At 41.5% G+C, this 57,671-nt stretch carries 44 protein-coding genes, 1 tRNA gene and 1 rRNA gene (1 of these 46 running past the window's edge); 37 read left to right on the top strand and 9 right to left on the bottom strand.

Features of this window, described 5'->3' with window-relative positions; genetic code table 11:
* From PAN07_RS13175 to PAN07_RS13160, 4 genes are all read left to right on the top strand, one after another.
* Positions 1-1,096, top strand: the 3' end of a protein-coding gene (locus tag PAN07_RS13175; RefSeq protein WP_269798100.1) for an ATP-dependent Clp protease ATP-binding subunit. It extends 1,337 nt beyond the left edge of the window; only the last 1,096 of its 2,433 coding nucleotides appear in the window; its start codon lies off the left edge, out of view; the stop codon is at positions 1,094-1,096.
* 253 nt (positions 1,097-1,349) lie between these two features.
* Complete coding sequence (locus PAN07_RS13170) at positions 1,350-2,408, top strand: AAA family ATPase (protein WP_269798099.1); 1,059 nt, start codon at positions 1,350-1,352, stop codon at positions 2,406-2,408.
* A gap of 9 nt (positions 2,409-2,417) precedes the next feature.
* Positions 2,418-3,191: a nicotinamide riboside transporter PnuC gene (pnuC, locus tag PAN07_RS13165; RefSeq protein ID WP_269798098.1), complete on the top strand. Its 774-nt coding sequence runs from the start codon at positions 2,418-2,420 to the stop codon at positions 3,189-3,191.
* Positions 3,192-3,195: 4 nt separating this feature from the next.
* Positions 3,196-3,969 carry an NUDIX hydrolase gene (locus PAN07_RS13160; RefSeq protein WP_269798097.1) on the top strand — a complete coding sequence of 258 codons (774 nt, stop codon included), beginning with the start codon at positions 3,196-3,198 and terminating at the stop codon, positions 3,967-3,969.
* A gap of 199 nt (positions 3,970-4,168) precedes the next feature.
* Here PAN07_RS13160 and PAN07_RS13155 read toward each other — a convergent pair whose 3' ends face one another.
* Positions 4,169-4,399 (bottom strand): hypothetical protein, encoded by a 231-nt coding sequence (locus PAN07_RS13155; RefSeq protein WP_006155869.1) that lies wholly within the window; start codon positions 4,397-4,399, stop codon positions 4,169-4,171.
* A 277-nt stretch (positions 4,400-4,676) separates the two neighbouring features.
* On the opposite strand from PAN07_RS13155, the gene PAN07_RS13150 reads away from it, so the two are divergent.
* Positions 4,677-5,375, top strand: coding sequence for a hypothetical protein (locus PAN07_RS13150; RefSeq protein ID WP_269798096.1), 699 nt, complete (start codon positions 4,677-4,679; stop codon positions 5,373-5,375).
* A 75-nt stretch (positions 5,376-5,450) separates the two neighbouring features.
* Here PAN07_RS13150 and dusB read toward each other — a convergent pair whose 3' ends face one another.
* Together dusB and hslO are read right to left on the bottom strand one after the other, a co-directional pair.
* A complete protein-coding gene (dusB, locus tag PAN07_RS13145) occupies positions 5,451-6,431 on the bottom strand; it encodes a tRNA dihydrouridine synthase DusB (RefSeq protein WP_269798095.1) in 981 nt (326 codons plus the stop codon).
* Positions 6,418-7,290 (bottom strand): Hsp33 family molecular chaperone HslO, encoded by an 873-nt coding sequence (hslO, locus tag PAN07_RS13140; RefSeq protein ID WP_269798094.1) that lies wholly within the window; start codon positions 7,288-7,290, stop codon positions 6,418-6,420. The genes dusB and hslO overlap by 14 nt, the downstream gene beginning before the upstream one ends.
* A 164-nt stretch (positions 7,291-7,454) precedes the next feature.
* Here hslO and PAN07_RS13135 point away from each other — a divergent pair, with 164 nt between their 5' ends.
* The 18 genes from PAN07_RS13135 to PAN07_RS13050 all read left to right on the top strand — a co-directional run bounded on the left by PAN07_RS13135 (position 7,455) and on the right by PAN07_RS13050 (position 28,135).
* Positions 7,455-8,882: a helix-turn-helix domain-containing protein gene (locus tag PAN07_RS13135; RefSeq protein WP_269798093.1), complete on the top strand. Its 1,428-nt coding sequence runs from the start codon at positions 7,455-7,457 to the stop codon at positions 8,880-8,882.
* A 156-nt stretch (positions 8,883-9,038) separates the two neighbouring features.
* Positions 9,039-10,547, top strand: coding sequence for a glycerol kinase GlpK (gene glpK / locus PAN07_RS13130; RefSeq protein WP_269798092.1), 1,509 nt, complete (start codon positions 9,039-9,041; stop codon positions 10,545-10,547).
* 41 nt (positions 10,548-10,588) lie between these two features.
* Positions 10,589-12,415, top strand: a complete 1,827-nt coding sequence (gene glpO, locus PAN07_RS13125) for a type 1 glycerol-3-phosphate oxidase (protein ID WP_269798091.1) — start codon at positions 10,589-10,591, stop codon at positions 12,413-12,415.
* Between the two features lie 69 nt (positions 12,416-12,484).
* A complete protein-coding gene (locus PAN07_RS13120; RefSeq protein ID WP_269798090.1) occupies positions 12,485-13,189 on the top strand; it encodes an MIP/aquaporin family protein in 705 nt (234 codons plus the stop codon).
* A gap of 403 nt (positions 13,190-13,592) precedes the next feature.
* Complete coding sequence (dltB, locus tag PAN07_RS13115; protein WP_269798089.1) at positions 13,593-14,747, top strand: D-alanyl-lipoteichoic acid biosynthesis protein DltB; 1,155 nt, start codon at positions 13,593-13,595, stop codon at positions 14,745-14,747.
* Positions 14,748-14,784: 37 nt separating this feature from the next.
* Entirely contained in the window at positions 14,785-15,957 is a 1,173-nt protein-coding gene (gene dltD / locus PAN07_RS13110) for a D-alanyl-lipoteichoic acid biosynthesis protein DltD (RefSeq protein WP_269798088.1), read from the top strand.
* A gap of 449 nt (positions 15,958-16,406) precedes the next feature.
* A complete protein-coding gene (locus tag PAN07_RS13105; protein WP_004254020.1) occupies positions 16,407-16,538 on the top strand; it encodes a teichoic acid D-Ala incorporation-associated protein DltX in 132 nt (43 codons plus the stop codon).
* Between the two features lie 20 nt (positions 16,539-16,558).
* Entirely contained in the window at positions 16,559-18,109 is a 1,551-nt protein-coding gene (dltA, locus tag PAN07_RS13100; protein WP_269798087.1) for a D-alanine--poly(phosphoribitol) ligase subunit DltA, read from the top strand.
* On the top strand, positions 18,106-19,350 hold the full coding sequence (gene dltB / locus PAN07_RS13095; protein WP_269798086.1) for a D-alanyl-lipoteichoic acid biosynthesis protein DltB: 1,245 nt from the start codon (positions 18,106-18,108) through the stop codon (positions 19,348-19,350). The genes dltA and dltB (PAN07_RS13095) overlap by 4 nt, the downstream gene beginning before the upstream one ends.
* A 31-nt stretch (positions 19,351-19,381) precedes the next feature.
* On the top strand, positions 19,382-19,621 hold the full coding sequence (gene dltC, locus PAN07_RS13090) for a D-alanine--poly(phosphoribitol) ligase subunit DltC (RefSeq protein ID WP_000351968.1): 240 nt from the start codon (positions 19,382-19,384) through the stop codon (positions 19,619-19,621).
* Positions 19,614-20,882 carry a D-alanyl-lipoteichoic acid biosynthesis protein DltD gene (dltD, locus tag PAN07_RS13085; protein WP_269798085.1) on the top strand — a complete coding sequence of 423 codons (1,269 nt, stop codon included), beginning with the start codon at positions 19,614-19,616 and terminating at the stop codon, positions 20,880-20,882. The genes dltC and dltD (PAN07_RS13085) overlap by 8 nt, the downstream gene beginning before the upstream one ends.
* 142 nt (positions 20,883-21,024) lie before the next feature.
* The gene (nt5e, locus tag PAN07_RS13080; RefSeq protein WP_269798084.1) at positions 21,025-23,214 is read left to right on the top strand and encodes a cell surface ecto-5'-nucleotidase Nt5e; all 2,190 of its coding nucleotides are present in this window, start codon (positions 21,025-21,027) and stop codon (positions 23,212-23,214) included.
* Between the two features lie 139 nt (positions 23,215-23,353).
* Positions 23,354-23,794: a zinc-dependent transcriptional regulator AdcR gene (gene adcR, locus PAN07_RS13075; protein WP_269798083.1), complete on the top strand. Its 441-nt coding sequence runs from the start codon at positions 23,354-23,356 to the stop codon at positions 23,792-23,794.
* The gene (locus PAN07_RS13070; RefSeq protein WP_269798082.1) at positions 23,794-24,498 is read left to right on the top strand and encodes a metal ABC transporter ATP-binding protein; all 705 of its coding nucleotides are present in this window, start codon (positions 23,794-23,796) and stop codon (positions 24,496-24,498) included. Before adcR ends, PAN07_RS13070 begins: the two co-directional genes overlap by 1 nt.
* Positions 24,491-25,297 carry a metal ABC transporter permease gene (locus PAN07_RS13065; RefSeq protein WP_269798081.1) on the top strand — a complete coding sequence of 269 codons (807 nt, stop codon included), beginning with the start codon at positions 24,491-24,493 and terminating at the stop codon, positions 25,295-25,297. The genes PAN07_RS13070 and PAN07_RS13065 overlap by 8 nt, the downstream gene beginning before the upstream one ends.
* A 9-nt stretch (positions 25,298-25,306) precedes the next feature.
* Positions 25,307-26,809, top strand: coding sequence for a zinc ABC transporter substrate-binding protein AdcA (locus PAN07_RS13060; protein WP_269798080.1), 1,503 nt, complete (start codon positions 25,307-25,309; stop codon positions 26,807-26,809).
* Positions 26,810-26,939: 130 nt separating this feature from the next.
* On the top strand, positions 26,940-27,809 hold the full coding sequence (locus tag PAN07_RS13055; protein ID WP_269798079.1) for a VOC family protein: 870 nt from the start codon (positions 26,940-26,942) through the stop codon (positions 27,807-27,809).
* Positions 27,810-27,877: 68 nt separating this feature from the next.
* A complete protein-coding gene (locus PAN07_RS13050; protein WP_250307948.1) occupies positions 27,878-28,135 on the top strand; it encodes a metal-sensitive transcriptional regulator in 258 nt (85 codons plus the stop codon).
* A gap of 94 nt (positions 28,136-28,229) precedes the next feature.
* Here PAN07_RS13050 and PAN07_RS13045 read toward each other — a convergent pair whose 3' ends face one another.
* From PAN07_RS13045 to PAN07_RS13035, 3 genes are read right to left on the bottom strand one after another with little or no spacing between them, the layout of a single operon-like run.
* Complete coding sequence (locus tag PAN07_RS13045) at positions 28,230-28,526, bottom strand: rhodanese-like domain-containing protein (protein WP_269798078.1); 297 nt, start codon at positions 28,524-28,526, stop codon at positions 28,230-28,232.
* On the bottom strand, positions 28,516-30,171 hold the full coding sequence (locus PAN07_RS13040; protein ID WP_269798077.1) for an FAD-dependent oxidoreductase: 1,656 nt from the start codon (positions 30,169-30,171) through the stop codon (positions 28,516-28,518). The genes PAN07_RS13045 and PAN07_RS13040 overlap by 11 nt, the downstream gene beginning before the upstream one ends.
* 20 nt (positions 30,172-30,191) lie before the next feature.
* Entirely contained in the window at positions 30,192-30,497 is a 306-nt protein-coding gene (locus tag PAN07_RS13035) for a rhodanese-like domain-containing protein (RefSeq protein ID WP_269798076.1), read from the bottom strand.
* Positions 30,498-31,028: 531 nt separating this feature from the next.
* On the opposite strand from PAN07_RS13035, the gene PAN07_RS13030 reads away from it, so the two are divergent.
* The 5 genes from PAN07_RS13030 (at position 31,029) to PAN07_RS13010 (ending at position 48,484) form a co-directional block, all read left to right on the top strand.
* Positions 31,029-34,619, top strand: a complete 3,591-nt coding sequence (locus PAN07_RS13030; protein WP_269798075.1) for a DNA-directed RNA polymerase subunit beta — start codon at positions 31,029-31,031, stop codon at positions 34,617-34,619.
* Positions 34,620-34,651: 32 nt separating this feature from the next.
* Positions 34,652-38,305: a DNA-directed RNA polymerase subunit beta' gene (gene rpoC / locus PAN07_RS13025; RefSeq protein ID WP_269798074.1), complete on the top strand. Its 3,654-nt coding sequence runs from the start codon at positions 34,652-34,654 to the stop codon at positions 38,303-38,305.
* Between the two features lie 265 nt (positions 38,306-38,570).
* Positions 38,571-46,373, top strand: a complete 7,803-nt coding sequence (locus PAN07_RS13020; RefSeq protein ID WP_269798073.1) for a CshA/CshB family fibrillar adhesin-related protein — start codon at positions 38,571-38,573, stop codon at positions 46,371-46,373.
* A 146-nt stretch (positions 46,374-46,519) separates the two neighbouring features.
* On the top strand, positions 46,520-47,083 hold the full coding sequence (locus PAN07_RS13015; protein ID WP_269798072.1) for a sugar O-acetyltransferase: 564 nt from the start codon (positions 46,520-46,522) through the stop codon (positions 47,081-47,083).
* A 153-nt stretch (positions 47,084-47,236) separates the two neighbouring features.
* Positions 47,237-48,484, top strand: coding sequence for a carbohydrate-binding domain-containing protein (locus tag PAN07_RS13010; RefSeq protein ID WP_269798071.1), 1,248 nt, complete (start codon positions 47,237-47,239; stop codon positions 48,482-48,484).
* A 53-nt stretch (positions 48,485-48,537) separates the two neighbouring features.
* Here the strand turns inward: PAN07_RS13010 and PAN07_RS13005 are convergent, their stop codons facing one another.
* From PAN07_RS13005 to PAN07_RS12995, 3 genes are all read right to left on the bottom strand, one after another.
* A complete protein-coding gene (locus tag PAN07_RS13005) occupies positions 48,538-48,741 on the bottom strand; it encodes a CsbD family protein (protein WP_269798070.1) in 204 nt (67 codons plus the stop codon).
* Between the two features lie 112 nt (positions 48,742-48,853).
* Positions 48,854-49,486: a DUF421 domain-containing protein gene (locus tag PAN07_RS13000; RefSeq protein ID WP_269798069.1), complete on the bottom strand. Its 633-nt coding sequence runs from the start codon at positions 49,484-49,486 to the stop codon at positions 48,854-48,856.
* Positions 49,483-49,935 (bottom strand): DUF3290 family protein, encoded by a 453-nt coding sequence (locus tag PAN07_RS12995; protein WP_269798068.1) that lies wholly within the window; start codon positions 49,933-49,935, stop codon positions 49,483-49,485. Before PAN07_RS12995 ends, PAN07_RS13000 begins: the two co-directional genes overlap by 4 nt.
* A gap of 175 nt (positions 49,936-50,110) precedes the next feature.
* Here PAN07_RS12995 and PAN07_RS12990 point away from each other — a divergent pair, with 175 nt between their 5' ends.
* From PAN07_RS12990 to PAN07_RS12950, 9 genes are all read left to right on the top strand, one after another.
* Positions 50,111-50,875 (top strand): nucleoside phosphorylase, encoded by a 765-nt coding sequence (locus PAN07_RS12990; protein WP_269798067.1) that lies wholly within the window; start codon positions 50,111-50,113, stop codon positions 50,873-50,875.
* Positions 50,876-50,908: 33 nt separating this feature from the next.
* Positions 50,909-52,288, top strand: a complete 1,380-nt coding sequence (locus tag PAN07_RS12985) for a potassium transporter TrkG (RefSeq protein WP_269798066.1) — start codon at positions 50,909-50,911, stop codon at positions 52,286-52,288.
* A 13-nt stretch (positions 52,289-52,301) separates the two neighbouring features.
* Positions 52,302-52,967: a TrkA family potassium uptake protein gene (locus tag PAN07_RS12980; RefSeq protein ID WP_269798065.1), complete on the top strand. Its 666-nt coding sequence runs from the start codon at positions 52,302-52,304 to the stop codon at positions 52,965-52,967.
* Positions 52,968-53,123: 156 nt separating this feature from the next.
* Entirely contained in the window at positions 53,124-54,494 is a 1,371-nt protein-coding gene (locus PAN07_RS12975; protein ID WP_269798064.1) for a fibronectin-binding SSURE repeat-containing protein, read from the top strand.
* A gap of 123 nt (positions 54,495-54,617) precedes the next feature.
* Entirely contained in the window at positions 54,618-55,316 is a 699-nt protein-coding gene (locus PAN07_RS12970) for a response regulator transcription factor (RefSeq protein ID WP_269798063.1), read from the top strand.
* A complete protein-coding gene (locus PAN07_RS12965) occupies positions 55,313-56,365 on the top strand; it encodes a HAMP domain-containing sensor histidine kinase (RefSeq protein ID WP_269798062.1) in 1,053 nt (350 codons plus the stop codon). The genes PAN07_RS12970 and PAN07_RS12965 overlap by 4 nt, the downstream gene beginning before the upstream one ends.
* Positions 56,366-56,560: 195 nt before the next feature.
* Complete coding sequence (gene rpsD / locus PAN07_RS12960; RefSeq protein WP_008810013.1) at positions 56,561-57,172, top strand: 30S ribosomal protein S4; 612 nt, start codon at positions 56,561-56,563, stop codon at positions 57,170-57,172.
* Positions 57,173-57,307: 135 nt separating this feature from the next.
* Positions 57,308-57,379 (top strand) — tRNA-Glu (locus PAN07_RS12955).
* A 228-nt stretch (positions 57,380-57,607) separates the two neighbouring features.
* Positions 57,608-57,671 (top strand): 16S ribosomal RNA (locus PAN07_RS12950); the annotation flags it as partial.

The following is a 57,671-nucleotide window of genomic DNA, read 5'->3' as shown; positions in this document are numbered from 1 at the left end:
TGATAAGGCTCTGATGGACGGCAAGTGGAAACAAGCAGCTCAGCTGATTTCAAAAGAACAGGAATTGCCTGTCTATGAAGACTCGGTAACGGAGTCTGATATCTTGACAACACTCAGTCGTTTGTCAGGAATCCCAGTTCAAAAACTAACTCAAACCGATGCTAAGAAGTACCTTAATTTGGAGGCTGAACTGCATAAACGTGTTATCGGACAGGAACAAGCGGTATCAAGCATCAGTCGTGCCATTCGCAGAAATCAATCGGGGATCCGCAATAACAAACGTCCAATTGGATCCTTTATGTTCCTTGGACCAACAGGTGTTGGTAAAACTGAATTGGCCAAAGCCTTGGCAGAAGTTCTCTTTGATGACGAGTCAGCTCTCATTCGTTTTGACATGAGTGAATACATGGAGAAATTCGCAGCTAGTCGTCTCAATGGAGCTCCTCCAGGTTATGTAGGCTACGAAGAGGGCGGAGAGTTGACCGAGAAGGTTCGTAACAAACCGTACTCAGTACTTCTCTTTGACGAGGTAGAAAAGGCCCACCCAGATATCTTTAATGTGCTCTTGCAGGTCTTGGATGATGGTGTCTTAACAGACAGTAAGGGTCGCAAGGTTGATTTCTCAAATACCATTATTATCATGACGTCAAACCTTGGTGCGACAGCTCTTCGTGATGACAAGACAGTCGGTTTTGGAGCTAAGGATATTCGTTTTGACCAAGAAAATATGGAAAAACGGATGTTCGAAGAGTTGAAAAAAGCTTATCGTCCAGAGTTTATCAACCGTATTGACGAAAAGGTGGTCTTCCACAGCTTGTCAAGTCAAGATATGCAGGAAGTGGTTAAGATTATGGTCAAACCATTGATTGCAAGTCTGGCAGAAAAAGGAATTGACTTGAAACTCCAAGCATCTGCCCTTAAGCTTCTAGCTCAGAAGGGATATGACCCAGAGATGGGAGCTCGCCCACTGCGCAGAACTCTGCAAACAGAAGTAGAAGACAAACTAGCAGAACTCCTTCTTACAGGTGAACTGAAAGAAGGCAAGACCCTTAAGATTGGTGTCAAAGCTGGTCAGTTAAAATTTGAAATTGTATAAAATTGTGAGGTTGGAACAGATTGTTTCAGCCTCTTTTTTTTGGGGGGAAGTTGTCACTATAATAAGCATTTGAATTGTGCATTTAGTTTAAGGAATTCAAAAACGAATTTCTACTGATCAAGTTTTGTATATCAAGAAAAAAATCCTATCATGTTGAAAATATTTTTATAAAAAATAATAAAAAAGTGTTGACGAACAATAGGAGGAGTAGTATGATATAAAATATAAAAATTTATAAAAAGGTTGAAAAGACTTGAAAAAAAAGATAGCAGTGGTTTTTGGAACCTTTGCTCCCTTGCATCAGGGGCATATTGATTTAATCCAAAGAGCAAAACGGCAATGCGATGCTGTATGGGTGGTAGTTTCAGGTTATGAGGGAGATCGTGGTGAAGAGGTTGGACTTACACTACAAAAGAGGTTTCGCTATATTCGTGAAGCATTTCGAGATGATGAGTTGACCTCTGTTTGTAAACTTGATGAAAGCAATATTCCACGCTATCCAATGGGCTGGCAGGAGTGGTTGGATCAGATGTTGCAGGCCATTTCCTATGACCAGACTGGTGAGGAACTAATCTTTTTTGTAGGAGAGTCCGAATACCAACAAGAATTGTCAGAACGTGGTTTCGAGACTGTTCTACAGGAAAGAAAATTTGGAATTTCGGCTACCATGATTCGAGACAATCCAAGCAAATATTGGAAATATATCGCTCAACCTTTCCGCCGTCAATTTACGAAAAAAGTGTTGATTATGGGAAGTGCTAGTAATGGTAAAACAACTATAGCCAAGGATTTAGCTCGCTTTTATGATGCGCCAGTCAGTCTGGAGTATGCTCGTGAATATCAGATAAAAAATAATGTCCGAGATGATGAGCTTACCCCAAAAGATTATTATTACCTTCTTTTGGGCCAATATGACCAAACTTCCAAGTTAATCGATAGCCATGCCAATCGAGGCCTAGTCATTGCAGATACCAACTCACTAGTAACCAAGGGCTACTACGATTACTACATGGAAAGCGAAGAGCAGGAGGACTTGTCCGTAGAGACCTTTGATAATCTCTTTGTTTCCATCTTAGCCAAGGAAAAGTGGGATTTAATCCTCTTTGTGCAACCTGTTGGCTTTTATGTCAATGATGGTTTTCGCGACATGACCATGGCAGAAGACCATATCCGTCACAGTTTTTCTCAGCATTTGGATATGATGAGGGAGCAATATCTAGGCAATATCCCTCATGTTTATCTAGCTGATGACTATCTAGGAAATTATGAAGCAGCAAAAGTAGCTATTGATGCCATTTACCAAGCAGATTAGGAGAAGAAAATGAAAAAAATAACTGAAAAAATCACACGATTTATTGAAAACTTTAAAAATGTTCACGCAGAAGCTCGTAAAATCGGTTTTGCAGGAGTTATGCGTTTGATTTGGAAAGACCTCTTTGTGGGTCGTAGTCTTTTCCAGTGGCTCTATTTGATTGCTTTATCAAGTGTTCCTCTTATTCTGGAGTTTACACAAAACACAGAAAGTCATGACTGGATTGGTCTCTTGGCCTCTTGGACAGGGATTGTCTGCGTTATCTTAGTAGCTGAAGGTCGAGCTAGTAACTATCTTTTTGGAGCTATTAACTCTGCAATCTACTTGGTCTTATCTATGAATGCTACTTTCTACGGCGAAGTTTTGACAACAGTTTATTTCTTTGTCATGCAGCCTATTGGTCTCTATGCTTGGTTGTCTAATCGGATCAATGAACAAGGAAAACCAGAGGAGTCTCACTTTGAAGCTAAGAAACTTGGTCTGGTGGATTGGCTCAAGTACTTGGCCTTGACAGCTCTCATCTGGATTGGCATGGGTTTGGCTTACCAAAGTATCCATAGTGCTCGTCCATTCCGTGATAGTGTAACGGATGCGACCAATGGTGTTGGTCAGCTCTTGATGACACGTCTTTACCGTGAGCAGTGGATTTTCTGGATTGCTACCAATCTCTTTAGTATTTATCTCTGGTGGGGTGAAAACATCCATATCCAAGGTATGTACTGGGTTTACACCCTCAATAGTCTAGTCGGTTGGTACCAATGGACTAAGGCTGTCAAGGAGTGATAAGATGACTGAAACGATAATCCCAGCTGGAATGACAGAAAGAGAATATTTTGAAATTCATGCGACTGAGAAGGAATTTTTAGACTGGTACTGCAAACAGGAACTTCCTCAGTATGAAAAACCGAGCGTGACGGTGGATATGGTAGCTTATTGCTTTGTGGAAGGGAAAATCAAACTCTTACTAATCCGCCGTAAGGCCCATCCTTATCAGAACTGTTTGGCCTTGGTCGGTGGTTTTATGGATAAAGGGGAAGATGCTGCCCATGCTTGTCAGCGTGAAGTGAGAGAGGAGGTTAACCTTGACCTTCCTTTGGAAAAAATCGAACAGTTGATGACAGTATCTACTCCAGGTCGTGATCCGCGGGGCTGGACGGTTACTATCGCCCACTTGGTGTATCTACCTAGCCGCGTACTTGATCTCGTTCAAGCTGGTGATGATGCCAAGGATGTGGTTTTTGTCGATGTTGATTTTCAGACGGGTAAGTGCTTCCTAGAGGGACTAGAGCTGGGGGAGCAAGCCTTCGCCTTTGACCATTATGCCATTATCCAAGAGTCTATAAAACGAATCCAGGGGCGTCTTGACTGGAATCCGACCTTTCTCTATCTGCTAGAGGAGGAATTCACTGTCTATGAAGGAACCGAATTAGTCAATCTCATCAACCCAGGACGACCAATCGTCAGCAATAACTTTCTCGTAAAATACGGTGAGTATGTAGAAGAAGTTGGGCTCAAACGAGTGCCTAAAAAGAAACCAAGAAAAACCTATCGATTGAAATAAAAAGCTTGGTAGCAGAAATCGATAGCCCAAGTCTTGGTTCCCTAGTTTCAGTCCTGAAAAGTTTCAACAAGTCCGATGACTGGTTGAGCTTGAGAATAGAGAAAATAAAGTTTGTATCAAAAGTCAATTCAGCCATCGTTTCAAAGACTTATTAGTCATAAAAAAGTGAGGTCGGGATTTTGTCCCGACCTCTTTTTGTTTAAGGATGTTTATCCTTATTAGAATTGCTCATGATTCGAATGAATAAATCTTTGTATTTATATTTTAAATAATGTTCGTGTAAATACAATAAAGCCACGTAGACAATCATGAAAATAGTGGTTAAGTAGAACAAATCAAATGTTGTTTGAGCGTAATGAGTAGCAACCCCATAAGAAGAGAAAGCACCAATAATCAACCAAGGAAGATATTTATAATATTTCTTTGACATAAACCTACACCTCCAATATCCTATTTCAATTTTATTATAGTCCTTCAAGATAAAAAATGAAAGCGATTACACTTATAAAATATAGTATTTTTAGTAGGAAAAATTTCCTGTTTTTTAAATTTTTAACGAATAATAGAGATAGGAGGATTAAAAAAGAACAAATATAAATAAAAACCAAAACCATATATAAATAGTTGACAAACCCTAAAACAAATATTACAATAACATTACAGAAGTATTTCACAACATTTCAAAAAGATTACACAGGAGGCGCATCATGAAAACAAAACATTCAATTCGTTTACTAGCAGTAGCCGTATTGGCTTCAACTTTGCTCTTGGGAGCATGTGGTAATAAAAAAGAGAATACGACAAGTGATAGTTCTAGCAAGACAACACAAGCATCTTCTAGTTCTAAGGCAAGTTCTTCAAGTAAAGAGAACAAGACTCAGAAGTCATCAAGTTCAGCTTCAACAGAAAAAGCTAAATCATCATCTTCTGATCAGTCAACGACTACTGCTAACCAATCACAAGCAACACCAACACCAGCACAAGAACCAAGACAGAGCCAAGAACCTTCTAACCAACAGGCGTCTTCACAAACTCCCTCAAATCAACAAGGTTCTCAAGCACAGACTAGCCAGTCAACTTATGATCCAACTACTGACCGCAAACTTCAAGATAAGCAAGCAGAGCACAACAAACGTTACAAGGGTGTTCTAACCATGGTTGATGGAGATTTCTCTGCCGCAGCTGGCAACTGGAAGGGGGCTAATGGCGAGACTATCACTGTTTCATCAGGTGGTCAATTTACAGTAGAATCTGCTGATGGTAAGAAAGAAAACTACTCTATCCAAGGCTATGCCTATACCCTTGATGATGGTAAATATAATGCCAAAATTGGTGGTGGAAGAATCATCCAAATTACAACAGGCGCAGATGGAACTGTATCTAGCGTTGCTTTGATTCAACCATAGAATCTGGCGGTAAAACTTTTCTCAAAACAAATGCAAACCCGTAACTCAATTGAAGTTACGGGTTTTTATAGTCTTTTATACCTTCTCTATCTGCAAGAGGGCTTCAATCTCAGCCAGAGTGCTGGCTTGTGAAATGGCTCCACGGAGTTTAGCAGCACCAGATGTGCCTCGAAGGTAGTGAGGAGCCAGTCCACGGAATTCACGAACGGCAATATTCTCACCTTTAAGGTCAATCAAGCGTTTCAAGTGCTCGTAGGCGATTTTCATCTTGTCTTCAAAGGTTAAATCAGGGAGGATTTCTCCAGTTTCAAAGTAGTGATTGATTTGATTAAAGAGGTAAGGATTTCCCATAGCTGCGCGTCCAATCATAACGGCGTCAGCACCGACTTCTTCGATGCGTTGTTTAGCTTCTTGGACTGTGCGGATATCGCCGTTGGCGATAAATGGAATCTTGGTTAGAGCTTGTGCAACCTTATGAAGGGTCTCTAGGTCCGCGTGACCAGTGTACATTTGCTCGCGTGTACGACCGTGCATAGCAAGGGCAGAAACACCAGCAGCCTCAGCTGCGAGAGCATTCTCCACGGCTAGGGATGGGTCAGACCAGCCTGTACGCATTTTGACAGTGAGGGGGATATCAAGGACAGATTGGACCTTGTTGATGATAGAGTAAATCTTGTCTGGGTCCTTGAGCCACATAGCCCCAGCTTCGTTTTTCACGATTTTATTCACTGGGCAGCCCATGTTGATATCCACGATATCAGTCTTGGTGTTTTCTTGGATGAATTCTGCTGCGCGAGCTAGGCTATCTTCATCGCTACCAAAAAGTTGGATGGAAACAGGGTTTTCGCTCTCGTCGATATGAAGCATGTGTAAGGTTTTTTCGTTGTTGTATTGGATACCTTTGTCAGAGACCATTTCCATAACAACGAGGCCTGCCCCAAGTTCTTTTGCGATAGTACGAAAGGCTGAGTTGGTCACACCTGCCATGGGTGCGAGGACCGTCCGGTTTGGGATCTCGACGTTCCCAATCATAAAAGGTGTATTAAGATTTGTCACGAATGAGTTCCTCCAGGTCGTTTTCATCAAAGTTATAAGTTGTTTGGCAGAATTGACAAGTGATTTCTGCCCCGTGGTCTTCATCCTTCATTTCCTGTAAATCTGAGCTTGGGAGGCTAGCGAGAGCATCCATAAAGCGTTCTTTGCTGCAGTCGCATTGGAAACGAATTTCTTCTTCGGACAGACGTTTGTATGATTCGTCGCCGTAGATAGCCTTGAGAAGGGCTTCAATATGGTCATCGCTTTCCAGAAGAGTTGAAATGGCTGGCATTTCTTGGATTCGTTTTTCAAAACGTGCGATTTCTTCTTCCTTTGCTCCTGGTAAAACTTGGAGCAAGAAACCACCTGCAACTTCGACCTTGTCGTCTTTGTCTAAAAGAACATTGAGGCCAACTGCTGAAGGCGTTTGTTGACTTTCTGTAAGATAGAAAGCGAGGTCTTCACCGATTTCTCCAGAGATAAGAGGAGTCATGGAATTATAGGGATTTCCAGTGCCATAGTCTGTAATCACTAGAAATTGACCGTTTCCGACAAAAGGTCCAACGAGGACTTCTCCTGTTGCAGTCTTTTTAATGTCAACTCCAGGGTTTTGAACGTAGCCTTTGACGTTACCCTTGGTATCTGCAACTGTGATAATGGCACCGAGGGAGCTAGTTCCAAGAACCTTGACGGTTAGCTTGGTATTTCCTTTTTCGTTGGCAGCGAGAATTTGGCTGGCGATAAGGGTACGGCCAAGTGCTACAGTTGAGCTAGCTTGGGTTTGATGTTTTTCTTGAGCAGTGCGGACAGTTTCAGTGCTGTCTAGTACATAAGCACGAAAAGCCCCGCTTTCTGATATAGTTTTAATAATTTTATCCATAGCTACTATTTTAGCATAAAAATGCCCAAAGAGGGAGTGGTGTGTTTGCTGTTTCTGAGGAATAATGACGAGGAAATCAGCTTTAAAATAAAATGAGAAACAGATTATTTCAGCATTTGAAAGATTTATGCTATTCTTGAAGGAGAAAATGAAAGGGGTAACAAATGTATTTAGGTGATTTGATGGAAAAAGCCGAATCTGGTCAATTTTTAGTCCTTTCCTTTTTATTACAAGATTCGCAGACAACAGTCAAGGAAGCCATGGAAGAAACAGGTTTTTCAAAGGCGACCTTAACCAAGTATATCTCTCTAATTAACGAAAATGCTTTAGAAAGAGGGTTAGAGCTGACCATCCACTTGGATGATGAAAGCCTGCGTCTGTCTGTCGGTACTGCCACAAAGGGGAGAGAGATTCGGAGCTTATTTCTAGACAATGCCATTAAGTACCAAATTTTGGTTTACCTTCTCTATCACCAACAGTTCCTAGCCCATCAACTGGCTCAAGAATTAATGATTAGCGAGGCCACGTTTGGTCGCCATTTGTCTAGCTTGAATCATATTTTGTCAGAGTTTGACTTATCCATCCAAAATGGTCGTTGGCGAGGTCCAGAGCATCAGATTCGTTACTTTTATTTCTGCCTTTTCCGCAAGGTCTGGTCCAGTCAGGAGTGGGAAAGTCATATGCAGAAAGCGGAGAGAAAGCAGGATATTGCTACCCTAGAAGAAATCTGCGGTGCCAGCTTGTCTTCGGGTCAGAAATTAGACTTGGTTCTCTGGACTCATATCAGTCAACAGCGCCTTCGGGTTAACGCCTGTCAATTTCAGGTTATAGAAGAAAAAATGCAGGGGTATTTTGACAATATTTTCTACCTTCGTTTACTTGGCAAGGCTTCTTCTTTTTTTGGTGGCCAGCACATTCCTCTAGGAACTGAAGATGGGGAGATGATGATATTCTTTTCATTTCTCCTTTCTCATCGTATTCTTCCTCTTCATACTATGGAGTATATTCTTGGTTTTGGAGGGCAGTTGGCAGATTTGTTGACGCAATTGATTCAAGAAATGAAGAAGGAAGAGTTACTGGGCGGTTATACAGAGGACCATGTCACCTATGAACTCAGTCAGCTTTGTGGTCAAGTTTATCTCTACAAGGGCTATATCTTGCAAGATCGATACAAGTATCAGATAGAGCATCGCCATCCTTATTTGCTGATGGAACATGATTTTAGGGGAACGGCAGAGGAGATTTTTCATGCTCTACCTGCCTTTCAGCAGGGGACGGATTTGGATAAGAAAATTCTTTGGGAATGGCTTCAGTTGTTGGAGTATATGGCAGAAAATATAGGCAAACATCTGAGAATAGGGCTAGATCTAACAGCAGGCTTCCTTGTCTTTTCGAGAATGTCGGCCCTTTTAAAACGATATTTGGAGTACAATCGTTTCATTAGCATTGAAGCCTATGACCGTACTCGTCATTATGATTTGCTGGTTACCAATAACCCCATTCATAAGAAAGAACAAACACCCGTCTACTATTTGAAAAATGATTTGGACATCGAAGATTTAGCTACGATTCGTCAGATGCTATTTGCCTAAAAGACCTGAATTTTCAGGTCTTTTTTGTGAAATTCGCACAATCTCCTCACTTTTTTTTAAAATTTTAAAAAAATTGATAGACAGGAAAGCGCTTTATTTTGTATACTAGTTACTGTAAAGAGGAACCCCCTCAAGATTTTATCAGGAGGACAGCACATGTCACAAGAAAAATACATCATGGCCATTGACCAGGGAACTACAAGTTCTCGTGCCATTATTTTCAACAAAAAAGGAGAAAAAGTTAGCTCGAGTCAAAAAGAGTTCACTCAGATTTTCCCTCAGGCAGGTTGGGTTGAGCATAATGCTAATGAAATTTGGAACTCTGTTCAGTCAGTTATTGCGGGTGCTTTCATCGAAAGTGGTGTGAAACCAAGTCAGATTGAGGCAATCGGGATTACCAACCAACGTGAAACAACGGTCGTTTGGGATAAGAAAACAGGGCTTCCTATCTACAATGCTATTGTTTGGCAGTCACGCCAGACAGCACCTTTGGCTGAACAACTGAAAAGCCAAGGTTATGTGGAAAAATTCCATGAAAAGACTGGTTTGATCATCGATGCTTACTTCTCTGCGACCAAGGTTCGTTGGATTTTGGACCATGTAGAGGGCGCTCAAGAGAGAGCTGAAAAGGGTGAATTGCTCTTTGGTACCATTGATACTTGGTTGGTTTGGAAATTGACTGACGGTGCGGCTCACGTGACCGACTACTCAAATGCAGCCCGTACCATGCTTTATAACATTAAAGAACTTAAATGGGATGATGAGATTTTGGAAATTCTCAACATTCCAAAGGCTATGCTTCCAGAAGTTCGTTCTAACTCTGAGATCTACGGTAAGACAGCGCCATTCCATTTCTACGGTGGAGAAGTGCCAATCTCTGGTATGGCAGGTGACCAACAAGCAGCCCTCTTTGGTCAGTTGGCTTTTGATCCTGGTATGGTTAAAAATACCTACGGAACTGGTTCCTTCATCATCATGAACACTGGTGAAGAAATGCAGTTGTCTGAAAACAACCTTTTGACAACGATTGGTTATGGTATTAACGGCAAGGTTTACTATGCTTTGGAAGGTTCTATCTTCATCGCAGGAAGTGCCATTCAATGGCTTCGTGACGGTCTTCGCATGGTGGAAAACTCACCAGAGTCTGAAAAATACGCTCGTGATTCTCACAACAATGATGAAGTTTATGTCGTTCCAGCCTTTACAGGTCTAGGTGCTCCATACTGGAACCAAAATGCTCGCGGTTCTGTCTTTGGATTGACTCGTGGAACAAGTAAGGAAGACTTTATCAAGGCAACTCTTCAATCAATTGCTTATCAAGTGCGTGATATTATCGATACGATGCAAGTGGATGCTCAGACAGCTATCCAAGTCTTGAAGGTAGACGGTGGTGCAGCTATGAACAACTTCCTCATGCAGTTCCAAGCTGACATCTTGGGAATTGATATCGCACGCGCCAAAAACTTGGAAACAACAGCTCTAGGAGCAGCCTTCCTAGCTGGTTTGTCAGTAGGGTACTGGAAAGACTTGGATGAGTTGAAACTCTTGAACGAGACAGGAGAACTCTTTGAGCCATCTATGAACGAATCTCGCAAGGAACAACTCTACAAGGGTTGGAAGAAGGCTGTGAAAGCAACCCAAGTCTTTGCGGAAGTAGACGACTAATACTGGAAGAATAAAGTGACTCAGATAGAAAGTGTGTAAATATGGAATTTTCAAAGAAAACACGTGAATTATCAATTAAAAAAATGCAGGAACGTACCCTGGACCTCTTGATTATTGGTGGCGGGATTACAGGGGCTGGTGTAGCTTTGCAGGCGGCAGCTAGCGGTCTTGACACTGGTTTGATTGAAATGCAGGACTTCGCAGAAGGAACATCTAGCCGTTCAACAAAATTGGTCCACGGAGGTCTGCGTTATCTCAAACAATTCGACGTGGAAGTGGTATCAGATACAGTTTCTGAGCGTGCGGTGGTTCAACAAGTCGCTCCACATATTCCAAAACCAGATCCAATGCTCTTGCCAGTTTACGACGAGGATGGAGCAACATTTAGCCTTTTCCGTCTCAAAGTAGCCATGGACTTGTACGACCTATTGGCAGGGGTTAACAATACGCCTGCTGCAAACAAGGTTTTGAGCAAAGAAGAAGTCTTGGAACGCCAGCCAAACTTGAAGAAAGAAGGTTTGGTAGGAGGTGGAGTTTATCTTGACTTCCGTAACAACGATGCGCGTCTCGTGATCGAAAACATCAAACGTGCCAACCAAGATGGTGCCCTCATTGCCAACCACGTGAAGGCAGAAGGCTTCCTCTTTGACGAAAGTGGTAAGATTGCAGGTGTCGTGGCTCGTGATTTGTTGACAGACCAAGTCTTTGATATCAAGGCTCGTCTGGTTATCAACACGACAGGTCCTTGGAGCGACAAGGTACGCAATCTGTCTAATAAGGGAACGCAATTCTCACAAATGCGTCCAACCAAGGGAGTTCACTTGGTGGTGGACTCAAGCAAGATCAAGGTTTCACAGCCAGTTTACTTTGACACAGGTTTGGGAGATGGTCGTATGGTCTTTGTTCTCCCACGTGAAAACAAGACTTACTTTGGTACAACCGATACAGACTACACAGGTGATTTGGAACATCCAAAAGTGACGCAGGAAGATGTAGATTATCTACTTGGCATTGTCAACAACCGCTTCCCAGAAGCAAACATTACCGTTGCTGATATTGAAAGCAGCTGGGCTGGTCTTCGTCCATTGATCGCAGGCAATAGCGCTTCTGACTACAATGGTGGAAATAACGGAACCATTAGCGATGAAAGCTTCAATAACTTGATTGCGACTGTCGAGGCTTATCTATCGAAAGAAAAATCGCGTGAAGATGTTGAGTCTGCTGTCAGCAAGCTTGAAAGTAGCACATCTGAGAAACATTTGGACCCATCTGCAGTTTCACGTGGTTCGAGCTTGGACCGTGATGACAATGGCCTGTTGACCCTTGCTGGTGGTAAAATCACAGACTACCGTAAGATGGCTGAAGGGGCTATGGAGCGCGTGGTTGACATTCTCAAAGCAGAATTTGACCGCAGCTTTAAACTCATCAACTCGAAGACTTATCCTGTTTCAGGTGGAGAATTGAACCCAGCAAATGTGGACTCAGAAATTGAAGCCTTTGCTCAACTTGGAGTGTCACGTGGCTTGGATAGCAAGGAAGCTCATTACCTAGCAAATCTCTACGGTTCAAATGCACCGAAAGTCTTTGCCCTTGCTCACAGCTTGGAACAAGCGCCAGGACTCAGCTTGGCAGATACCTTGTCCCTTCACTATGCAATGCGCAATGAGTTGGCTCTGAGCCCAGTTGACTTTCTCCTTCGCCGTACCAACCACATGCTCTTTATGCGTGATAGTTTGGATAGCATTGTGGAGCCAGTTCTGGATGAAATGGGACGATTCTATGATTGGTCAGAAGAAGAAAAGGCAGCCTACCGTGCGGATGTTGAAGCAGCCCTTGCTAACAACGATCTAGCGGCATTGAAAAATTAAGAAAAACTAGAAGTGAGGGAACAAGCCTTCCTTGCCTTCTCTCTCCTTCTTTTAAATGGAGACAACGATATGATGAAAGAATTATTTGGAGAATTTTTGGGGACCTTAATCCTTATCCTCCTAGGAAATGGTGTTGTAGCAGGTGTGGTTCTTCCCAAAACTAAGAGCAACAATTCAGGATGGATTGTCATCACTATGGGATGGGGAATTGCTGTAGCCGTTGCGGCTTTTGTATCTGGCACGCTCAGCCCAGCCCACTTAAATCCAGCTGTGACATTTGCGATGGCCTTAAAAGGAACGCTCTCTTGGGGTTCTGTTTTCCCTTATATTCTAGCCCAATTCGCAGGAGCGATGGTGGCTCAGATTTTGGTTTGGTTGCAATTCAAACCGCACTATGAAGCAGAAGAAAATGCAGGAAATATTCTAGCAACTTTCAGCACTGGACCAGCTATCAAAGATACTGTGTCAAACTTGATTAGTGAAATCCTTGGGACTTTTGTCTTGGTATTGACAATCTTTGCTTTGGGTCTCTATGACCTTCAAGCAGGGCTAGGAACCTTTGCAGTGGGAACCTTGATTGTCGGTATCTGTCTTTCACTAGGTGGGACAACTGGTTGTGCCTTGAACCCAGCTCGTGACCTCGGTCCTCGCATTATGCATAGCCTTCTTCCAATTCCAAACAAGGGAGATGGGGACTGGTCTTATGCTTGGATTCCTGTTGTGGGACCTGTTATCGGAGCAGCCCTAGCAGTTCTCGTATTTTCACTTTTCTAAGATAATAAAGCCCAAATATTTATATCTCAATAAACATAACTTACCAAAAAACGACCAAAATAAGGAGCGCTGCCTCACTTCATTTTGGTCGTTTTGATTTTTTTAAGTTTATATACTGGTGTTAATTATTATTTCAGCTAAAAAACAGAGTACTTCACTAGTTCATTCATCAATCTTTTAGGTCTTGAATTATATTTGTTGTTTAAATAATTTTGTCTCGTTATTGGGATTTAGTGGTAAGGATCATTTGTTTTTGTTATTTTAGGAAATTGGATGATAGAGGTATATAGTTTTTAAATTATGATATAATGAATAAAGTTAATTATCCTTGATAATATGATAGGGACTAATCCTAAAATGACAAATCAGGAGATGAGAAAAAGAGAAAAGGAGTCCATCTGGTATGAATTATTTTGAGGGGAATGAGTTTTTCCTTCTATTATTTGTGGTTTTACTGATTGGCTTTGTTTTAAACTATTTTGGCAAGCGTAAGGATTATTATATTTTAAGTCTGTCAATTTTATTTGCAGGAGCTATCTATGGTAAGAGTAAATCCATGGTTGTTTATCTATTGGCTTTCATCATCTACCAATATGTCCTAGTTTTCATAGCACAAAGAATGGATTTAAAACGGTTAAAACCTCTAGTTATGTTATCCATTTTACCTTTAGTGGTCAATAAAGTCTTTGCGATAACCCAGCTACATTTGTTGGCTTTTATTGGGATTTCCTACATGTCCTTTAAGACTATTCAGATCATGCTAGAAATATCGGATGGTTTAATCAAAGAAAAAATCAGTGTAAAAGATTATCTGCAGTTTCTACTCTTTTTCCCTACAGTTAGTTCTGGGCCAATCGATCGTAGCAGAAGATTTCTAAAAGAGATCAATGAAGTCATGCCTAGAAAAGACTACCTAGAGTTAGCAGGTGATGGTATTTATCGCATCGTTTTAGGCCTTCTCTACAAGGTTGTTTTATCAACCTATGTTTACCAGATACTACTTGCTTTAAGCAATACTGGTACAGTTGTCTACTCAATCAAATATATGTACCTGTATACTCTCTATCTGTTCTTTGACTTTGCGGGGTATAGTTTGATGGCTGTTGGAAGCAGTAATGTTTTGGGTATTCAGACACCGATGAATTTCAATAAACCTTTCTTGAGTATTGATATCAAGGATTTCTGGACTAGATGGCACATCACCTTGTCAACATGGTTGAGAGATTTCGTATTTTCAAGAGTTTTAATGCAGGTTATCAGAAAGAAATGGTTTAAGAATAGATTACACAATGCAGCCTATGCCTATATGGTCAATATGTTGGTTATGGGATTTTGGCATGGAATTAGTGTCAGCTACATCGCTTATGGTTTTTACCATGGAATCTTGATGTCTGGATTTGAAATTTATCAAAAGAAAAGCACTTTTTATAAGAAACATAAAAATAAAACTTGGTACAAGCTAATAAGTTGGTTTGTGACCATGAATTTAGTTATGGTTGGCTTCTTTATCTTTTCAGGTGAACCTTATAAGATAATTATGGCAATTCTAAGTAGATAAAGAGATCTGCTAAAACAAGGAGATTGGACAAAACAAGATGATAAAGTTAAAAGCATTTTTACTATCGCTTGTGCTCGTAATTGCGACTCTTGCTCTTTTAAATGTGACATATGTCAAGAAGATTGACGACTATTATAAAGTCAAGGACAATAGTATTCGCTACAGCACTTCTTATGAAAAGTATAAAAGTAGAGATATTCTAACAAATAATATCACTCCCAATACACTAGTTCTAATGGGTTCCTCAGAGTTAGTTGCGACGATAAATGAAGATTACCATCCCAATAAAATTTTTAACTACAATGATTTTAATATTATGCAGATAGGAACCAGTTACTCTCAAAATATCATTCAAGCTACAACCTTGAGCTCGATTGAGGGGGCTATGAGTAAGCGAAAAGTAGCCATCGTAGAGTCTGTTCAATGGTTTGAAAAGGATGGGACTCATCAAGACGCCTTCTTAAACAAGGCCTCTCAGGAACATATTTTTCACATGCTAGATAACGAGAAAATCAGTAAGGAAACGAAAGAAAAACTGATTAATCGTATTATTGAGATTACCAAAGGAAACAAACAACAAAATGATATCTATAAAAAGTATAAAAGCTATTTCATAGAAGGAAAAGGAACAATCATTGATAAAAAACTATTGGAGCTTGACAATGCAATTTATTCCTTTAAGCTTAAACGAAAATTCTATGAAAATCATGCCAAATCAGACTATCCTGCACTAGGAGATAAAACGCCGGATTATGATTGGGAGGAGATGACGAAGAAGTTTGTAGAAGAAGTTAAAAAGAAAACAGATAACAATGATTATGCTGTGGATAATAACTACTACAATACCTACTTGAGAGACCGCTATGCTTCGTTGAAAGATTCTAACAAAGACTTGAGTTACATAGAGTCACCAGAGTATTCAGATATGGAACTCTTCTTGACAGTTGCTAAGGAATTGGGAATTGAAGTTGAAGTCATTATCTTTCCTGTAAATGGTAAATGGAATGATTACACAGGTGTTTCACGAGAAATGCGTGAAGAAACTTACAAAAAAATAGAAAATATTGCCAAAAACCACGGTGCTACGGTGTTAAACTATGGAAATAAAGAGTATGAAGATTACTTTTTATTTGACGTGATGCACGTTGGAGTGAAAGGATGGATGGAAGTTGAAAAAGAACTTTACAAATTTGCAAATGAAACTAACTGACACACATCGTTTACTATTGTGGACCTTGTTTTTCTATACAGTTATTTTAAGCATCGTAATCTACTGTTTTGTGACTGATTTTTCTAACATTCAAGATTTCATCTATAGTGAATTTTAAGATTACATATTATAAAAATCTCTAGACAAAGGGAATTCTACCGATAAAGTGAGACATAAGATAAGGCTCTATAATATTTATAGTGGGGAGTCCTCTATAGGTGTATAGAGCCTACTTTGTTGTAGCTCCCAATATAATCTATACTGGAAAGCATTAAAGCTATCATTAGAAGGTATCATATGGAACAATTTAATGATGTTTAAATGTAGTGGAAATGGACGGAAAACAATTGAAAAAATAGTTTATAAAGTGGTATAATAGCAGAAAAATAAGTTAGTAAGAAATTGATTTTATTTTAGTTGAAAATTACAGGAATGAAAGGTTTTTCTTGATGAAACAGAGAAATGAACTCTATCTCTTTCTTGGTCGGACAGCCTTGTATTTTATCATTTTCTTGGGCCTGCTTTACTTTTTTAGTTATCTCGGTCAGGTTCAAGGTAGCTTTATCTATAATGAATTTTAACTTAAAGGAGAACCCCTATTGTGTCAAATAAACCAATAGTAGATATGATTGAAACCATTGAGCATTATGCTCAAAAGCAGCCTAATTTTCCAGTCTACAATGTCCTTGGAGAAGAGCATACCTATGGCCAATTGAAGGCTGATTCAGATAGCTTAGCAGCCCATCTTGACCAAATGGGACTTCCTGAAAAGTCACCTGTTGTGGTCTTTGGTGGTCAAGAATATGAAATGTTAGCAACCTTTGTGGCCTTGACCAAATCTGGCCATGCCTATATCCCAATTGACAGCCATTCTGCCTTGGAGCGCGTGTCTGCGATTGTTGAAGTAGCAGAGCCAAGCTTAATCATCGCCATCAATGAGTTTCCAATTGAAAACCCAGCTGCTCCAATCATGTCCTTGGAGCAAGTGCGTGAAGCTTATGCGGCTCAGCATGCCTATGATTTGCAACATCCGGTCAAAGGGGATGATAACTACTACATCATCTTTACTTCAGGAACAACTGGGAAACCAAAAGGGGTGCAGATTTCACATGATAACCTGCTCAGCTTCACCAACTGGATGATCACAGATAAAGAATTTGCGACGCCAGAGCGTCCGCAAATGTTGGCGCAACCGCCCTATTCCTTTGACTTGTCTGTCATGTATTGGGCGCCAACTTTGGCTCTTGGAGGCACGCTTTTTGCCCTCCCATCAGCCATTACTCAAGACTTCAAACAACTCTTTGCAACTATCTTTTCTCTTCCGATTGCTATCTGGACTTCGACACCATCTTTTGCAGATATGGCCATGCTGTCTGAAGATTTCAATGCTGAAAAGATGCCAGGCATTACCCATTTCTACTTTGATGGGGAAGAGTTAACTGTTAAAACGGCTCAAAAACTGCGTGAACGTTTCCCGAATGCGCGCATCATCAATGCCTATGGACCAACAGAAGCAACAGTTGCTTTGTCGGCGGTTGCTATCACAGATGAGATGTTAGCGACACTTAAACGCTTGCCAATTGGTTATACCAAAGAAGATTCTCCAACCTTCATCATTGATGAGGCAGGCAACAAATTGCCAAATGGAGAGCAAGGGGAAATCATCGTGTCTGGACCAGCTGTTTCAAAGGGTTATATGAATAATCCAGAGAAAACAGCAGAAGCCTTCTTCGAATTTGAAGGTCTTCCAGCCTATCATACGGGAGATGTCGGAACCATGACAGATGAAGGCCTCCTTCTCTATGGTGGACGGATGGATTTCCAAATTAAGTTTAACGGCTACCGTATTGAGCTAGAAGATGTTTCTCAAAACTTGAACAAATCTCAGTACATTGACTCGGCTGTTGCGGTACCGCGCTATAATAAAGATCACAAGGTTCAAAATCTCTTGGCCTATGTTATCTTAAAAGATGGGGTCAAGGAACAATTTGAGCGCGAGATTGATGTTACCAAAGCGATCAAGGAAGACTTGGAAGATATTATGATGTCTTATATGATGCCTTCGAAATTCCTCTACCGTGACAGCTTACCGCTAACTCCAAATGGGAAAATCGACATCAAAGGGTTGATTAGTGAGGTAAACAATAGATGATGGAGCTTATTAAACAGCTTCCTCATATTGAGCCTTATGGAAATCCGCAGTACTTTTTGTATGTGATTACTGCTATTTTGCCAATCTTTATCGGTCTTTTTTTCAAAAAACGTTTTGGCTGGTATGAAATATTGGTTAGTCTGTTCTTTATAGTCACTATGTTGACGGGAGGCAAGACCAATCAATTAGCTGCCTTAGGAATCTATCTAATTTGGCAAATGGTACTGGTTCTTTTTTACAAGCAATATCGAAAAAGCAAGGATGGCAAGTGGGTATTCTACCTCGTTAGTTTTCTGTCCCTCCTTCCCATCATCTTTGTCAAGGTGCAACCGGCTATTAACGGTACACAGTCTCTCCTGGGATTCGTAGGAATCTCTTATTTGACCTTTCGTTCAGTGGGAATCATCATCGAACTTAGAGATGGAGTCATTAAGGATTTGAAAATGTGGGAGTATTTGCGTTTTCTTCTCTTTATGCCGACATTTTCAAGTGGTCCTATTGATCGTTTCAAACGTTTTAATGAAAATTATAAGACGATACCAGAGCGCGATGAGTTGCTAGATATGCTAGCCGAGTCCGTTCGGTATATCATGTGGGGATTTCTGTATAAATTTATCCTAGCTCATATTTTAGGCGAGATTTTATTACCACCGCTAAAGAATTTAGCTTTACAAACAGGTGGTGTCTTTAACTATTATGTAGTGGCCATCATGTACACATTTGGTTTGGAACTCTTCTTTGATTTTGCAGGTTACTCTATGTTTGCTATAGCTATTTCGAATCTGATGGGAATTCGTAGTCCGATTAACTTCAACAAACCTTTCTTGTCAAGAGATTTGAAAGAGTTTTGGAATCGCTGGCACATGAGTTTATCCTTCTGGTTCCGTGACTTTGTCTTTATGCGCATGGTCATGGTGATGACGAGAAAGAAGCTTTTTAAGAATCGAAATGTGACTTCAAGTGTTGCCTATGTACTGAACATGCTCCTTATGGGATTCTGGCATGGGATAACTTGGTTTTACATCGTCTACGGACTCTTTCATGGAGTAGGCTTAGTCATTAATGATGCCTGGGTCAGAAAGAAAAAAACGCTCAATAAAGAACGTAAGAAGGCAGGGCGACCACCTTTTCCTGAGAACCGTTGGATTCAGTTGCTTGACATGGTTATAACCTTCCATGTCGTAATGGTTTCATTCTTAATCTTTTCTGGATTTTTGAATGATTTATGGTTTAAAAAATAAATGGAATTAAAAAATAGAAGGAAATTTAAAAATGGATATCAAATCAGAAGTTATTGAAATTATCGATGAATTATTTATGGAAGATGTTTCTGACATGATGGATGAAGATCTTTTCGATGCAGGTGTCTTGGACAGTATGGGAACGGTTGAATTGATTGTAGAAATCGAAAACCGCTTTGATATACGTGTCCCGGTTACAGAATTTGGTCGTGATGACTGGAATACAGCCAATAAAATCGTAGCAGGGATTACGGAGTTAAAGAATGCTTAAACGCCTGTGGTTAACCTTCGGGCCGATTCTTATTGCAGGTTTATTGGTTCTCCTACTCATTTTTTTCTATCCTAGTAGTAAGAGTCATAATCTAATGGAGGAAAAATACTCTGCAGCCTCAGTAAGTGCAGAAAGTTTCAAGGAGAGAAGCCAAAAAGTGAGAGCTCTCACAGACCCAGATATGCGTTTTATCCCTTTCTTTGGGTCAAGTGAATGGATTCGTTTTGACAGCATGCATCCAGGAGTGTTAGCTGAAAAGTATAATCGCTCCTATCGTCCTTATTTTATGGGGCAGGCAGGAGCAGCTTCTCTTAGTCAGTATTTTGGGATGCAACAAATCACATCTGAGCTTGAAAACAAACAAGCGGTGTTTGTGATCTCTCCACAGTGGTTTACAAAGGAAGATCAAGATCCAGTTACTTTTCAAACCTATTTTAACAACGACCAGTTGACTGCCTTTTTAGAGAATCAATCTGGAGACCTAGCTTCTCAATATGCGGCTAATAGACTCTTGAAGCAGAATCCAAGCGTACCGATGAAGGGGATTGTTGAGAAACTGGCTAAGAATGAACAGTTGTCAGACTTTGATCATTCAATAATTACAGCTTCTGCAGAATTCAATGAAAGACAAGCAGCCCTTTTTGGTCAATTCTCCATCCGAGGCCGATTAAAGTATAAAGATCATATTGAAAAATATTTGAGCAGTCTCCCAGATCAATTTTCGTATGAAGAATTGGAAAATATTGCACGTAAGGATGCAGAAGAAAACACGACCAATAATGATTTGGGAATGGAGAACCACTTTTACAATACTCAACTAAAGAAAGATTTAAAAAAGTGGGAAGGGTATCAAAAAAATTACAACTTCCTCCAGTCAAGGGAATACAATGATTTACAGTTGGTTCTCAATCAATTTGCAAAATCGAAAGTTAATGTCCTCTTTGTCATCCAGCCTGTCAATAAAAGGTGGATGGCCCATACAGGCCTTAGCGAGGAAATGTACCAACATGCTGTGGAAAAAATTCGTTACCAATTAGAAAGTCAAGGTTTCACCAACATTGCTGACTTTTCTAAAAAAGGCGGAGATCCTTACTTTGTTAAGGATACTATTCATATTGGTTGGTTGGGTTGGCTAGCTTTTGATAAGGTTGTCAATCCCTTCTTGACGGATCCGACTCCAGCTCCAGACTACAAATTGAATGACCGCTTCTTCAGTAAGGACTGGGCGACTTATGATGGAGATGTTAAGGAATTTCAATAAATTGTTTAAAAGCTTGAATTCTTTAGTTCAAGCTTTTTTGTTTAAATGGCGAATATTTAAGATGCAAATAGGTCAAAAGTTTCAAAATTTTTAGAAATAACGTATAATAGTTAAAGAACTATGAATAGAAAGGGATTTCAAAATGAAGAAACAGTTCTTATTACCCATCCTATCTACAGCTTTATTAGCTCCAGCCTTCTTAGCTGGACAAGTATACGCTGAAGAAGCAGCAACTCCTGCAGAAAGTTCAGCTGTCGCAGCAACTCCAGCTCCGTCGGCGACTCCAGCTCCTGTTGAGAGCCCTGCGGTACCGGAAACTTCGACAACTTCAGAAGCGATTGCACCTGCAGAAGCTCAGTCAGCTCCTGCTGAATCTCCTAAAAGCGAAGAAAAGGACACTGTTATCTTACACACCAATGATGTCCATGGTCGTATTGTAGAGGAAAAGGGAGTCATTGGAGACGCTAAGTTGGCTACAGTCATTGAACAAGAGCGTGGAAAAACCAACCAGACCACCTTGGTAGTGGATGCTGGTGATGCTTTCCAGGGTCTTCCTATCTCAAACTCATCAAAAGGTGAGGCGCGTGCTAAGATTCTTAACGAGATGGATTATGATGCCATGGCAGTAGGAAATCATGAGTTTGACTTTGGTTTAGACGAAGCTAAGAAATACAAGGAAATCTTGAAATTCCCATTACTTAGTTCAAATACCTACGTCAATGGTGCTCGTCTCTTCCAAGCTTCTACAATCGTTGATAAAGATAAGACTGTGGAAGGTGATGAGTTTGTTGTAATCGGTGTGACAACGCCGGAAACAGCAACGAAAACTCACCCTAAAAATGTTAAAGGAGTAACCTTTACTGAGCCAATCGAAGAGGTTAATAAGGTCGTTGAAGAAGTTCAAGCCAAGGCTAAGGCGGAAGGTAAGGATTATAAGCATTATGTAGTCTTAGCCCACTTGGGTGTTGATACAACAACGCCAGTAGCTTGGCGTGGCTCAACACTAGCAGAAGCCTTGTCTAAGAACCCTCTTTTGAAGGGAAAACGTGTAACAGTCATTGATGGTCACTCTCATACAGTAGAATCAACTACTTACGGAGATAATGTGACTTACAACCAAACTGGAAGTTATCTCCATAACGTTGGTAAAATTACTTATAAATCTCGTCAGCTTTTGGGCAATCCAACTCAGATTACTGCTGCTGAAGCCAAAAAATTAGAAGCAAATCCAAAAGTTGCTAGTTTAGTTAAAGATATTAAGGCAAAGTATGATGCAGAAAATGCAGTTGAGGTTGTGTCTAACAGTCCTGTTGAACTAAACGGAGACCGTGAAAATGTCCGTGTCCGCGAGACAAACCTTGGAAATGTCGTCGCAGATTCTCTCTACCAGTATGGTCAAACAGGATTTAGTCATCCAACAGATATCGCTGTGACAAATGGTGGTGGCTTACGTGAGACAATTGCTAAAGGCAAACCAATTACAAAAGGAAATGTCATTGCTGTATTACCATTCGGTAACACCATCTCTCAAATTCAAGTAACTGGTCAGCAAGTTCTTGACATGTTTGAAAAATCGCTCGGTTCGATCTTACAGGTCGATAAAGATGAAAAGAACGTTTTGGATGAAAATGGGCAACCGTTGCTAGAACCAAGCGGTGGATTTTTACAAGTCTCTGGCGTCAAAGTATACTATGATACAAATCTACCTTCTGGGAAACGTATTTTAGCTGTTCAGGTTAAGAATCATACGACTGGTCTTTACGATAACTTAGACTTAGCCAAAATCTACTATCTAACAACAAACGACTTCTTGGCTGCGGGTGGTGATGGTTACACCATGCTTGGTGGTGCGAGAGAAGAAGGACCTTCAATGGATGCTGCTTTTGAGGACTACCTCAAGACTGCAGACCTAAATGCCTATGAAAAGATCAATCCAAATTCTCGAACTATTTCTGTAAATTCAAAAAACTTCAAGCTAGAAGAAGAGAAACAAAAGCAAACTCCTGTAGGAGAGATTGGGAAGATCACTCCTAAGGAAGAAAAAGCTCCGCAACCTCAAATGAATACTGGGAAACTCACCTACCAGGTGGCAAGTCAGTATACGGATAAGCCTCTGAAAATAGAAGAGAATGTTGTAAAACCTTTGGATGCAGATAAGCCTATCGACAAACCTACTGGGACAGTCAATCCTACAGTTAATTCCGATGATAAGACTCAAGTTTCAGAGAAACTCTTACCAAATACAGGTAGTGAGCAGTCTATTTTCATGACAGTTCTTGGAATGTTCCTAGGAATTACTGCCCTCTGGACTAGCCGTAAACAAGAGAAATAATGTTTATAAGATGAAAACATATTAGGTGTTTTCATCTTTTTTCTTGATTCTTTTTTGGTTTATGATATAATTAACCAGTAAAGAATCTATGGTGATCTATATTGTTTTAAGAAAAAGATAACTAGGAAAGGAGAAGTTCATGAGACAATTAGCAAAAGATATTGATCGTTTTTTAAATGAGGTTATCCTGAAAGCTGAAAACCAGCACGAAATTTTGATTGGTCATTGCACCAGCGAAGTGGCTCTGACTAATACCCAGGAGCATATTCTTATGCTTTTATCAGAGGAATCATTGACCAATTCGGAGTTAGCACGACGTCTGAATGTTAGTCAGGCTGCTGTTACCAAGGCTATCAAATCTTTGATTAAAGAGGGGATGTTGGAGACATCTAAGGATCCCAAGGATGCTCGTGTCATTTTCTATCAGTTGACAGATCTAGCTAGACCGATTGCTAAAGAGCACCATCATCATCATGAGCACACCCTCTCGACTTATGAGCAAGTTGCCAGTCAATTCTCAGCTGAGGAGCAAAAAATTATCCAGCGGTTTTTAACTGCTTTAGTAGGAGAAATCAAGTAATGAGATACATCACAGTAGAGGATTTGTCCTTCTATTATGACAAGGAACCTGTGCTTGAGCATATCAATTACAGTGTTGATAGCGGGGAATTTGTCACCCTTACTGGAGAAAATGGAGCAGCCAAGACAACGCTAATCAAGGCTAGTCTGGGTATTTTGCAACCAAGATTTGGAAAGGTTACCATCTCAAAAACAAATATTCATGGGAAAAAGCTAAGAATCGCCTATCTTCCTCAACAGATTGCAAGTTTTAATGCAGGCTTTCCTAGTACTGTTTATGAATTTGTCAAATCAGGACGTTACCCAAGAAAAGGTTGGTTCCGTCGTTTAAATGCTCACGATGAAGAGCACATCAAGGCGAGTTTGAACTCTGTCGGTATGTGGGAACATCGGGATAAGCGCATTGGCTCTCTCTCTGGCGGACAAAAGCAAAGGGCGGTTATTGCACGTATGTTTGCTTCAGATCCGGATATCTTTATCTTGGATGAGCCAACGACAGGGATGGATGCGGGAACCAAGAATGAATTTTATGAGCTCATGCATCATAGTGCCCACCATCATGGTAAGGCTGTTTTGATGATTACTCACGATCCTGAAGAAGTTAAGGACTACGCAGATCGTAATATTCACCTGGTTCGAGACCAAGATTCGCCATGGCGTTGCTTCAATGTCCATGAAAGTGATCAGGAGGTGGAGCATGCTTAATCTATTGTCTTATGATTTTATGCAGCGAGCCTTTTTGGCAGTTATTGCCATGAGTCTCTTTTCACCAGTTCTTGGGACCTTCCTCATCTTGCGTCGTCAGAGTCTTATGAGTGATACTCTCAGCCACGTCTCGCTTTCGGGTGTTGCCTTTGGTTTGGTTTTGGGGATCTCTCCGACCATCTCAACCATTGTGATTGTCTTGATTGCAGCGGTCTTCCTTGAATACCTACGTACGGTTTATAAAAGCTTTATGGAGATTGGAACAGCTATCCTCATGTCAACAGGTCTTGCGGTTTCACTTATTGTTATGAGTAAGGGTAAGAGCTCTAGCTCGATGAGTTTGGACCAATACCTCTTTGGTTCTATCGTGACTATTAGTCAAGAGCAGGTAATTGGGCTCTTTGTCATTGCGGCAGTTGTTTTGGTCTTAACCTTCCTCTTTTTAAGACCCATGTATATCCTGACCTTTGACGAGGACACAGCTTTTGTCGATGGACTTCCAGTGCGTACCATGTCTATTCTCTTTAACATGGTAACTGGTGTGGCTATTGCTCTTATGATTCCAGCTGCAGGGGCACTTTTGGTATCAACTATCATGGTTTTGCCAGCTAGTATCGCTTTGCGTTTAGGGAAGAACTTTAGTTCAGTGATGATTCTTGCGAGTGCCATCGGTTTTCTAGGCATGGTTGCGGGACTTTATATTTCCTATTATGCAGAGACACCACCGAGTGCAAGTATTACCATTATCTTTGTAGTTGTCTTTTTGTTAGTCAGCTTACTCAAACGTTTTATAAAATAGGAGAAGTACATGAAAAAACTAGGCCTACTTTTGGCAAGTCTTGTGACACTATTCTTAGTCGCTTGCTCTAATCAAAAACAAGCAGACGGGAAATTAAATATCGTTACAACTTTCTATCCTGTCTACGAATTTACCAAGCAAGTAGCAGGAGACACAGCCAATGTCGAACTCTTAATCGGAGCTGGAACAGAGCCACATGACTATGAACCATCGGCTAAGGCAGTCGCTAAAATCCAAGACGCAGATGCCTTTGTTTATGAGAATGAAAATATGGAAACTTGGGTTCCCAAATTGTTAGATTCCTTAGATGCGAAAAAAGTAAAAACAATCAAGGCTACTGGAGATATGCTACTCCTTCCAGGAAGTGAAGAAGAGGAAGACCATGACCATAGTGAAGAAGGTCATCATCACGAGTATGACCCTCATGTATGGTTATCTCCTGCGCGTGCGATCAAACTTGTAGAACATATCCGTGACAGTCTTTCAGCTGACTATCCAGATAAGAAGGGGACTTTTGAGCAAAATGCAGCAGCCTATATCGAAAAACTGCAAGCCTTGGATAAGGCTTATACTGAAGGACTTTCTAGTGCAAAACAAAAGAGTTTTGTGACTCAACACGCAGCCTTCCGTTACCTAGCCTTAGATTACGGACTCAATCAAGTCTCTATCTCAGGTCTTTCACCAGATGCGGAGCCTTCAGCAAGCCGTTTGGCAGAATTGACCGAGTACATCAAGAAAAACAAAATCTCTTATATCTACTTTGAAGAAAATGCCTCACAAGTCCTAGCCAATACCCTCTCAAAAGAAACAGGTGTCAAGTTAGATGTCCTTAATCCTCTTGAAAGCTTGACAGAAGAGGACATGAAAGCCGGTGAGAATTACATCTCTGTCATGGAGAAAAACCTCAAGGCCCTCAAGCAGACAACTGATCAGGCAGGAGCAGAAATTGAACCGGAAAAAGCAGAGGAAACTAAAACAGTTCATAATGGCTACTTTGAGGATGCCGATGTTAAGGACCGTACCCTGAGTGATTATGCTGGTAACTGGCAGTCTGTCTATCCTTTCCTTGAGGATGGGACTCTTGACCAAGTCTTTGACTACAAGGCTAAATTGACTGGTAAGATGACCAAGGATGAATATAAGGCCTACTATCAAAAGGGTTACCAAACAGATGTGACCAAGATTAACATCACGGATAACACTATGGAATTCATCCAAGGTGGCCAAAGTAAAAAATATACTTACAAGTATGTCGGCAAGAAAATCTTGACTTATAAGAAAGGGAATCGTGGAGTACGCTTCCTCTTTGAAGCGACTGATGCGGATGCTGGACAATTTAAGTATGTTCAGTTTAGCGACCACAATATCGCTCCGGTCAAGGCAGAACATTTCCATATCTTCTTTGGAGGCGCTAGCCAAGAAGCCCTCTTTGAAGAGATGGACAACTGGCCAACCTACTATCCAGATGGCTTATCAGGTCAAGAGATTGCTCAAGAAATGTTGGCTCATTAAATCCAAACAATCCTTCCTACATGGGGAGGATTTTTCTTGTTTTATCAACGTTGAGCATCTGGATTGACATTGGCTGAGAAGGGAGTACAATAGATGTAATAAAAATAGTTACAATTAAGAGAGGTTTTCTATGGTTTACCAATATAATAGTCAGATTTATTTGGCTGAAGTAGCTTTAAATGTCAAGGACTTAGAAAGTCAGACAGCATTTTATCATCAGTTGCTTGGGTTGGAGATTTTGAATCAATCGGAAAATCAAGTTCTTTTAGGTGCCGGTGGGAAACCGCTAGTTCAGCTAATTAAGACAGATGACATTAGCAATCCTAAGCAAAGTTATGGTCTTTATCATATGGCCCTTCTTTTGCCGACTCGTGAAGATTTGGCAAATCTTTTTAAACACTTGTTAGACTTAAAGATTCCATTAGTTGGTGGAGCTGATCATGGCTATAGTGAAGCTATCTATCTAGAAGATTTGGAGGGTAATGGCATTGAACTCTATAGAGACAAGCCTGTGACCGAGTGGGACATTCGTGAGGATGGCCGTATTATTGGTGTGACAGAAGAACTCTCTGCTCAAGATATCTACCAACTAGGAAAAGAAATCGAGCCTTTTGCAATCGCAAGTGGGACTCGTATGGGCCATGTTCATCTATCTGTTAAAAATAGTCTAGAATCGAGCTCTTTCTACCAAGAGTCTCTTGGTCTTGAGGATAAATTCACGATTCCACATGCCAGTTGGATAGCATCAGGTGACTATCATCATCATTTGGCTGTCAATGAATGGGGAGGTAAAAACTTAGCTCCTCGTGAGCAAGGAATGCCAGGACTAGCCTACTATGTGGTTGAAGTTGAGAATAAAGAAGAACTGTTGAGACTATTTTCAAAATCTCAAACTGACAAGGCGAGAACTCAGTGGATTTCCTCTTCAGAGTTCTCCATTACAGATAAAGATGGGATTGTTACTCATGTGAGAGTGGGACTAGAAGGCTTTGACTACTAAAAAAGTGATACCTTTGACAAAGCCCTTTATTAGAGATATAATGTAGAAAAATCGTTAAGGATAAAGAGATGACAAAATCAAAGTACATTACACGCCTCAAACGCTCAGAAGGTCAATTGCGGGGTATCCAAAAGATGATGGAGGAAGAGCGTGATTGTGTCGATATCATTACTCAATTAACGGCAGTTCGATCCAGTGTTGATCGTATTATTGAACTGATGATAACGGAGAATTTAACATCTTGTATTAACGACCCTTTAGAGGATCCTCAAGCACAGAAGGAACGCTTGGAAAAGGCGGTTAAATACTTGATTAAACGTAAGTAATAAAAAACATACGTTTCTCTTAAATAGTGAACAAATGATTAAAAGAGCAATTGGTCTTATTGAAAGTAGACCAATTGCTCTTTTTGAATTTTATTTACTCAACATCACCAGGCCAGTGGTTCATGCCGCCTTCTACATTGGTGACAGCCAGACCTTGGGCTCTGAGAAATTGACAGGCAGTCGCGGAACGTCCACCACCTTGGCAGATGATATAGTACTCTTGATCAGATTTAAGTTCTTTGTAGCCTTGCTCCAAGGTACTTAACGGAAGATTTTTGGCACCTGGTGCATGTCCTGCTTGGAATTCATGTACTTCACGTACGTCGATAAGATCTAGATGTTCATTTTGATATTTTTCATAAAAGTCAGCCATGCTGATATTAGTTAGCATATTCTACTCCTTCTGGATTAGCCATTTTGTATAGTGAATAAGCGCCGTCAAGGTTTTGGACGGTAAATCCTGCTTGCTTGAGGATACGCTCTGCGATATAGCTGCGCAACCCACTGTGGCAGCTAACGATGTAGGCTTGGTTCTTGTCTAGTTCATCCAAGCGATTTCTTAGTTCATTCAATGGAATGTGGATGGTATTAACCTTGATTTTACCACTTTGGAACTCGTTGCTTGTTCGTACATCTAGGAACTTTTTGCCCTTAGTCAGTTCATCTTCTAGTTGGTACCACTGGATATTGTCACTGAGACCTTCGATGAGGTTCAAGGCTGCGTAACCCAGCATATTGACCGGATCCTTGGCAGAGCCAAATGGCGGTGCATAGGAAAACTCTAACTCTGGCAAGTCAAAGACGGTGAGATTTGCCTTGATAGCAGTTGCCAGGATATCGATTCGCTTGTCAACACCTTTCTTCCCAACACCTTGGGCGCCATAAATTTTGCCACTGGTTGGGTCAAAGAGGAGCTTCAGGGTCATATCAGTAGCACCTGGATAATAACCAGCGTGGTCTTTCCCACTGACATGAATTGCCTTGTATGGGAGTTGATTGTCACGAAGAGTGCGCTCGCTAAGACCTGTCGAAGCAGCGGATATACCAAAAGCACGAACGATAGCAGTACCGATACTGCCTTTGTTAGTACGGTTGATTCCTGCGATGACGTCCGCTACTTGGCGTCCTTGACGATTGGCAGGAGAAGCTAGTGAGATGAGAGCGTCTTGGCCCGTAATCTCTTGCTTAACGACGATGGCATCCCCAACCGCAAAAATATCTTTATGACTGGTTTCGTAGTTTTCATCAACCAGGATCCCGCCACGAATTCCTAGTTCAATCCCCACAGCTTTGGCCAGACCGTTTTCAGGTTCAACACCGACAGAAAGGATGGTGAGGTCAGAAGTAATCTTTTGACCATTTTCGAGAACGATGATTTTTCCTTGTTCTTCAAATCGAGTCGCAGATAGGGAAGTGATAACACTAACGCTGTTTTTAACCAATTCTGCTTGGACAAAGGCTGCCATTTCTTGATCTAATGGTGGCAAGACATGAGGAGCTTTTTCGACGATGGTGACATGCAAGCCACGTTTTGCCAGGTTTTCAGCCATTTCAAGCCCTATAAAACCTGCACCGATGACGACAGCTTCCTTTGGATGCTTGTCCAAGGCGGCCATAATTTCATCGAGATCAGGAACATTGCGGAGCGTGTAGGCATTCTTAGCTTCTGCCAAGCCATCAATGGCAGGAACAAATGGCTTAGCTCCTGGAGAGAGAATCAACTTATCGTAGCCTTCTGTGAATTCCTGTCCATCATGTCGGACAGTGACAGTGTGATTTTCTGGAGAAATTTGGACAACCTCGTGAAATGGTCGCACATCAAGATTAAACCGTGCCTTGAGACTTTCAGGTGTTTGAACTAATAAACTATCACGACTGGCAATTTCTCCTGAAACATAGTAAGGAAGTCCGCAGTTTGCAAAGGAAACAAAGGGCCCTTTCTCAAAAATAATGATCTCAGCGTCTTCCATGAGGCGTCTGAGACGGGTTGCTGCTGACATACCGCCTGCAACTCCTCCGATAATGATAATTTTCATTGGCTTTCTCCTTTGAACTTTTAGATGACCTTACCTTTCCAAGCGATCATACCGCCTCGGACGTTGATAACATCATAGCCTTTTTTCTTGAGCTTTTTAGCAGCCATCTTACTTCGGACACCAGAATGACAAATGACATAGAGTGTTTCTTTTGTCGCAGGTGTGTAAGATCCGATTTCCGATAGAGGAACATTCTTGGCATTTTTGATATGACCTCTACAGAATTCCGTAGGCGTCCGAACGTCCAGTAGCTGAATCGGTTCCTTGAGTTTAGCTTCTAATTCGCTGGTAGAAATACTATCAATTTTTGTAAATAAGTGAAACATAGGCACCTCCAAATATACCCTTATGGGGTATATTAAACCACTAAGCAACGCTTTTGTCAAGTAAGTTGAATTGATTAGTATTGTTTCTTTTTCAGTATACAAGATGCCAACTTACAAACTAAAGAGTTGGTTGATAAGTTAATGAATAGAACCTGTCTTGTTTATTCAACAACTACTTGTCTAGAAAATTACCTTTTCAGAAAACGAAGACCATCTATACTAAAGTAAGAAAAAACAAGCAAATCCCTTGAAAAATCAGAGAAAATCAAGTATAATATGAGTAATCATTTGTCGTAGGTTTTGTCTGAAATATTGTCCAGACAAGGCTCACAGCAGTTAAATCTTCTTACAAAAGTCAGATTTAGCTGCTCTTTTTGTGCTTTTTTTCAGTATTTTTGCCATCTGTAACAGAGATTTAAAGATTCTGAAAATTACCTAGAAGGATAAGGTGATAGGGGTTTGTTAACCATCTAACGATAATCAAAGGTCTAGATAATTAGGCTTGGAATTTTAACTAAAAGGAGAATCATCTTGGCAGGACATGACGTTCAATACGGGAAACATCGTACCCGTCGTAGTTTTTCAAGAATCAAAGAAGTTCTTGACTTACCAAATTTGATTGAAATTCAAACAGATTCATTTAAAGATTTCCTAGATCATGGTCTTAAGGAAGTGTTTGAAGACGTATTGCCAATTGCAAACTTTACAGAAACTATGGAGTTGGAGTTTGTTGGCTACGAAATCAGAGAACCAAAATACACGCTAGAGGAAGCACGTATCCATGATGCTAGCTACTCTGCGCCAATCTTTGTAACTTTCCGTTTGATTAACAAAGAAACTGGCGAAATCAAGACTCAAGAAGTCTTCTTTGGAGATTTCCCAATCATGACTGAGATGGGTACCTTCATCATCAATGGTGGTGAGCGTATCATTGTATCACAGTTGGTTCGTTCTCCTGGTGTTTACTTTAACGACAAAGTAGACAAAAACGGTAAAGTTGGTTACGGTTCAACTGTTATCCCTAACCGTGGAGCTTGGTTGGAACTTGAAAGCGACTCAAAAGACATTGCCTACACTCGTATCGACCGTACTCGTAAAATCCCATTTACGACTTTGGTTCGTGCACTTGGTTTCTCAGGTGATGATGAAATCTTTGATATCTTCGGTGATAGCGAGTTGGTTCGCAATACAGTAGAAAAAGATATCCATAAGAATCCTATGGACTCTCGTACTGATGAAGCCTTGAAAGAAATCTACGAACGCCTTCGTCCAGGTGAGCCAAAAACAGCTGAGAGTTCACGTACCTTGCTTGTAGCTCGTTTCTTTGATCCACGTCGTTATGACTTGGCTGCCGTTGGACGCTACAAGATTAACAAGAAACTTAATATTAAAACACGCCTACTCAACCAAACTATTGCAGAACCATTGGTAGACCCTGAAACTGGTGAAATCTTGGTAGAAAAAGGGACTATCATGACTCGTGATATTATCGAGAGTATCGAAAGTCACTTGGACGGCGACTTGAACAAGATTGTATACACACCAAATGATTCAGCGGTATTGACAGAACCAGTAGTACTTCAAAAATTCAAGGTAGTTGCGCCTACTGATCCAGACCGTGTTGTAACTATCATTGGTAATGCAAATCCAGATGACAAGGTTCGTACCATCACTCCTGCGGATATCCTGGCTGAGATGAGCTACTTCCTTAACTTGGCTGAAGGAATTGGTCGTGTTGATGACATTGACCACCTTGGAAACCGTCGTATCCGTGCTGTTGGTGAATTGCTTGCTAACCAAGTTCGATTAGGACTTTCTCGTATGGAACGTAATGTTCGTGAGCGTATGTCAGTTCAGGACAATGAAGTCTTGACGCCGCAACAAATCATCAATATCCGCCCTGTAACAGCTGCAGTCAAAGAATTCTTTGGTTCATCACAGTTGTCACAGTTCATGGACCAACACAACCCTCTGTCAGAATTATCACACAAACGTCGTTTGTCTGCCTTGGGACCTGGTGGTTTGACACGTGACCGTGCCGGATATGAAGTCCGTGACGTGCACTACACTCATTATGGTCGTATGTGTCCAATCGAGACACCTGAAGGACCAAACATCGGTTTGATTAACAACCTGTCTTCATATGGGCACCTCAATAAGTATGGCTTTATTCAAACACCATACCGCAAGGTTGACCGTGCAACTGGTAAAGTAACTAACGAAATCGTTTGGTTGACTGCCGATGAAGAAGATGAATACACAGTAGCTCAGGCTAACTCTAAATTGAACGCAGATGGAACTTTTGCTGAAAAAGTTGTCATGGGACGTCACCAAGGGGTTAACCAAGAATATCCAGCATCAAGCGTTGACTATATGGACGTTTCTCCGAAACAGGTAGTTGCCGTTGCGACAGCATGTATTCCTTTCTTGGAAAACGATGACTCCAACCGTGCCCTCATGGGTGCCAACATGCAACGTCAGGCTGTTCCTTTGATCGATCCTAAAGCGCCTTTCGTTGGGACTGGTATGGAATACCAAGCAGCCCATGACTCAGGAGCTGCGGTTATTGCACAACATGGTGGTAAGGTTACCTATGCGGATGCGGACAAAGTAGAAGTTCGCCGTGAAGATGGCTCATTGGATGTTTACCATATCCAAAAATTCCGTCGTTCAAACTCAGGTACTGCTTATAACCAACGTACCCTTGTTCGAGTTGGCGATGTCATCGAAAAAGGTGACTTTATCGCTGATGGACCTTCTATGGAGAAAGGTGAAATGGCGCTTGGACAAAACCCAATCGTTGCCTACATGACATGGGAAGGTTACAACTTCGAGGATGCCGTTATCATGAGCGAACGCTTGGTGAAAGACGATGTCTACACATCTGTTCACCTCGAAGAATACGAATCAGAAACTCGCGATACAAAGCTTGGGCCTGAAGAAATCACTCGTGAAATTCCAAACGTTGGTGAAGATGCCCTTAAAGACCTTGACGAAATGGGTATCATCCGTATCGGTGCTGAGGTTAAAGAAGGGGATATCCTTGTAGGTAAAGTAACACCTAAGGGTGAAAAAGACCTTTCTGCTGAAGAACGTCTCTTGCACGCTATCTTCGGTGATAAATCTCGTGAAGTCCGTGATACTTCTCTTCGCGTACCACACGGTGCCGATGGTGTCGTTCGTGATGTTAAAATCTTTACACGTGCAAACGGTGATGAATTGCAATCTGGTGTCAACATGCTGGTTCGCGTCTACATCGCTCAAAAACGTAAGATCAAGGTTGGAGACAAGATGGCCGGACGTCACGGAAACAAAGGGGTTGTCTCTCGTATCGTTCCTGTAGAAGACATGCCTTACCTTCCAGATGGAACTCCAGTCGATATCATGTTGAACCCACTTGGGGTGCCATCACGTATGAATATTGGTCAGGTTATGGAGCTTCACCTTGGTATGGCGGCTCGTACTCTTGGTATTCACATCGCAACACCAGTCTTTGACGGAGCAAGTTCAGAAGATCTTTGGGACACTGTTAAAGAAGCAGGTATGGATAGCGATGCCAAGACGATCCTATACGATGGACGTACTGGTGAACCATTTGATAACCGTGTGTCAGTTGGTGTCATGTACATGATCAAACTTCACCACATGGTTGATGATAAATTGCACGCACGTTCAGTCGGACCATACTCAACTGTTACGCAACAACCACTCGGAGGTAAAGCTCAGTTTGGTGGACAACGTTTCGGTGAGATGGAGGTTTGGGCGCTTGAAGCTTATGGTGCGTCAAATGTCCTTCAAGAAATCTTGACTTACAAGTCTGACGATATCAACGGACGTTTGAAAGCTTATGAAGCTATTACAAAAGGAAAACCAATTCCAAAACCAGGTGTTCCAGAATCATTCCGAGTTCTTGTAAAAGAATTGCAATCTCTTGGTCTTGACATGCGTGTCCTTGACGAAGACGATCAAGAAGTGGAGCTTCGTGACCTTGATGAAGGAATGGACGAAGATGTCATCCACGTAGATGACCTTGAAAAAGCCCGCGAAAAAGCAGCTCAAGAGGCGAAAGCAGCCTTTGAAGCAGAAGAAAAAGCAAAAGCGGAAGCTACTGAACAAGAATAAGTAGTTCACTAATAATAGAAAGGGAAGAAATAGTGGTTGATGTAAATCGTTTTAAAAGTATGCAAATCACGCTAGCTTCTCCAAGTAAAGTCCGTTCATGGTCTTATGGAGAAGTCAAAAAACCTGAAACAATCAATTACCGTACGTTGAAACCAGAACGTGAAGGACTATTTGACGAAGTCATCTTTGGTCCTACAAAAGACTGGGAATGTGCTTGTGGTAAGTACAAACGCATTCGTTACAGAGGGATTGTTTGTGACCGTTGTGGGGTTGAAGTAACGCGTACTAAAGTTCGTCGTGAACGTATGGGACATATCGAATTGAAAGCTCCTGTATCTCACATCTGGTATTTCAAGGGGATCCCAAGCCGTATGGGCTTGACCCTTGACATGAGTCCTCGTGCTCTCGAGGAAGTTATCTACTTTGCAGCTTATGTGGTTATCGATCCTAAGGACACTCCACTTGAGCACAAGTCTATCATGACAGAGCGCGAATACCGTGAGCGCTTGCGTGAGTTTGGTTACGGATCATTCGTTGCCAAAATGGGTGCGGAAGCTATCCAAGACCTCTTGAAGCAAGTAGACCTTGAAAAAGAAATTGCTGAACTCAAAGAAGAGTTGAAAACAGCTACTGGACAAAAACGTGTGAAAGCTATCCGTCGTTTGGATGTTTTGGATGCTTTTCACAAGTCTGGCAACAAACCTGAATGGATGATTCTCAACATCCTTCCGGTTATTCCACCGGACCTTCGTCCAATGTTGCAGTTGGATGGTGGCCGTTTTGCCTCATCTGACTTGAACGACCTATACCGCCGTGTTATCAACCGTAACAACCGTTTGGCTCGTTTGCTTGAGTTGAACGCACCAGGTATTATCGTTCAAAATGAGAAGCGTATGCTTCAAGAAGCGGTTGACGCTTTGATTGACAATGGTCGTCGTGGTCGTCCGATTACAGGACCAGGTAGCCGTCCACTTAAATCATTGAGCCACATGCTTAAAGGAAAACAGGGACGCTTCCGTCAAAACTTGCTCGGTAAACGTGTTGACTTCTCAGGACGTTCTGTAATCGCTGTTGGTCCAACTCTTAAGATGTACCAATGTGGTGTGCCACGTGAAATGGCGATCGAGCTCTTCAAACCATTCGTCATGCGTGAAATCGTAGCTCGTGATATCGTGCAAAACGTTAAAGCGGCTAAACGCTTGGTAGAACGTGGAGATGAACGTATCTGGGATATCCTCGAAGAAGTTATCAAAGAACACCCAGTACTTTTGAACCGCGCACCTACCCTTCACCGTTTGGGTATCCAAGCCTTTGAACCTGTCTTGATTGACGGTAAAGCCCTTCGCTTGCACCCACTTGTCTGTGAAGCCTACAATGCCGACTTTGACGGTGACCAAATGGCCATCCACGTACCGCTTTCAGAAGAAGCCCAAGCAGAAGCTCGTATCTTGATGCTTGCTGCAGAGCACATCTTGAACCCGAAAGATGGGAAACCAGTTGTTACTCCATCTCAGGACATGGTTTTGGGTAACTACTACTTGACCATGGAAGAAGCTGGTCGTGAAGGTGAAGGCATGGTCTTCAAAGACCGTGACGAAGCTGTCATGGCTTACCGTAATGGTTATGTTCACCTTCACTCACGTGTCGGTATTGCAACAGATAGCCTAAATAAACCTTGGACAGAAGAGCAAAAACACAAAATCTTGCTTACAACTGTAGGTAAAATCCTCTTCAATGATATCATGCCTGAAGGGTTGCCATACTTGCAAGAACCAACTAACACAAACTTGACAGAAGGTGTTCCTGCTAAATACTTCTTGCCGCTAGGTGGAAATATCAAGGAAGCTATTAATGAACTTGAACTCAACCCACCATTCAAGAAGAAAAACCTTGGTAATATCATCGCTGAAATCTTCAAACGTTTCCGTACAACAGAAACGTCTGCTCTTCTTGACCGTATGAAGAATCTCGGTTACCACCATTCAACGCTAGCAGGTTTAACGGTAGGTATTGCCGATATTCCAGTCGTTGAAGACAAGGCTGAAATCATCGAAGAATCACACAAACGTGTGGACCAAATCACTAAACAATTCCGCCGTGGTATGATTACGGACGACGAACGCTACAATGCTGTTACAGCTGAATGGCGTGCTGCCCGTGAAAAATTGGAGAAACGTTTGGTTGCCAACCAAGATCCTAAGAACCCAATCGTTATGATGATGGACTCTGGAGCCCGTGGTAACATCTCAAACTTCTCACAGCTTGCCGGTATGCGTGGTCTGATGGCTGCTCCGAATGGACGCATCATGGAATTGCCAATCCTTTCAAACTTCCGCGAAGGTTTGTCAGTACTCGAAATGTTCTTCTCAACTCACGGTGCTCGTAAAGGTATGACCGATACGGCCCTTAAGACAGCCGACTCAGGTTACTTGACTCGTCGTTTGGTTGACGTTGCCCAAGACGTTATCATCCGTGAGGATGACTGTGGAACTGACCGTGGTCTCTTGATCCGTTCTATTACTGAAGGTAAAGAGATGATTGAGTCTCTTGAAGAACGTCTCAATGGTCGTTACACTAAGAAAACTGTTAAACACCCAGAAACTGGTGCAGTTATCATTGGTCCAAATGAATTGATTACGGAAGACAAGGCGCGCGAAATCGTTAATGCTGGTGTTGAAGAAGTAACCATTCGTTCAGCCTTTACATGTAACACTCGTCATGGTGTCTGCCGTCACTGTTACGGTATCAACTTAGCGACTGGTGATGCGGTTGAAGTCGGTGAAGCAGTCGGAACGATTGCTGCCCAATCTATCGGTGAACCTGGTACACAGCTTACAATGCGTACCTTCCACACGGGTGGGGTTGCCTCAAATACCGATATCACGCAAGGTCTTCCTCGTGTACAAGAAATTTTTGAAGCCCGCAATCCAAAAGGGGAAGCGGTTATCACAGAGGTTAAAGGACAAGTTACCGCTATCGAAGAAGATGCTTCAACTCGTACTAAGAAAGTCTTTGTCAAGGGTGAAACTGGCGAAGGAGAATACGTGGTACCATTTACAGCACGTATGCGTGTAGAAGTTGGTGATCAAGTATCTCGTGGTGCGGCTCTAACAGAAGGTTCTATCCAACCAAAACGTCTCCTTGCTGTTCGTGATGTCTTGTCAGTAGAAACATACCTCCTTGGTGAAGTACAAAAAGTTTACCGTAGCCAAGGGGTAGAAATTGGTGACAAACACATCGAGGTAATGGTCCGTCAAATGATCCGTAAAGTTCGTGTCATGGATCCAGGTGATACAGATCTTCTCATGGGTACTCTTATGGATATTAACGATTTTACTGATGCCAACAAGGATGTCCTTATCTCAGGTGGAGTACCAGCGACTGGTCGCCCAGTTCTTATGGGAATCACTAAAGCCTCACTTGAAACAAACAGCTTCTTGTCAGCTGCTTCCTTCCAGGAGACAACTCGTGTCCTTACAGACGCGGCTATCCGTGGTAAGAAGGACCATCTCCTTGGACTTAAGGAAAATGTCATCATCGGTAAGATCATCCCAGCAGGTACTGGTATGGCTCGCTACCGTAACCTTGAACCAAAAGCTATCAATGAAGAAGTTTACCTTGAACCGTCTCAAGAAGATGAAGAAACAAATCTTGTTGTAGAAGCGCAAGTTGAAGTAAACGAATAGAATATTTTACTTGAAATGAAAAAGAGGGAATTTACCCTCTTTTTCCGGGTAAAAGTATTGCATAAAATTGCGCAAAAAATGCAAAAAACAGCAATATTTTGACGCTTCGAAGTATATATATTCTTTTTTGAAATATTAAGCACAATACTTTGTATTTTAGGTAATTGAATGCTAAAATGTTAAATGGTTGTTTGTGTATTCATGAAAAACAACGCATAAAATATAACAATATATGCAATCCCGCAAGGGCATTGGAGGTAATATCGTGAAAAATGATTTATTTAACGATCGTATCAGTCGATTTTCGATTCGTAAACTAAATGTTGGAGTATGCTCAGTCTTACTCGGAACTTTAGTGATGCTCGGAACAGCTGCAAACGTTAGTGCGGATGAAGTCGCTGAGGGTAAACAAGTTGAGGGTGTTGCTGCGACGACGGAGGTAGAAAGTCCAGCTAGTCTTACAACTGTTGAAGCAGAAAAGACGCCTGAAACAACTTATCAAGCTGATGCAGCACCTGTAGTTCCTGCAGAAAAAACAGCTCCAGCAACAACTGATAAAGCTGAAGCTCCTGTAACTCCTACAGAAACTGCTCCAACTACAACAGCTCCTGTTGAAGAAAAAACTCCAGTTGTGGCACCTGCACCAGCTCAAGCAGATAAGAAAGAAGAAGTTATCGCTGCAGGCGTAGAGGCACCAGCAAAAGAAGAGCAAGCTGCACCAGTCCCAGCAGAAAATACTGGAAGACGCCGTACTCGTCGTGCTCTTGGTGATGCCAACGATCCTAACTTGATCGCGGATGATGTGGAAGACGCAACAGCAACTCCTAAGGTTGATAAACCAGGCTATTCAACACTATCAGCTAAAGAATTCACGAAACAGATTAACTGGTTAGACTTTGGAGATGTAGCCAATTGGACAGGAACAAAAACAATCCTTGTCGCTAAAAATGAAACTAAACCAAATGAGTTAGAGGAGAGCTTAGCTCTTCAAGTTGGTTCAACATATACAAAAGAAATCATGCCTGGTTATGTAGTCACTGTAAAAGTCAAGTCTTTGAAACCTTTCCAAGCAACTGAAATCTATAAAAAACGGATGGAAGAGCAAGGGGCTACAGAAGCCGAAAAAGCAACCTATGACCCAAATGCTAAAAATGGCTATGTAAGTAAAGTTAGTTCACAAATTGCTAAGCAATATTATAATGAAGGAAAAGAAGCCGACGTTATCGCTGATGCCCAAACTCGTTGGAGTGAAATCAAAAAGGAAAATGTTGATACCAAATCCAAAAAGACTACCATGGGTTCTGCATATAATGGTGGGAATATTGGAGTTCAGTTTGAAATCTCTGCAACCTTCCGTGGCAAGAAAGTTAAGCCAGCTGTTGTTATGGCCGATGGCGAGTCTGCTAACCCTGGTGAATTTGTTATGTTCACTACCAATGGAGAGGGCTGGCAGCACATTGGAGAATGGAAGAAAACAGAATCCCGACCTTATGTAACTTATGAACCACAGGATACAGAAAACCTTTTGGGACCTAAACCTAAATATAATAACCTTAACCTAAGACAACTTCGTGATTCTACTGAAGCTGGACCAGATAAGAAACCAGTAGCATGGAAGTACTTTGGAAATCCTGACAAAGTTACGGGTGGTCTAGGAACCGGTATCTTTGGACCAAACATTTCTGAAGGAAATAGAACAGTTCCACTCGTGATGACACGTGGAGCATCCGAAGTGGGACTTTATATCGCTTCAGGTGGTAAACAGTCAGCAATGCTAGGATTCTTCCCGATTGATGAAGGGGATGCTCCGGAAAGTTATGGCAAAGCTTCTCATGCGATTGGAACAGTCGACGGAGTTACTGGAGGTAAGGTAAGTCAACCATACTTGGGAGACGTTAGCCCAGATATGGATGAAAACAACAAGGGCGACTGGGAAGGTGACGACAAATCGGTTACTGCTGACGAAGGAATCGACCAACTCTTACCAGATGACTTGAAGGGCGCGACTAATGAGATGATCAAGCTAGATCGTACTCGCCCAGGAAACTATACATTGAAGGTTGAAGCCCATACTGGTGGAGCAGATAAAGCTTATCTTTATGGTTGGATTGACTTTAACCAAAATGGGAAGTTCGACGATGGTGAACGCTCTGATCTTGCTACAATCACACAAGATGGTACTGTTGAGTTGAAATTCAACAATGGTAAGGCGATTACAGATCCAAGTGTTACTGAGCTTGGAGTCCGTGTCCGTATTGCAAAAGATGCAAAAGAGATTGAAAGTCCCACAGGCTTGGCTCTATCTGGTGAGGTAGAAGACTTCAAGACTCAAGTAACCTTCCCACCAAAAGGTGAGCGCAAGGAAACAAGTGATGTTCAAGGAGCTAAACAAAGCTCAACTATTGCCTTTACTCCACAAGGTTTGGCTAAATATAGCCGTACTCAAAAAGCAGTTATCGACGAAAAAGTTGCACCTGTCATGATTGACAACAAAACAAAACAAGTCGTGACTCCTGGAGCAGATGGTTATTACGCAGTAGCTGGTCAAGGTAAGTACAAGATCACTGCTAATGGTAAGGACGTTGATGTAGAATTCATCCCAGAAGACAACTTTGTCGGAACTGCAGATGGTATCTCAATCCGTCGTACAGACAACAATGGTAACGATACTGATTGGAACTCTAAAGACAAAACAGCTCTTCCTTCAATCAATGAAGTAATGGATAACATGGATGGTCTTTACATCCCGACTGTAACTCCTAAGAACCTTGAAGGTATAGATAAAGAAACAAGAGATGTCCAAGGTGCTACTCAACTTGGAACACCAACTTTTGCAGTAGAAGGAACGAATAGCAAGGGTGAGAAAGTTACAGTATCACCAAGTGGAGAATACCCTGCGAAATTCGTAGATCCAACGACTGGTCAAGTTACAGATAACACTGCTATTACAGTCCCAGGCGAAGGAGAGTATTCATTAAACCGTGCAACTGGTGAGGTAACCTTCCGTCCAGAACCTGGATTTGTAGGAACTGCTAAGGGTGTAACCTTGTCTCTAACTGCTCCAGTTGGTCGCGATAAGAACGGGGATGCTCCAGCAGAAGCTATTAAGACTGCTACAGCTAAATACATCCCAACTGTAACACCTGTAACAATTACTCCTACTAACAAGGAGTCAGTGGATATTCAAAATGTTCCTCAAACTCAAACTCCAACATTTGATTTGAGTAGTGATAAGACAGCTAAAATCACAAGTAAGAAGCTAGTGGATCCAGCAACTGGTCAACCTACTGATGAAAAAACTGTCACCGTGCCTGGCGAAGGAACATACACAATTGATCCTTCTACAGGAGCTGTTACATTTACTCCTGAAAAAGACTTTGTTGGTAAAGCAAAAGGTATAACAGTACAAGCAACTGCAACTGTTAGAAATGAGCCTGGTAATACAGCTACAATTACTTCTGATGCGAAGTACACACCAACTGTACTTTCTGCAGCTCCAACGGCACAACCTGCAACCTCTAAAGATATTCAGGGAGCTGTTCAAACAGGAACACCTACTTTTGCGGGTGCTACAGTTAATGTAAATGGTCAAGACAAACAAATTCCACTAAAAGAAAATAGCTATAAGCTTTTGGATAAAGATGGAAATGAAGTTCTTGGTACAACTCCAGCTTATGCAGAAGATGGAATAACACCAATTGGTACTTTCTCTATTGATTCAACTACAGGTAAGGTAACTTTCACACCAACTGATAAATCTTATACAGGTAAAGTTACCCCAGTTAAAGTTCAAGCTGAAAGTACAAATGGCCTTAAAGTAGATACTACTTACACTCCAGAGATTGTACCAGTAACACCAACAGCGACACCAGCTGAAACTACAAATGTTCAAGGTGCGACTCAAAAAGGTAAACCAGAATTTAAAGGTGGTACTGCTGATGTTGACGGTGTTGAAAAGGCTGTAGCCATTAACGAAGCTGTTCCTGCTAAATTTGATGATGGTACAACAAGTAAGAAGGTTGAAGGAGTAGGTACTTACACAGTAGCTCCAGACGGAACAGTTACATTTGTTCCAGAAAAATCATTTGTTGGTAAAGCACCAGCAGTAACAGTAGTTCGTGAAGACATGAACGGAACAAAAGCTTCTGCAACATACACACCAACAGTAACTCCTGTAACACCAACAGCGACACCAGCTGAATCAGTTGCACCTCAAGGTGTGGTTCAAACTGGTACTGTTACATTCACAGAAGGTGACCCAGTAGCACCAATCGACAAGGATACCATTACCCTTCTTGACGAAAATGGTCAGCCAGCTGCATCAGTAGTTGCTAAGTCACCAGACGGTAAAGAAATCGGTACCTTCACAGTTGATAAAGCAACCGGTGTTGTAACCTTCACACCAACAGATAAGACATACTCAGGTGATGTGGTTGCCGTTAAGGTTCAAGCGAAGGATGCCAACGGTACCCCAGCTGAAACAACTTACACACCTAAGATTACTCCAGTTGTTCCAACAGCAGAGGATGTAACTTCAAAAGATAAACAAGGCCAAACTCAAACAGGTAAGCCTAAGTTTACAGAAGGAAATCCAAACATTCCAATGGATGATGATACGCCAGCTACATTCGAAGATGGTTCAACAACGAAAACAATTCCAGGCGAAGGTACTTATACAGTAGCTCCAGATGGAAGTGTAACCTTCGTCCCAGAGAAATCATTCACAGGAACAGGAACAGGCGTAACAGTTAAGCGTGTAGATAAGAATGGTACACCAGTAACAGGTAAGTACACACCAACAGTAACACCGGTAACACCAACAGCGACACCAGCTGAATCAGTAGCACCTCAAGGTGTGGTTCAAACTGGTACTGTTACATTCACAGAAGGAGATCCAGTTGCGCCAATCGACAAGGATACCATTACCCTTCTTGATGAAAATGGTCAACCAGCAGCTTCAGTAGTTGCTAAGTCACCAGACGGTAAAGAAATCGGTACCTTCACAGTTGATAAAGCAACCGGTGTTGTAACCTTTACACCAACTGATAAGTCTTACTCAGGTGAAGTAGTTCCGGTTAAAGTTCAAGCTAAAGATGCCAACGGCACTCCGGCTGAAACGACATACACACCTAAGATTACTCCAGTTGTGCCAACAGCGGATCCAACAACATCTACTGATATCCAAGGCCAAACCCAAACAGGTAAGCCTAAGTTTACAGAAGGAAATCCAAATATTCCAATGGATGATGATACACCAGCTACATTTGAAGATGGTTCAACAACGAAAACAATTCCAGGCGAGGGTACTTATACAGTAGCTCCAGATGGAAGTGTAACCTTCGTACCAGAGAAATCATTCATCGGAACAGGAACAGGCGTAACAGTTAAACGTGTAGATAAGAATGGTACACCAGTAACAGGTAAGTACACACCAACAGTAACACCAGTAACTCCTACAGCTGAAGAAGTGACTTCAATTGATAAACAAGGGCAAACTCAAACAGGTAAGCCTAAGTTTACAGAAGGTGATCCAGTAGTTCCAATGGATGATGATACGCCAGCTACATTCGAAGATGGTTCAACAACGAAAACAATTCCAGGCGAAGGTACTTATACAGTAGCCCCAGATGGAAGTGTAACCTTCGTACCAGAGAAATCATTCATCGGAACAGGAACCGGCGTAACAGTTAAGCGTGTAGATAAGAATGGTACACCAGTAACAGGTAAGTACACACCAACAGTAACTCCGGTAACTCCTACAGCTGAAGAAGTGACTTCAATTGATAAACAAGGGCAAACCCAAACAGGTAAGCCTAAGTTTACAGAAGGTGATCCAGTAGTTCCAATGGATGATGATACGCCAGCTACATTCGAAGATGGTTCAACAACGAAGACAATTCCAGGCGAAGGTACTTATACAGTAGCTCCAGATGGAAGTGTAACCTTCGTCCCAGAGAAATCATTCATCGGAACAGGAACCGGCGTAACAGTTAAGCGTGTAGATAAGAATGGTACACCAGTAACAGGTAAGTACACACCAACAGTAACACCGGTAACACCAACAGCGACACCAGCTGAATCAGTAGCACCTCAAGGTGTGGTTCAAACTGGTACTGTTACATTCACAGAAGGAGATCCAGTTGCGCCAATCGACAAGGATACCATTACCCTTCTTGATGAAAATGGTCAACCAGCAGCTTCAGTAGTTGCTAAGTCACCAGACGGTAAAGAAATCGGTACCTTCACAGTTGATAAAGCAACCGGTGTTGTAACCTTCACACCAACTGATAAGACATACTCAGGTGATGTGGTTGCCGTTAAGGTTCAAGCTAAGGATGCCAACGGTACGCCAACTGAAACAACTTACACACCTAAGATTACTCCAGTTGTTCCGACAGCAGAGGATGTAACTTCAAAAGATAAACAAGGCCAAACCCAAACAGGTAAGCCTAAGTTTACAGAAGGAAATCCAAATATTCCAATGGATGATGATACACCAGCTACATTTGAAGATGGTTCAACAACGAAAACAATTCCAGGCGAGGGTACTTATACAGTAGCTCCAGATGGAAGTGTAACCTTCGTACCAGAGAAATCATTCATCGGAACAGGAACAGGCGTAACAGTTAAACGTGTAGATAAGAATGGTACACCAGTAACAGGTAAGTACACACCAACAGTAACACCAGTAACTCCTACAGCTGAAGAAGTGACTTCAATTGATAAACAAGGGCAAACTCAAACAGGTAAGCCTAAGTTTACAGAAGGTGATCCAGTAGTTCCAATGGATGATGATACGCCAGCTACATTCGAAGATGGTTCAACAACGAAGACAATTCCAGGCGAAGGTACTTATACAGTAGCTCCAGATGGAAGTGTAACCTTCGTACCAGAGAAATCATTCATCGGAACAGGAACCGGCGTAACAGTTAAGCGTGTAGATAAGAATGGTACACCAGTAACAGGTAAGTACACACCAACAGTAACTCCGGTAACTCCTACAGGTGAACCGGCAACAACAATTGGTCCAAAAGGTCAAGAGCAATCTGGTAAACCAACATTCAAGGAAGGCGATAGTCGTGTTCCTATGAATGATGATGTTCCAGCTACATTTGACGATGGTTCAACAACTAAGACTATTCCAGGTGTAGGTACGTATACAGTAGCTCCTGACGGAACTGTAACCTTTAAACCAGAACCAGAATTTACTGGACCTGCTCCATCAGTGACAGTTGTTCGTGAAGATATGAATGGTACTAAAGCTTCTGCAACGTACACACCAACTGTAATTCCTGTTACTACATTCGTAGATAAAGAAGGAAAAGCAATCCCAGGATATCCAACAGAGGATGGTGAACAACCTAAAGCTGAGATCCCAGGTTACCGTTTCGTTGAAACTAAGAAATTGCCTAATGGTGACACTGAACATGTCTATGAAAAAGTGAAGACAAGTCATAAGGATAAGGAAGGTAACGAGATTCCAGGATATCCAATCGAAGACGGTGAAAATCCTAATAGAGATATTCCAGGTTACCGCTTCGTAGAGACTAAGAAACTTCCAAACGGTGATACAGAGCACGTTTATGAGAAAGTACCAACACCAGATCCAGTGCCAACACCAGATCCAGTACCAACACCAGATCCAGTACCAACACCAGATCCAGTGCCAACGCCAGATCCAGTGCCAACACCAGATCCAGTACCAACACCAGATCCAGTGCCAACACCAGATCCAGTGCCAACGCCAGATCCAGTGCCAACACCAGATCCAGTGCCAACGCCAGATCCAGTGCCAACGCCAGATCCAGTGCCAACGCCAGATCCAGTGCCAACGCCAGATCCAGTACCAACACCAGATCCAGTACCAACACCAGATCCAGTGCCAGCACCAGATCCAGTGCCAACACCAGTTCAAGAAAAACCAGCTCCAGTAGCTGAAGAGGTAGTTTGGGTAACTGACCAATTGCCAAATACTGGTACTGAAGACCACGCTAGCCTTGCTGCCCTTGGTTTAGTAGGTGTCTTGAGTGGATTTGGACTTATCGCTCGTAAAAAGAAAGAAGACTAATCAACTCTGTAGAATAGTGAGAAAGTCACCTTTCTAATTAAAAACTAGTACATCCAAAGATGTACTAGTTTTTTTTATCTCTTTGCTGCTTGTTTTAAGGATAGAACTATGCTACAATTTTGTAAAATAAACAAGGATAACAAGCTATGAAAAGTGAATACCAAAAAATGATTGCGGGAGAACCCTATCGCCCGTTCGATCCAGAACTTCGTGCTCTAGCACAAACAGCACGACAAAAGCAAGCGGCTTTTAATGAAGAAGTTGATCCAGTAAAAGGTATGGGAATCGTCAAAGAATGGTTTGGCTCGACTGGTGAAAATCTCTATGTCAATACTCGTTTGGTGGTGGATTATGGTGTCAATATTCATTTGGGAGAAAATTTTTATTCCAATTGGAATCTGACCATGTTGGATGTTTGTCCAATTACCATTGGTGACAATGCTATGATCGGTCCTAACTGCCAATTTTTGACACCCCTTCATCCACTGGATCCAGATGAACGAAATTCAGGTTTAGAATTTGGGAAACCAATTACAATTGGCAAGAACTTCTGGGCAGGTGGTGGGGTTATTGTCCTTCCAGGTGTTACACTAGGTGATAACGTTGTTGCAGGAGCAGGAGCTGTCATTACTAAATCTTTTGGCGATAATGTAGTTCTGGCAGGCAACCCAGCACGAGTTATCAAAGAAATTCCAGTCAAAAAAAACTAAAAGAACAGCATCTTGCTGTTCTTTTTTGTACCATAAATAATGATTATTAATGAAGTTCGGATGGAGTTAAGAAAATTTTCAGAAAAAGTTCAGACTTCTTTTAGGAAACTCCCGTAGACTAGGATCATGTAAATGAAAGACGAGGAAATGAGTATGAAAGCAAAAATATGGACATTCCTATTAACGAGTATAGCAACTCTAACACTGGTGACAGCTTGTAACCAGTCAACTTCAAATACAACAGCTAGCAATACTGCGACAACGAAAACGACATCAACTACAGAAGCTAAGAAAACTAGCTATTTTACAGACAAGGACTATGATACTTATTATGATGAAAAGACAGTAGCAACTGTAACCTTGTCTGGGTCAACAGCGACGGTATCAGGTGACGGAGTTGCCGTATCAGGTTCGACTGTTACTATTTCTAAGGCAGGAACCTATGTGATTTCTGGAAAAACTGATGGTGTTCAAATCAAAATTGCAGCTGAAAAAACAGATGATGTACATATCATCCTAAACGGTGTAACCATGACCAACACCAATGCAGCTATTTCTGCAACATCAGCTGGACACGTCTACTTAACGCTAGCAGATGGGACAACCAATAGCCTGTCAGATTCATCTTCTAATAGTGACGAAAAGGCAGACGCGGCCCTATTCTCTAAAGTGGACTTGACCATCAATGGTAAAGGAACTCTCAATGTAGATGGCAAGAAAAATAATGGTATCAAGGCCGACGATACTCTTCACATCACTGGCGGAACCTACAATATAACAGCAGTTGGGGATGCTTTTAATGTCAATGATGAACTCAACATCACTGGAACGACCATGACTATTGATGCTAAGGAAGATGGGGTCAAGGTAGATAATGATGACGATACATCTGTTGGGACCATGTATCTCTCCGATAATACTATAACTGTTACTGCAGGGGATGATGGTATCCACGCATCAGGCGATTTGGTTATCGATAGTGGTACCTACACTGTTAAGAATTCTACAGAAGGGCTTGAAGGTAAGTCTATCACTATTAACGGTGGGGACATTACTATTTACGCGACAGATGATGGTGTTAATGCAGCTAACAAAAACGCCCAACAAAGCGAAATCTTCTTTACTATGAATGGTGGGAACTTGACAGTTGAAGTTGGTCAAGGGGACACAGATCCAATTGACTCAAATGGAAACATTACAGTTACTGGAGGGACAATCAAAATGACTGGTCAAACAGGATTTGACTTTGATGGAACTGCGACCTACACAGGTGGAGAAATCTACCTCAATGGTGAGAAACAAACTGAGATTGTTAATTCTATGCCTGGAGGCGGAGGAGCACTTGGAGGTGGCCCTCAAGGAAATGGTGGCCCTAGTGGTGCACCTGGTGGACGACCATAACAGAAACTCTCCTTTCTCGAAAGAGAAGGGAGAGTTTTTAGGACGAGAAAGGATTATTCTCCCTCTTTTTTAAAGATGTTTTTAACACCAGATACTGCACCTTCGACAGCTTCTTTAGCATCTTCAGCAACTTCTTTTACTTTAGAAATTACTTGCTCAGTAGCTCCTTTAGTTTCAAGTTTTTTGTCGCCAGTTAATTTACCAAATCCTTCTTTGAAAGAACCTTTAGCTTGGTTGAATTTTTCTTCGATTGACATGGGGGTTACCTCCGTTAATTTATTCCATTACCTAAAAAAATCAGATAATAACTTAAGTATATACCCTTTAGTATTAAAAAAAAACTGATACGAAAAGCATCAGTTTATTTTTTTAATAGGTTACAATGTTCAATTGACCTTTATCGTATTCAGCGATAAAGATATTAGAGACTTCTTCAAAACCTTCTTCTTTCAATTTCTCAGTTAGCCACTCTTCGGTTTTGCCAATGGTTTCTAGGATTTCAACTTGGACAACACCATCGGTAATGAGAGGATATTTTGGATTTTCGTCACCCATTTTTACGACTATCAATTGCCCGTTTTGCTCAATCACAGCTCTCTTGACATCCTTCAGTTGGAAGATTCCTTGAGCGCGCAATTTAAGAGCTACATCTGCAGCTGCAAGACCTTTTGATCGACAGGCTTCAGGGTCTAACTGACCATTTTTTATGATAATAGTAGGTTTTCCGTCAATCAGATGTTTAATCAAAGAAACGTTGGTGTTGAGCCATTTAAGGAGCAAGATGAGAATAGTCCAGATGATAAGGATAACAACGTATTGGATGATGGTAATCGAACTATTGTAGATGATCCCGCCGATAATACCCCCGAGAACAAAGTTCTGTATTTGGTCTACTGCAGAACTTGGTGCTAGATTTCCTTTACCTGTTACATTGATAACAAAAACAAGAGACAGAAGCCCCAAGGCCAATTTAATCGCAATTGTAGCAAAAAAGCTTATCATTTTTCAACCTCCACGAGTTCAACATCTGATTTATAGAGTTCCATCTTTTCTAATAAATAGCTATCTTGGTCAGTCCCGCTAATGGCACGATAAAAATGTTCGCCAACCTTAATAATAGCTCCATCAGTCACTGCTGATGTATTGACATAAATATCTTTTTTATCAACACCTAACTCTTTTGATACAATCTCGATGAAGTGTAAGGAACTACGAAATTGATTATCATTGGATTGGCTAGTTTGGAAATTCGTAATGCTAATCAATACAAAAGCAATTAAAGTCAAAATGGAAATAATCGATAATTCACGGAACTTACTTCCTCTCTTATCTTTAAAAGCCTTAAATGCAAAAAATCCAGTTACGATAAGCAGTAAAGCTGATACAATAATCATGACCCAATTCTGTTGACTGATCTGACTTAGAACATAGTCGTATGAATAGAATTTCATAAGAACCTCCACTTTTTTAAATTCAATCTATTATAAACTAATTCCTAAGCTATAGCAATTTTATTACGACGGAAAAAGCATTTCATTGTTGTTTCATACTTAAGATAAGTTTTTCTCTCATCTTGACTTTCGTTTATCTTTTGTTATAATAGTACAAATTTAGAGGAGGTGTTCTATGATTCAAAAACATGCTATTCCTATTTTAGAGTTTGATGATAATCCTGAGGCAGTCATTATGCCGAATCATGAAGGCTTGGATTTACAGTTACCAAAGAAGTGCATCTATGCATTTTTGGAGAAGGAGATCGACCGCTATGCTCAGGAAGTAGGAGCAGAGTGCGTTGGGGAATTTGTTTCTGCCACGAAAACTTATCCCGTTTATGTCATCAACTACAAGGGCGAGGAGATTTGTCTGGCCCAGGCACCCGTGGATTCTGCCCCAGCGGCCCAGTTTATGGATTGGTTGATTGGCTATGGTGTGGAGCAAATCATTTCCACCGGTACTTGTGGAGTCCTAGCCGATATTGAGGAAAATGCCTTTCTCGTCCCTGTTCGCGCTCTGCGAGATGAGGGAACGAGCTACCACTATGCAGCGCCCTCTCGTTATATGGAGATGCAGACTGAGGCTATCTCTGCCATTGAGCAAGTCTTGGAACAAAGAGGTATTCCTTATGAGGAAGTCATGACCTGGACGACAGATGGTTTTTATCGAGAGACAGCTGAAAAGGTTGCCTATCGCAAGGAAGAAGGCTGTGCAGTTGTGGAGATGGAATGTGCTGCTTTAGCAGCAGTAGCTCAACTTCGCGGTGCAGTCTGGGGTGAGTTGCTGTTCACAGCAGATTCTTTGGCAGATTTTGATAACTATGACCAGCGCGATTGGGGTGCAGAAGCTTTTGACAAAGCCTTGGAACTCTGTCTTGAAATCGTTAGTCATATATAACTGCTTTAACTGATTTTGTGGTACAATGTAGCTATGTTATTCAAATCATTTTCGGAAAAAATAAACACGACCTTGGGGCGTTTGTCACCTGCTCGTCGAATTTTTTTAAGTTTTGCTTTGGTTATTTTCGTAGGCTCTCTTCTTTTGAGTCTTCCATTTGTGCAAGCAACTAGCTCTCAAGCGACCTATTTCGACCATCTCTTTACAGCAGTATCCATGGTCTGCGTGACAGGACTCTTTACTCAACCAGTAGCTTCAACCTACAATGTCTGGGGCCAGTTAATCTGTATGTTTTTAATCCAGATTGGCGGTTTGGGTCTCATGACCTTTATCGGGGTCTTTTATATTCAAAGTAAACAAAAGTTAAGTCTTCGTAGCCGTGAAACAATTCTTGAGAGCTTCAGTTATGGAGAAACTCAGTCGTTAAAGGTTTTCATACGTTCAATTTTCTTGACGACTTTTGTCGTTGAAGGCCTAGGAGCCTTCCTGTTAAGTTTTCGTTTTGTTCCTGAATTTGGATTGGGCCGAGGAATTTTTACTTCTATCTTCTTAGCTATTTCAGCTTTCTGTAATGCTGGATTTGATAATTTTGGAAGTACAAGTTTGGTAGCTTTTCAGACCGACCCTTTGATTAATCTAGTAATTGCTGCTTTGATTATTACGGGTGGCCTAGGTTTCATGGTCTGGTTTGATTTAGCTACCCAATTAGGAAAGAAGAAAAAACGCCGTCTTCGTTTTCATACCAAATTGGTTCTTTTTTTAACAGTGGGGATTTTATTTACTGGAACAGTTTCAACTCTCTTAATAGAGTGGAACAATCCGGGAACGATTGGCAATCTCAGCATCCCTGATAAATTACTAGTCAGTTTTTTCCAAACAGTTAGCATGAGAACGGCAGGTTTTGCTTCTATTGATTATACTCAAGCTAGACCTGTTACACTACTGATTTATATTTTGCAAATGTTTCTTGGTGGCGCACCTGGAGGAACTGCAGGGGGACTTAAAATCACAACCTTCTTTGTCTTATTGGTCTTTGCACGCAGTGAGCTTTTAGGATTACCCCATGCCAATGTAGCTCGAAGAACGATTGAACCTCGTACAGTCCAAAAATCTTTCAGTGTTTTTATCATCTTCTTGATAACTTTTTTATCGGGTTTAATCTTAGTAGGAATAACAGCCGAGGGTAATCCGCGCTTTATCTACATCATGTTCGAGACAATTTCAGCTCTTGCTACGGTCGGAGTAACTGCCAATCTGACACCAGAATTAGGCAAATTAGCTCTTAGCATTATCATGCTACTGATGTTTATAGGACGGATTGGACCACTCACACTATTAGTCAGTTTGGCTGAATATCAACCAGATAAGAAAGACATGATTCATTATATGAAAGCTGATATTACCATAGGATAAGAAAGGAAAGGCTATGTCAGATCGAACAATTGGAATTTTAGGTTTGGGAATTTTTGGGAGTAGTGTACTTACCGCTCTCGCTCAGCATGATATAAATATTATCGCCATTGACGACCATGAGGAACGAATCAATCAGTTCGAACCAGTCTTGGTACATGGAGTTGTTGGAGATATAACAGATGAAGAGCTCTTGCTCTCAGCAGGAATTGATACCTGTGACACGGTTGTGGTAGCAACGGGTGAGAATTTGGAATCTAGCGTCCTTGCGGTTATGCATTGCAAGAGCCTTGGAGTGCCGACTGTTATTGCTAAGGTTAAAAGCCATACAGCAAAAAAAGTCCTTGAAAAAATTGGCGCAGATTCAGTCATTTCACCAGAATATGAGATGGGTCGCTCGTTAGCGCAGACTATTCTGTTTAATAATAGCGTAGATGTCTTTCAGTTGGACAAGAATGTCTCTATTGTCGAGATGAAAATTCCAAGGTCGTGGGCAGGTAAGAGTCTAAGTCAACTTGATCTTCGAGGACAATACAATCTCAATATTCTTGGTTTTCGTGACTATGAAAATGCTCCTTTGGATGTTCAATTTGGGCCGAATGATCAATTAAAAGCTGATGGCTATATGATGGCAGTAATCAATAACCAATATTTGGATAATCTGGCACACCTCAATGATTAAAAGAGAAATGACCATTCTTTTTTCTAGTGACTACTGAGTCAATATAAGTATTTTATAAGAAGGATTTAAGAAAAATTTTAACTTTTTCTTAATCCTTTTTAATTTTAGGAGATTATACTAGAGCTATCAAAAAAAGAAAACTCTAAGGAGAATCCTATGAAATTCAATCCAAATCAGAGATATACTCGTTGGTCTATTCGCCGACTCAGTGTAGGTGTTGCTTCAGTTGTTGTGGCTAGTGGCTTCTTTGTCCTAGTCGGTCAACCAGGTTCTGCACGTGCTGATGTGGTCAATCCGACCCCTGCTCAAGTCGTGCCAGATGCAGATTCGGTGAGTGAAAAGAGCGACTTGCCAGCAGAGGCTCTAAAAAAAGCAGTCGATACAGCTCTTCCTTCAGAACAGGTAAACTCAACACCTAAAGTAAGCTTGGATGCTACAAGCTCTCCAGAAAAAGCGGACACAGATGCTAAAGATCCAGTAGTAGCACCAAAAGAAGAAGTGCAAGCACAACCTGACTCTAAGAAACAAACAGAAGATGAAGTTAAACCTGTAGAAGGTCCTACGTCTACAGTTTCTGGGCAAGATCGTGACGTAAGTGAAGCGCAACCAGCAACTACCCCGGCTGAAGTGCAAAAAGGTGTGGCTGATAATACCAAAGACACAGTAGATGTTCCAGCTACTTACTTGGATAGAGCTAATTTCCCAGGTCCATTCACAGCCGGCGTCAACCAAGTCATTCCATACGAATTCTTCGCTGGTGACGGTATGTTGACTCGCCTTATCTTGAAAGCATCCGATAAGGCCCCATGGTCAGACAACGGTTCAGCTAAAAATCCCGCTCTTCCACCAGTAGAAAAATTGGGCAAAGGCCTCTACTTCTACGAAGTGGATTTGGCCGGTACTCAAGGTAAATCTGACAAAGAGCTTCTAGACCTCTTGAAACAAAATGGTACTCAAAGCTATAAAGCTACCATCAAAGTGTACAGTGCTAAAGATGGTAAGGCAGATTTGAGCAATCTCGTAGCGACTAAGGATTTGACAGTGAACTTGAATGGACATCAGTCTCTTGTTCCGATGCAGTCAGGTTCCGTCCCATCTTCTAATGGTTCAGCTATGCCGGCTCCAATGATGAATAGTCATCAAGATGAGTCTAAGATGAACGCTCAAATGCCTAGTGCCAATCAAGATGATATGAAATCTAAAATGCCAGATACTAGCCAGGATAAGACGATGCCTAACAAAGAGCAAGATAAAACCATGAATGCTAGCCAGCCAATGGCAACACCAAGCATGAAACAAGATCAAGCTCCAGCACCATCAAGCAAAATGCCTGATGAAGGCAACATGGCATCTAATAATAAGGTGTCAAATCCAATGATGGCTGATCAGATGAAAGAGCAAAAAGACATGCTTCCATATACTGGTGAAACCCAAACATCAATGGCTATTATTGGATTCTTTGGATTAGCTTTGGCTGGACTGCTAGGTGGCCTCGGCTTGAAAGCTAAAAAAGAGGGAAATAACTAGTCTAGCTAAAGAGTTTCTATTTAGGATTTGAAAAATCCAGATATGGTTTAGAATGTTCGTAAAGAGATTAAAATAGTGTTATACTATTATGGTATAGCACTGTTTTTTTCAAAGGAGAGACAGATGGGAAAGACAATTTTACTCGTTGATGACGAGGTAGAAATCACAGATATTCATCAACGTTATCTGGTTCAGGCAGGCTATCAGGTTTTAGTGGCTCATGATGGAGTAGAGGCTTTGGAAATCTTCAAGCGAAAACCGATTGATTTGATTATTACAGATATCATGATGCCTAGGATGGATGGTTATGATTTGATTAGTGAGGTTCAGTATCAGTCTCCAGATCAACCTTTTCTCTTTATCACGGCTAAGACCAGTGAGCAGGACAAGATTTATGGCCTGAGCTTAGGGGCAGATGACTTTATTGCCAAGCCATTTAGTCCCCGTGAGCTGGTTTTACGTGTCCATAATATTTTGCGTCGCCTTCATCGTGGAGGTAAGACAGAGGTCGTCAGTCTTGGGGATTTACGGATGAATCACGCTAGTCATGAGGTCTCTATCGGCGATGTGTCGCTCGATTTGACAGTCAAATCCTTCGACCTTCTATGGCTTCTAGCCAGCAATCCAGAGCGGGTTTTCTCCAAGACAGACCTCTATGAAAAGGTCTGGCAAGAAGATTATGTGGATGATACCAATACCTTGAATGTTCATATTCATGCTCTTCGACAGGAGTTGGCAAAACATGCCAGTGCAGAAACTCCCGCCATCAAAACCGTTTGGGGCTTGGGCTACAAAATTGAGAAAGCACGAGGTAGTCAATGAAATTAAAAAGTTATATTTTAGTGGGGTATATCATTTCAACACTCCTAACGATTATCGTAGTTTTTTGGGCCATCCAGAGAATGTTAATTGAAGAAAGAGAGATATACTTCCTAGTGGGTATGACTCTCATAGCTAGTTTTGTCGGTGCTGGGATTAGTCTGTTTCTCCTATCACCGGTCTTTACATCATTGGGCAAACTCAAGGAACATGCCAAGCGAGTAGCAGACAAGGATTTTCCTTCTAATCTGGAGGTACAAGGACCTGTAGAATTTCAGCAGTTAGGGCAAGCTTTCAATGAAATGTCACATGATTTGCAGGCGACCTTTGATTCCTTGGAAGAAAGTGAACGAGAAAAAGGCTTGATGATTGCCCAGCTATCGCATGATATCAAGACTCCCATCACTTCAATCCAAGCGACGGTAGAAGGCATTTTGGACGGGGTTATCAAGGAAGGAGAACAAGCCCATTATCTAGCAACCATTGGACGCCAGACCGAAAGACTCAATAAACTGGTTGAGGAATTGAATTATTTGACTCTAAATACATCTAGAAATCAAGAGGATACGGCTAGTAAAGACAGCATTTTTCTGGATCAGCTCTTGATTGATTGTATGAGTGAGTTTCAGTTCTTGATTGAGCAGGAGAAGCGAGATGTCCACTTGCAGGTAATCCCAGAGTCTGCCCGGATTGAAGGAGATTATGCTAAACTTTCTCGCATATTGGTTAATCTGGTCAATAACGCTTTTAAATACTCTGCTCCAGGGACCAAGCTGGAGGTGGTGGCTAAGCTGGAGAAGAGTCAGCTTTCAATAAGTGTGACGGATGAGGGACAGGGAATTGCCCCGGAGGATTTGGAGAATATTTTCAAACGCCTTTACCGTGTTGAAACTTCGCGAAATATGAAAACAGGTGGTCATGGCTTAGGTCTTGCAATTGCGCGTGAATTGGCCCATCAATTAGGTGGAGAAATCACAGTCAGTAGCCAGTACGGCCTAGGAAGCACCTTTACCCTCAATCTTAATCTCTGTATTAGTGAAAATAAAGTTTAAAACCTCTTTACAAATCCAGACATTCATGGTACAATAGCCTTTGTGCGAAATAGCAGCAGGAAAGCATGAAGCTCGTCAACAGGTGTCTTCTGATAAGTAACCTTGGCTGTTTAGGCGAAGGGCATCTGCACGAATCAGGGCTCTCTAAGTGACTATTTCCACCGAAATATTATTTATTATTAGGAGGACATACATATGTCACGTTATACAGGACCATCTTGGAAACAAGCTCGTCGCCTTGGACTTTCACTTACAGGTACAGGTAAAGAATTAGCACGTCGTAACTATGTACCAGGACAACACGGACCAAACAACCGTTCTAAATTGTCAGAATACGGTTTGCAACTGGCTGAAAAACAAAAACTTCGTTTCACATACGGAGTGGGTGAAAAACAATTCCGTAACTTGTTCGTACAAGCTACTAAGATTAAAGAAGGAATCCTTGGTTTCAACTTCATGCTTCTTTTGGAACGTCGTTTGGATAACGTTGTTTACCGTCTTGGTCTTGCGACTACACGTCGTCAAGCTCGTCAATTCGTAAACCACGGACATATCCTTGTTGACGGAAAACGCGTTGATATCCCATCATACCGTGTAACTCCAGGACAAGTAATTTCAGTTCGTGAAAAATCATTGAAAGTTCCAGCAATCCTTGAAGCAGTAGAAGCTACTCTTGGACGCCCAGCATTCGTATCATTCGACGCTGAAAAATTGGAAGGTTCATTGACTCGTTTGCCAGAACGTGACGAGATTAACCCAGAAATTAACGAAGCTCTTGTCGTTGAATTCTACAACAAAATGCTTTAATTTTAAGATATATGATACAGAAAGCCTACAACAGTGGGCTTTTTGCTTTGAAAAAACAAAAAATACGAAAAAAATAAACTTAAGTTCTTGACAAGGCAAAAAAAGTAGGTATAATAGAAAGAGTCGAAAAGCTCGGGTCCGTTGGTCAAGGGGTTAAGACACCGCCTTTTCACGGCGGTAACACGGGTTCGAATCCCGTACGGACTATGAGTATATTGCAGAAGAAGATGAAAAAAGTTTGAAAAAGCTATTGACAACGAGAGGACTCTGTGATATACTAATATAGTTGTCGCTCACGAGAGGGTTGAGAGACAAAGACCTTTGAAAACTGAACAAGACGAACCAATGTGCAGGGCACTATAACTAAGGTTATAGTACTGAACAATGAAAAAACAATAAATCTGTCAGTGACAGAAATGAGTGAGAACTCAAACTTTTAATGAGAGTTTGATCCTGGCTCAGGACGAACGCTGGCGGCGTGCCTAATACATGCAAGTAG

This window comes from Streptococcus sp. SM5 (genome assembly GCF_027497975.1).
Note: the sequence above shows the minus strand (reverse complement) of the source record. Positions and strands in the feature narration are given on the sequence as shown.

Coding starts and splice junctions, on each gene's coding strand:
- dltC (WP_000351968.1), top strand. CDS start 19,382: ATGGATATCAAATCAGAAGTTATTGAAATTATCGATGAATTATTTATG.
- PAN07_RS13135 (WP_269798093.1), top strand. CDS start 7,455: ATGTATTTAGGTGATTTGATGGAAAAAGCCGAATCTGGTCAATTTTTA.
- PAN07_RS13150 (WP_269798096.1), top strand. CDS start 4,677: ATGAAAACAAAACATTCAATTCGTTTACTAGCAGTAGCCGTATTGGCT.
- PAN07_RS12975 (WP_269798064.1), top strand. CDS start 53,124: ATGAAATTCAATCCAAATCAGAGATATACTCGTTGGTCTATTCGCCGA.
- PAN07_RS13035 (WP_269798076.1), bottom strand. CDS start 30,497: ATGTTTCACTTATTTACAAAAATTGATAGTATTTCTACCAGCGAATTA.
- PAN07_RS13055 (WP_269798079.1), top strand. CDS start 26,940: ATGGTTTACCAATATAATAGTCAGATTTATTTGGCTGAAGTAGCTTTA.
- PAN07_RS13060 (WP_269798080.1), top strand. CDS start 25,307: ATGAAAAAACTAGGCCTACTTTTGGCAAGTCTTGTGACACTATTCTTA.
- PAN07_RS13010 (WP_269798071.1), top strand. CDS start 47,237: ATGAAAGCAAAAATATGGACATTCCTATTAACGAGTATAGCAACTCTA.
- PAN07_RS13120 (WP_269798090.1), top strand. CDS start 12,485: ATGATGAAAGAATTATTTGGAGAATTTTTGGGGACCTTAATCCTTATC.
- nt5e (WP_269798084.1), top strand. CDS start 21,025: ATGAAGAAACAGTTCTTATTACCCATCCTATCTACAGCTTTATTAGCT.
- rpsD (WP_008810013.1), top strand. CDS start 56,561: ATGTCACGTTATACAGGACCATCTTGGAAACAAGCTCGTCGCCTTGGA.
- dltB (WP_269798089.1), top strand. CDS start 13,593: ATGAATTATTTTGAGGGGAATGAGTTTTTCCTTCTATTATTTGTGGTT.
- PAN07_RS13050 (WP_250307948.1), top strand. CDS start 27,878: ATGACAAAATCAAAGTACATTACACGCCTCAAACGCTCAGAAGGTCAA.
- PAN07_RS13105 (WP_004254020.1), top strand. CDS start 16,407: ATGAAACAGAGAAATGAACTCTATCTCTTTCTTGGTCGGACAGCCTTG.
- dltD (WP_269798088.1), top strand. CDS start 14,785: ATGATAAAGTTAAAAGCATTTTTACTATCGCTTGTGCTCGTAATTGCG.
- glpK (WP_269798092.1), top strand. CDS start 9,039: ATGTCACAAGAAAAATACATCATGGCCATTGACCAGGGAACTACAAGT.
- PAN07_RS12965 (WP_269798062.1), top strand. CDS start 55,313: ATGAAATTAAAAAGTTATATTTTAGTGGGGTATATCATTTCAACACTC.
- PAN07_RS13070 (WP_269798082.1), top strand. CDS start 23,794: ATGAGATACATCACAGTAGAGGATTTGTCCTTCTATTATGACAAGGAA.
- dltB (WP_269798086.1), top strand. CDS start 18,106: ATGATGGAGCTTATTAAACAGCTTCCTCATATTGAGCCTTATGGAAAT.
- PAN07_RS12970 (WP_269798063.1), top strand. CDS start 54,618: ATGGGAAAGACAATTTTACTCGTTGATGACGAGGTAGAAATCACAGAT.
- PAN07_RS13065 (WP_269798081.1), top strand. CDS start 24,491: ATGCTTAATCTATTGTCTTATGATTTTATGCAGCGAGCCTTTTTGGCA.
- PAN07_RS13040 (WP_269798077.1), bottom strand. CDS start 30,171: ATGAAAATTATCATTATCGGAGGAGTTGCAGGCGGTATGTCAGCAGCA.
- PAN07_RS12985 (WP_269798066.1), top strand. CDS start 50,909: ATGTTATTCAAATCATTTTCGGAAAAAATAAACACGACCTTGGGGCGT.
- hslO (WP_269798094.1), bottom strand. CDS start 7,290: ATGGATAAAATTATTAAAACTATATCAGAAAGCGGGGCTTTTCGTGCT.
- pnuC (WP_269798098.1), top strand. CDS start 2,418: ATGAAAAAAATAACTGAAAAAATCACACGATTTATTGAAAACTTTAAA.
- PAN07_RS13015 (WP_269798072.1), top strand. CDS start 46,520: ATGAAAAGTGAATACCAAAAAATGATTGCGGGAGAACCCTATCGCCCG.
- PAN07_RS12980 (WP_269798065.1), top strand. CDS start 52,302: ATGTCAGATCGAACAATTGGAATTTTAGGTTTGGGAATTTTTGGGAGT.
- adcR (WP_269798083.1), top strand. CDS start 23,354: ATGAGACAATTAGCAAAAGATATTGATCGTTTTTTAAATGAGGTTATC.
- PAN07_RS13005 (WP_269798070.1), bottom strand. CDS start 48,741: ATGTCAATCGAAGAAAAATTCAACCAAGCTAAAGGTTCTTTCAAAGAA.
- dltD (WP_269798085.1), top strand. CDS start 19,614: ATGCTTAAACGCCTGTGGTTAACCTTCGGGCCGATTCTTATTGCAGGT.
- PAN07_RS12995 (WP_269798068.1), bottom strand. CDS start 49,935: ATGAAATTCTATTCATACGACTATGTTCTAAGTCAGATCAGTCAACAG.
- PAN07_RS12990 (WP_269798067.1), top strand. CDS start 50,111: ATGATTCAAAAACATGCTATTCCTATTTTAGAGTTTGATGATAATCCT.
- glpO (WP_269798091.1), top strand. CDS start 10,589: ATGGAATTTTCAAAGAAAACACGTGAATTATCAATTAAAAAAATGCAG.
- PAN07_RS13045 (WP_269798078.1), bottom strand. CDS start 28,526: ATGCTAACTAATATCAGCATGGCTGACTTTTATGAAAAATATCAAAAT.
- PAN07_RS13160 (WP_269798097.1), top strand. CDS start 3,196: ATGACTGAAACGATAATCCCAGCTGGAATGACAGAAAGAGAATATTTT.
- PAN07_RS13000 (WP_269798069.1), bottom strand. CDS start 49,486: ATGATAAGCTTTTTTGCTACAATTGCGATTAAATTGGCCTTGGGGCTT.
- PAN07_RS13155 (WP_006155869.1), bottom strand. CDS start 4,399: ATGTCAAAGAAATATTATAAATATCTTCCTTGGTTGATTATTGGTGCT.